The organism is Streptomyces sp. NPDC002676 (genome assembly GCF_053592455.1).
Genome location: NZ_JBSFVT010000024.1, coordinates 55202 through 100896, shown reverse-complemented (window position 1 = coordinate 100896; position 45695 = coordinate 55202). Strand labels below are relative to the sequence as shown.

Genomic DNA, 45695 nt, shown 5'->3' with positions numbered 1-45695 from the left:
CACGACCTCTTCCACGGCCCCGAACTGTCAGCCCAACCACCTTGCCCACGAATCATTTTCGGGCGACTTCGTGTATGGCTCGAAGGAGCCTGACTGTCACTCAGAGTGGCCGCATCACAGAAGTTGAGCCAGAGCCGGCTCGTGAACAAAGCCACTCGATCACACCCTTTTCCGGAAAACTCCATGAACGGCCCTTCTATGATCTGTGCATGCTGGATCCCGAGCTGCTGGAACGGATCACCGTGCGGCGCGCGGAACTGGACGAACTCGAAGAGCAACTGTCCAAGCAGTTGGCGGAGATACGGGCCGAGCGGGGGCGCCCCACGTGCCCTTCCGGGGGCGTCGAACCGGTCGTGATCTCTGCCGCAGCCCACCCGTCGAAGTTGGACACCTGGAAACTGAGACATGAGGTTCCAGAGGAATCAGCACCAGGTGGGAAGCTTGGAATTTCCATCTGATCTGCGGCGGGAAGGGCACCTCGCTCAAGGTCATCACCACCGCAGCCAACGTCAACGACCTCAGACCTTGGCCCCGCTCGACGGCATCCCGCCCGTCGCCGGAAAACCGAGCCGTCCGCGCAGCAGGGCTTTGCAGTCTGCTCCACCGCAATGATCTACAGCGACCGGCGCCTGACCACCACCCACGTCCGTGCCGAACGCCAGGTCCAACTGAACCGTCATCCGCTGCCGACCGAGACTCACATAGAGGTGAGCTGCAACGGAGCCGACGCCACAGCGGGGCGGGTGTTCTTCGCGTCTCCATGCCGTGGCGTCGCTGCTCGTCCCTACATCAAGCTACTCAGTTCACGCGCTCGATTCGCGCGTGCCGGATCAGGTTCTTGCCCGGCTCCCGAACCTGGTCGAAGGCCGAATTGTTCAGCAGCACACAACTACCGGAAGGCCCATTCACCTTCACCGTCGCCGAGCGACCATTGTCCAGATTCGTCACCTTCAGCGTCGTGCCCACCGGAAATGTCCCGCTCGTTGCCGCCGGCGCACCCGCCTCACCCGACAACGTCACCGTCGACCCCTTGCACACGACATCGGGGACGGCGGCGTGGCTTGTCGCCACTGTTGCAATAACACCTCCGGTCACCAGGGCTCCTGCCGCGGCAGTCAGTACGAGCTTCTTCGTACGACTCATGGTTCGCTTCCGGGACACTGACACACTCCTCGATGGATACCGTCTCCCCCGCGGTCCTGCTTACGGCCTGTGTCGCACTTGGGTTCAGCTCTCCAGTGGGATGTTCGTGTTGTTGCTCCAAGGGGGCTGTGCGGGGGGACCGCGTCAGAGACGGCCCAGGTTGCACTGTGGAGATGCTCCGCCGCAGGTCCCTGCCTTGGTGTTGATGGCTGGTGTCCCGGGAAGGGGCCGCCCGTGCCGCTGATCTGAGGCGTTGGGAAGCCGAACCCCACGGGTAACGTTAAGGGCCGCTTGACTCTCCCTTAATACGGCAGCCGCAGTTACGGGGCCGGTGGCCTCGGCGGCGGCAGTGGCTGAGACGGGCGCGGTGGTGCTGCGACGCGAAAGGTCCAACGCGAGGGCCTGGGCCGCTTCACGGTCGAGTGCGGCCGGGCCCGCGGGCGAGGCGAGGAGTTCGCCGGGGCGGGCAGAGCCGGGGCCAGCCACCCAGACGCGGGCGAGGACGGGCTCGTACTCGCGGGGTGTGGCTCTGAGGCGGGTTGTTGCAAGCGCGTGGAAGGAGTTCCTTCTCAGTCCTGGGGCAAGGCGCCCGCGACTGGTTCGAGAAGGCCGTCCGCTTGCCGTCCACACCCGGGCCGCGGTTCCTCCCGACCCGCACGACGTCATCGCGGAACTCTTCGGGATAAGGCTTGGGCACAGCGACATCCTTGCCACCCGCCCTACAGGGCAAGCCAGTTCAGATGTCACCCGATCGTGCAGCAGACCCTTCGGAATGCTGGGGAAGGCGTGAGTCAGCGTTCTCCGGCTGATTCCCGCGATCCTGTGTTCGTCTCCTGTGCAGCGAGCAGGCCGAGTGCGTTGACCACGGCCTCGGGGGAAGTGGCCAGTTGGGGCTTGTGGTCCAAGATGGCCTGTTGAGCTGCGGTCAGCTGAAACACGCTCACCGTCCAGTCCACCTTGACAATCAACAGCGCCCCTACGCGCAGGAGGGCATCCTTCGTCTGCTCAAGTGAGGAAAGCACCGGCCCCAGATTCTGTAGCAGCGTTGCGGTCACAGCCGCGTCTTGAGCGAGAACCAGGCGCGTGTCCGCCAGATGCGCTGCTGTCAGAGCGCCTTCGCGAACTGCCTGGGACCGCACGACCCGCTCCACTGTGGCTCGCATCCGGCGAAACCATGACCCGATCACAGGGTCTTCGCGGTCCAGAACAGTCAATCCGGCGCTCGCCAGGAGCGCCACGACAGCGCTTTCGACCTCGCTGTGCGCGCCACCGTCCGAGAGATAGATCGTTACGGGCAGTGCAGCGACTCCCGTAAGAGCGGCAAATGCTTCCGCCAGCACAGGGGTCATCAGATCCACCTGCCAGACCCGTGCCCCGTACCCTTCAAGAGCCCGTGCCACCGACGCGGCGTCAGCCGGAACCGGGGGATCCCAGCAAATCCGCCTCACTATGTCTGGCGCGAGCAGGTTTTCCTGCGGCATGTTGAGCCGTTCGGCCAGCGCCGACACCGCGGCGCGGGCCGCCGTCAGCCGGGCGGCCGCGGCGGGGTCCTTGTCGGCCCACGCCCGGGGCGGCGGCGGTCCCGTCACCGGCTGTCCCGGCAGCGGCAGCGCGGCGTCCGGCAGCGCCTTGGCGCGGTCCACCGCCGCCTGCCACTGCTCCAGCTGGCGCCGTCCCATCCGGTGCCCGAACCCGTTCAGCTCGGCGAGGGCGTGCACATTCGGCGGCAGTGCCAGCGCCGCCTCCACGATCGCCGCGTCACTGAGTACGTTGCCCGGCGACACGTCCCGCTGCTGCGCGATCCGGTCCCGCGTCTCCCACAGCTCCCGCGCCACGCCCAGCTGCCGGCGCCGCCGCACCTTGTGCATCCCGGACGTCCGACGCCAGGGATCCTTGCGCGGCCCAGCCGGCGGCACGGCCACGATCGCGTCGAACTCCTGCCGCGCCCACTCCAGTTTGCCCTGCCGCTCCAGCTCGGCCTCCAGGGCGTCCCGCAGGTCGACGAGCAGTTCGACGTCCAGCGCCGCGTACCGCAGCCACGGCTCGGGCAGTGGCCGGGTCGACCAGTCGACGGCGGAGTGGCCCTTCTCCAGGACGAACCCGAGAACGCTCTCGACCATCGCGCCGAGGCCGACCCGGGGCAACCCGGCGAGGCGTCCGGCCAGCTCGGTGTCGAAGAGGCTGCTGGGCACCATGCCTATCTCGCGCAGGCAGGGCAGGTGCTGGGTGGCCGCGTGCAACACCCACTCGACGCCGGCGAGTGCCTCGCCGAGGCCGGACAGGTCGGGGCAGGCGACGGGGTCGATCAGCGCGGTCCCGGCGCCCTCGCGGCGCAGCTGGACGAGGTAGGCACGCTGGTGGTAGCGGTAGCCGGAGGCGCGCTCGGCGTCTACGGCGACGGGCCCGGAGCCGGCGGCGAACGCGGCGATCACGCGGGTGAGCATGGCCTCGTCCGCGACCACGGGCGGAATCCCCTCACGCGGCATCAGTAAAGGGGTTGGCACCCCCGGTATGGAAGATCCGGCGTCGTCCGGATGAGTGCCCCCGGTGGTGCGCAGTGAACTGTCTGCCGAGAACTCATGACGATGGTCCACGAGTTGAGCGTAGCTGCATGCTGACAGCGTGCGTCGGCAGAACGCCACATCGTGTCCGCGTACTCTCTGATGCGGCCGGGCCGGTACGTTTGAACGTGGCCAGTGGTCAGGCCACGTTGGTGTCCCGTTCGATGGCCTTGAGGCGGTTCTTGAGCCGGTAGCTGGGCCCGTTGATCGCGACGACGTCGCAGTGATGCAGGAACCGGTCGAGGATCGCGGTGGCGAGGACCTCGTTGCCGAACACCTGCCCCCATTCGCTGAAGGTCTTGTTCGAGGTCAGGATGATTGAGCCCTTCTCGTATCGCTTCGAGATGACCTGGAAGACCATGTTCGCCTCCGCGCGTTCAAGGGGCTGGTAGCCGACCTCATCGACCACCAGAACGCCGGGTCGCAGGTAGGAGCCGAGTTTGCTGGTCAGCCGGCCTGCCGCTTCGGCGGCCTTGAGATGGCGGACCATGTCGTCGGTGGTACGTGGATCAGCGTCCTGCGGCACGGGACCAGCCCGTCGCTGGCCACGAGCCCGGTCCACGGTCACCACTCTGGTCCGGCTCGTCCTGCCGTTCCTGACCGAGTACGGCGGAAAGTACACAACCCTGCGGCAGGCCACACGGGATGATCTCACCAGCTGGCTGACTCACCGTCCCAACCTGGCCTACGACGCCGGTGCCCTGCGGTCGCTGTTCAGCAGGCTCAAGGCCGAGCGGCTGATCTTCGCCAACCCGATGCGGGGCATCAATGGCGGCAAGCTCACCACGACAATCCCCGTCTCGCTCACCGCGGAGGAGGTGGAGGCCGTCGCCCGGGCCGCCCTGCAAGATCCGGCCCTGCGGGTGGTCGTCGCCCTGTCCGGGGTCCATGCACTGCAATCCCAGCACTCCGCACCATGCTCATGGACCAGGTGGACCTGGCCGGACACTGCCTGAACCCCGAGGGACTGAACCGTCCACTTGACGAGTACTCTGCCGAGGCGATCACCAACTACCTCGGCTAGCGGCACCACCGCTGGCCGAACAGCACCAAGCCACACCTGCTGATCAGCCGGATCGCGGCCACGACCACGGCGCCGGTGGGCACATTCTGGATGGACAAACTCGTCAAGCAGCTGCCCATCGGCCTCGACCGGCTGAGGCAGGACCGCATCCTGGAGGAGGCCCTGGCCAACGGCGCCGACCCCCTCCACCTCGCGCACGTCTTCTCCCTCGGCGCCAAGACCAGCCTCCGCTACACGACCGCCGCCGCCGTCTCACCCGCCGAAGACGACTCGCACACCCGCTGAACCGCAGGGATCGTGGAGGTCAACTTCCCTACCGAGCCCGTGGGTTCGCCCCGGGCATCCTTCAGAAATCGCGAACGGCGGACCAGACGGAACTGCTGGATTCGCAGTTGCCGCAGGTCAGCCGTCTCACCCCGTGTCGTCTGGCCAGGTCACTGCCCGAGGATGCCCGCCCGCTGCCCCGCCTGGAGCAGTGGGACGAACTGCTCCAGCTGCGACGGAAGGAGTCGTCGTGACTGCCGCCCAGCACGCGCTCACCGCCCAGGCGTCCGACGCCGCGATCGACACCGCCTGCCGGATGCTGCGGCTGCCTACCATGTGGGCCCAGGCCGCCGACACCATCGCCCGACTGAGCGCGAGGGGCTCTCCTACGCCGGATTTCTCGCCGAGCTCCTGCTCGCCGAGTGCGAGGATCGCGACCGTGGCCGGGCCGAACGCCGCATCAGGGCCGCTCACTTCCCGCGCGAGAAGTCGCTGCGCGAGTTCGACTACACCGCCAACCCCAACGTCGACCCAGCCGTCATCCACAGCCTCGCCACCTGCGACTGGATCACCAAGGGCTACCCGCTGTGTCTGATCGGAGACTCCGGCACCGGCAAGTCCCACCGGCTCATCGGCTTGGGCATCGCGGCCGCTATGGCCGGCTACCGCGTCCGCTACACCGCCGCCGCCTGCCTGGTGAACGAGCTCGTCGAGGCGCCGACGACATGCAGCTCGGCAAGTCCATCGCCCGCTACGGACGCGTCGACCTTCTCGAAATCGACGAACTCAGCTACCTCGAACTGGGCCGGCGCGGGGCGGAGATGCTCTTCCAGGTTCTGACGGAGAGGGAGGAGAAGAACAGCATCGCGATCGCCTCCAACGAAGCGTTCACGGGCTGGTCAAAGACGTTCACCGATCCGCGGCTCTGCGCGGCGATCGTGGACCGGCTCACCTTCAACGCCACCCTCATCGAGACTGGCACCGAGTCCTACCGACTGGCTCGCACCAGGGCGAACAAGGCCAACGGGACGAAATAGCCGTCCTCCCCGGCGCACGGAGGCCGGGCGGAGGCGCCTGACTGAGGCAACCCTCTTGTTATTGCAAGTAATATGCAACAAGCTGGGCGGGCCCTTACCGCCTGTCGAGGACGTGGAGTCTTGTCATGCCCCGCCTGATGCCGAACACCGGACCGCAGTGCGTCCTCGCGGCCTCGAACTTCGTCTACACCGTCGGCAGCGGCCTCTACCTCACCGCCGGAGTGCTGTATTTCACCGAGGGAGTTCACCTTCCGGCAGGCCAGGTGGGGCTCGGGCTCGGCATCGCCGGTCTTCTCGCGCTGACCCTGGGCGTCGCGGTCGGTCATCTGGCCGACCGGCACGGAGCACGCAGCATCTACGCGGCCACCCTGATCGTCCAGGCGCTGGCCACGGCCGGCCTCATCCTGGCGGACAGCTTCTGGCCGTTCGTCCTGTTGGTCTGCGCGGCCGCCGCGGCGAAGGCGGCCGGAATCGCCGCCCGCTCCCCGCTCATCAGGCACTACGGCGGCGGCCGGCCGCAGGAGTTCCGGGCCTACCTGCGTGCGGTGACCAACGTCGGCATCTCCCTCGGTGCCGTGCTGGCAGGCTGGGTCGTCCAAGTGGGCACACTCACCGCCTATCAGCTCATGGTCATCGGCAACGCGATCGCCTTCGCGGTCTCCGCGGTGATCCTGGTCCTCCTGCCGCCGGTCGCGCCCGTCCCCACCAGCGACGGTCCTCGCTGGATCGCCCTGCGGGACCGCCCCTACCTGCTGCTGACCGCCCTCGACGGCATCATGGCCATCCAGTTCAAGGTGCTCACCGTGGTCATCCCGCTCTGGATCGTCGGCGCCACCACCGCCCCGCACTGGCTCATCTCGGCCACGATGCTCACCGGCACGGTCATCGTCGTCGCCTTTCAGGTGCGGGCCAGCCGCAACGTCGATTCCCCCACCTCCGGCGCACACGCCTACCGCCGGGCAGGCGTGGCCTTCCTCATCGCCTGCTCACTGATCTCGCTGTCCGCAGGCATACCGGCGTGGGCCGCCGCAACCCTGCTGATCACCGCGGTGATGATCCACACGATCGGCGAACTATGGCACTCCGCCGCGGGCTTCGAGGTCTCCTTCGCTCTCGCCCCGCAGCACGCCACCGGCCAGTACCTGGGCGTGTTCGGCCTCGGCGCCGGCCTCGCCGAAGCCCTCGGACCAGGACTGCTCATCGCACTCTGCATCACCTGGGGCCGCCCTGGGTGGTATGTCGCGGGAGCCATGTTCGCGCTGACGGGCTTGGCAGCACCACCCGCTGTCCGCTGGGCACAACGCCATCAGCACACTCTGCAGACGCAGCTTGCCCATACAGAAAAGGCGTCAACCGCCTGATCGACCCGAGGCAACAACACAACCCCCATTCCAACGGGGCCAAATCAAACCGCCCTCCGGAGCCGCCTCACGGCACCTGACCTTCACGAATCATCCGCAAACTGGGGCCAGTTGGAGTCGCATCGATGGGGCCGGTAGAAGCCGGCCTAGCCACCACTTCTTCCTCAAGGTCTCCCGGGAGGTGATGGAGAAGCGGATCGACGGACGGAGCTTCACCCCGCACGACCCCGAGCAGGACGAGCGGGTCCGGCGCTGGTGCAAGGACAGGATCGAATCCAGCATGGCCGCGGCTGACACCCTGCCCAGCGACGCGGTTTTCCTGGACGGCGCGCTGAATCCGCAGGAGTTGGCCGACCAGGTACTAAACCGTATCGGCGCGGGCCCGAGCCGCTCGGCTTGGAAACCCCTGCTGCGCGTCTGCGTGAGCTGACGCTGATCTTCACCTACCTGGGATCGTTGCTTTCCCAGGGGTGGACGAAGAGGTCGGGCTGGAGCACGGTGTTCAGCTCAGACTCGTCCGGGGCCTCGGCGGACCCGATGAGGATTGCGCCGATGTCGTAGTCGAAGCCATCCATGCGCTCGCGGTCGTACTCCCAATGCTCCAGCCGAAAGCTACGTTCAACGTCGCTGCGAACCCATCCCTCGTCCCAGGCTCGCTCCGCGCGGGGCGGATGTCCACGAACGCACGGCGATCCGGCCGCGATGCCGGGCCTTCCGGCTTGGCCCAGGCGTCCTCTCCGCACGAGCGGAGGTGAGCCGGTCTTCGTAGAAACCGCGGTAGGAGTGCCGGTGTCCTCTCCGCGCGAGCGGAGGTGAGTCGGACCCCGGACTCGCCTATGCGTGCGGGGAGCTGCCCTCTCCGTGTGGAACTCCGCGTAATTCGCCACTAACGGCACTCCCACCCAACCGTTCGACAAGTTGCACGGACCAAGTTGCGCGGCTGGGCGCAGAGGTGCTGGCTAAGGGCTCGCAGAGAATCAAAATGTTGCTTCTCTGCGAGCCCTTAGGCTCGCCTCATGGAGATTCGCGGCATCGATCCCCGGGACGCCACCTGGGAACAGGACCACGCCAACTACCGGGTCTACTTCTGGGACGTGCCCGCGGTCACGTCGTACGAGTACGAGATCCTGGACGAGGTCGAAATCGGCGAGCTCCTGACCTGGGCCGACGAGTATGCCGCAGAGCACGGATGGAGCTACACCGTCTACGCCGTGGCCACCGACGACGGAGAACAAGGACTCATCAGGCTCGCCGGAGTCCTGGGCGACCCGTTCGCCCAGTAACCCTCGAGGCACTGGGGGCCGACACTCAAGCGTCGGCCCCCAGACACACCTCAGGAGCGACACGGACCGGCCGCCCCTGCACTGGACACGTGACCGCGGCTACCACTTCTGCGCGGGCGAGGCCGAACTGAAGGAATGGGAACGGTCCTGGATCAGCGAACGGCTCACCCAGCTCCGCCGCTTGCTCTCCGGCATCGCGGGCCCCACCGCCAGCTCTACCCTTGGCCTCACTGACCCGCACCACGGGAAACGATCGCACGGCAGTTGGGAAGCGATCTCAAGCTGCTTCTTGCGCCGCAGGTGGGCGTACTCGTGAACACCCCGTAGCGGGTGCGCAGTACGAAGACCGCCGTGTGCCCTTGCTGCGCGATAGGCATCGCGGCTGCGCAATGCTGGACGAGCAATGCTCGAGATCTGTGGATCGGTTCCAGGAGGGACGCAGAGGGCGCACTTTCCCGAATGATCCCGTGATGGTGATCGAGTAGGCCGACGTTGCAGCGTCGGTCGGGCAGGCACGCCCGTGCTCACGGCAGCCAATGCCGACGGTTCGACGCGAGGCAGCTCCCTGCTGGACGAGATCGTCCGTGAGGGTGCCCGGGGGGGGTACTGGCCGCCGCTCTGGAGGCCGAAGTCAACTCCTACATCGCCGAGTTGGCCCACGAGAAGGACGAGAGCGGGCGACGCCTGGTGGTCCGCAACGGTTACCACCAGCCGGGAAGGTCACCACCGCGGCCGACGTGATCGAGGTCAAGGCTCCACGGGTGAACGACAAGCGGATCGATGAGACCACTGGCGAGCGCAAGCGGTTCTCCTCGGCGATCCTGCTGCCGTGGGGCCGCAAGTCCCCGAAGATCGCCGAGGTGCTGCCGCTGCTCTACCTGCGGGCCTGTCCTCGGGCGACTTCGTGCCAGCGACGGATCAGTTCCTCAGCTCCTCGGCGGCGCTATCGCCGGCCACGGTCACCCGGCTGGCTACCCAGTGGCAAGCCGATCACGCCGTCTTCCAGGAACGCGACCTATCCGGCACCGACTACGTCTACGTCTGGGTCGACGGCATCCACCTGCGCATACGCCTGGACGAGGCCAAAGCCGCCGTCCTCGTGGTCATCGGAGTGCGCGCGGACGGCACCAAGGAACTGGTCGCGATGACCGACGACTACCGGGAGTCCTCGGAGTCCTGGGCCGCGCTGCTGCGCGCGGCGGGGCATGCGCGCGCCCGTGCTCGCGGTCGGTGACGGCGCGCTCGGGTTCTGGAAGGCCCTGCGCGGGGTCTTCCCCGACACCCGCGAACAAAGGCACTGCGTTCACAAAACCGCCAACGTCCTCGACGCGATGCCGAAGTCGGCCCAGCCGGCGGCGAAGAACGCGATCCAGGACATCGACAACTCCGAGGACCGCGACCACGCCGAGCAGGCGATCAAGACCTGCGCCAAGCCCTACGGCGCGAAGTTCCCCAAGGCCATCAAGAAGATTACCGACGACCAGGACGTCCTGCTGGAGTTCTTCGACTGCCCGGCCGAGCACTGGATCCACCTGCGCACAACGAATCCCATCGAGTCGACGTTCGCCACCGTGCGCTTGCGGACCAAGGTCACCAAAGGCGCCGGCTCCCGCGCCGCCGCGCTCGCCATGGTCTTCAAGCTCGTCGAGTCCAAGCCCGCTGGCGGGCCGTCAACGGCGCCCGTCTTGTCCCCTTGGTCCGCGCCGGAGCCCGCTTCGAGCATGGCCTGCTGGTCGGACGCGACCAGGCGAACGCGGCATGACCGGTCCGGCCAAGCCTCGTCGCGACCGGCCCGCTACCCCGGTATCCGGGCGCCCAATGCCTGGATGAACCAGTCGAACACCGGCACCAGGCTTTCCGAGGCGGACCAGCCGTTGATCACTGCGAGCGGCTGAAGGTACCGCTCCCTGCGAGGGTCGTTCGCGGTCTCCAGCCGGGTCAGCAGCCGGCGCCGAAGGTCGACGTCGTCACGGCGGCCCAAGACGTGCGCGTACTGAGCCATGACCGCCGCGACGACCCGATCGGCCTGGGGCGAGCCCGGGTCGATGCCGGCTGCCAGGGCTGGGCCGACCTGGTAACGGTCCGCCGCAGCAGGGCCACGGCGCAGGAATGTGCCGCCCCGAGCGCGATCGGCCGCATATTGCTCGGCCATACGCCGCACACCGGCGCGGAAGTCCGGATCCTGGGACAGCTCGGCTAGGGCCTGTTTCGAAAGTGCTGGTCACAGCCATGCGTAGCGAAAGCACTGGTGCCAGCGCACCGGTTTCGACAAGCTGCGACATATGGACTGGACGCCCCTGCTCTCGACACTGACCGGTGCCGTCATCGGCATCGCAGCCACTCTGATCGCCGACCGCAACCGGTGGCAGCGGGAGGAAGCCAGGCACGCTCTGGAAGTACGGCGCGAGGTCTACACGGAGTATGTTTCCGCCCTCAAAGCCGCGGGTGAGGAGATTCGGGCTGTCGCCCTGGGCGACCACATGTCCGAGTCGGCACGCGACGCGGCGGTGCGGGAAGCCGTGCGCGGCACCGGCATCTACACGGCGAGCGAACGCCTCTGGCTCGTGGGCCCCCCGCAGGTCGTGGAGGCGGGGAACGAGGCGTTCCACCGCCTGCGCGCGATCCGCGACGCCTATGCCCGTGGAGTGGCTGTCGGCTCCGCCGACGACGCGCCCCTGATAGAGCGGCGACGCAAGGCTATGGCGCAGATGCGTCGCCTCATGCGTGAGGACCTGGGCATCGAACCCCTCGGAATCGAGTGATGTGTCACCAGCCCTGAGCTCGTCCCAGCCTCGCGAGGTCCCCGCCACCGTGCAGGTCACAGCCATTCATTGATGGCCGCGACCAGCACGGTCGCCTCACAGCGGACGGCGAGCTTGTCGTGCCTCGTTGCCACTGCTCGGTGGCGCTTGAGGCGATTGATGCCGCACTCCACCGCATGGCGCTCTTTGTAGTCTGCGGCGTCGAACTTCGGCGGCCGACCACCCTGGGAACCGCGCTTCTTGCGGTTGGGGATCTGGTCGCGCTTCTCCGGGATCGTGCAGCGGATGTCGCGCTTGCGCAGGTAGGCGCGGTTCGCGCGGGAGCCGTACGCCTTGTCGGCGCGAACCTTGTCCGGCCGGGCGCGCGGCCGGCCGGGCCCGAGCCTGGGCACCCGGATATGCCCCAGGACCACCTGGAACTGCGGGGAGTCACCGCGCTGTCCGGCCGTGATCACCAGTGACATCGGCTTCTGGGCCTGCTCGACTGCCAGGTGGAGCTTGGTGGTCAGCCCGCCCCGGGAGCGTCCGAGCCCGTGGTCGTCGGGCTCGGCGAAGACAACACCGGGCGGCTCGATCTGCAGATCCCCTTTTTGCGGGCACCCGCCGCATGCTGCTGGGCGCGGGCGATGGTGGAGTCCACCGAGATGTCCCAGGTGATCAGTCCTTCGGCGTCGGCCCGGGCCTGCAGTTGCTCGAAGATGCGGTGCCAGGTGCCGTCCCGCTGCCAGCGCCGAAACAGTCCGTAGACCGTCTCCCATGGGCTGTACCGCTCGGGCACGTCCCGTCAGGGAGCACCGGCGCGGGTGCGCCGGCGTATGCCATCTATCAGTTTCCGCTTGGTGTGTACCGGCGGCCGTCCGGGCTTCTCCCTGACCGGGAGCAGCGGCTCCAGCTTCGCCCACTGCGCATTCGTCAGATCGTGCCTCCCCATGAACAGGCCCTAAACGACGTCCCGTAAGCGCATGTTGGGCCATGGTTGGGATGGCCTTGGGTCGAGGTGGGGGCTTACCCGGCGAGGGCCAGGTTGTGCAGTCGGGCCACGCCGAGGACGGCGTGGTGGACCCCGTCACCGCGTAGCCGGCAGTCGCGGAGGATCTTGTAGGTCTTCATCCGGGAGAAGGCGTGTTCGACACGGGCCCTGGCCCGGCGGTGGATGGCGTTGTCGGCCTGCTGCTCAGGTGTGAGGGGTCGGTGTTTGCGTGGCCAGTGCGGGATGAGGGCAGGGGTGCCGCGATAACCGCCGTCACCGAGAACGGGCGCGTTCTTGACGGCGCGGTCCACGCCGGATTCCCGGTAGGCGCGGGCGTCGTGGCGGTTGCCGGGCAGGGGTCGTCCGGCCGCTACGACCAGCCGGGTGTTGGCGTCGATGACGAGCTGGTGGTTGGTGGAGTAGCGGTAGTTCTTGCTGGAGGCGGCCACGCTCCGGTCGCGGGTCGGGACCAGGGTGCCGTCCACGATCAGCACCGTGCCGGCCGGGTGCCGACCCCGGACAGGGGCCAGCGCGAGAAGCGGGGCGATGTCGTCGATGACCCGGTCGGCGGCGGACTTCGAGATCCCGAACAAGGGGCCGAGCTGCCGCCTCGTGAGGTTGGTCCGCCAGTATGCCGCCACCAGCAGTATGCGGTCTTCCAATGACAAGGCCCATGGCCGTCCGCCGGTGGGTTTGCCACCGCCCCGACGCCGTACGAGCCCCATGAGCTTATGGAACTGACGCCCGTTCAGTCCGGCGAACAGGCCCACCCACTGCGGCTCAGCCGCCGTCACCACCGCACCCACGCCAAGATCATCACACGCCTGATCAGGGCTTACGGAACGTCGTTTAGTACAACCCCTGACTAACCATCAGTCACGGCAAGCACCGTTGCAGTACTAGCGCCTGTCCGGGCGATCATGTAGACAACGCCGGTACTCGCTGACCGAAACGCGGATGCGGATTGTCGGCTCGGGCGCCTACTATCCCAGCCATGCCAAGACCCTTCGGATTCGCCTTTGGCCAGCGCCCTGAGCCCACCGTGACGATCGCCCGCCAACGGCGGGCACGTTGCGCGGCGCGCGTGACCATTAATTCCTTCCGGGGGTCGAGCCGGGGGATGCCCAACTGGTGATGGCCCGCTGGACAGGCGCCTACGAACACGACAATGAGCGCACCACGCGTAACCACCCACGCAACCGGCTGTAGGGCCTGCCCGTCGGATCTTCGCGGAGCCCCTGTCGCCCGTGCTGAGACGGCCTCTCCCGGCCACCTCGACCCAGTCAAGGAGAGAGCAGCTGACTCCGCATTCCCTCGCGTTCTACGTGGACGTGGTCATGTCTGGAACAGTGCTCGGCGCCAAGCCGACGGACAGTCCCGACCAGGTCGACGCGATCTTGAGTTCCGACTTCGCCGAGAACTCCACTGACGACTACAGCATGTGGCGCGACTACGGATTGGTCGAGTTCTTCTGGGTCCGGAAATCGCCCGACCACCCCTGGGAGGGGCGCCACTTCACCCTACAGGTGCATCGGCTTTCGTACTGGGGCAGCAGCATCGTCAACAGGGCGATTCGCGAGCGGTACGGTCGCTTCGACCGTCACCTCCGCTTCGACAAACTGCAGCGGCTGCTGTCCAACCGCGGCGTGTGCCTGGAGGAAGTCCCGGACGCCAATGCCCCGGCCTTCACGCTGCACTGGCAGCCCGCTTCCCAGGTGTCCGTCATGGCCTTCCGGGAACGCGAGTGGCGGCGGCACTGGCGGCGCGGTAACGACCTTGTCGGTGACGTGCACAAGATCTCGTCATCACTGACTCCCGAGCAAGTGGCATGGAACAGAGCACGCTACGGCCCTCAGCACACCTAGTACGACTCCCATAGGACCGCGCCCGTTCAAGTGCCGTTCAGTGCACAACCATCGGGCGTTTCCGCGAGTCTCGCAGGTGAATCGCATCAGCGCGCAGGCGTCTGACCTGTCGCACGCGCTCCAAGGAGGAACCGTGGCCATGCGCCGCTCCGCCATATCGACCGCCTTGACCGCCGCCTTGATCGGTCCGGTCGGCATACCGCTCGTCGCGGGCACCGCGTCCGCGGTGACCGGCACCACCACCGTGCGCGAGGACTTCAACGGTGACGGGTATCAGGACGTCGCCGTCGCCGCCCCTGGCGCGAAGGTCGGTGGCCACAACTGGGCCGGTTACATCACGATCAGCTATGGCTCGGCACACGGCATAGACCCGGCGCGCACCACGGTCATCTCCGAGGACACCGCCGGTGTGCCCGGCGTGTCCGGCGACAACCACCAGTTCGGCTACGCTCTGATCGCCCGCGACCTGGACGGCGACGGCCTGACCGACCTGGCGGTGGCCACCACGGGATACGTCGCGCAGGCCAGTGCCAACGGATCGGTGATCGCCCTGTGGGGCCGCAGGACCGGCATCTCCGGACAGGACGCCGTACGCCTCGCCACGCCGACGAGCGGGCAGGTCGGCGACGACCTCACCACGGGCGACTTCGACGGCGACGGGCACATGGACCTGTTCATGAGCAACGGCGGAGACTACGACTACCACGACGTGCTCTACGGCCCCATCGACCGCGACGGCACCCCCGCACGCGAGCAGCAGATGAAGGTGTTCAGCACCGACAACTTCATCAACTCGACCGCCGCGGGCGACTTCAACGGCGACGGCATCGAGGATCTCGCGACCTTCTACGTCTACGAGAACCACGCCGAGGGCGGCAAACTCTGGCTCGGCACCAAGGACGGCCTGTCCACCACCCCGACCAAGCTGCCCTCCGCGGCCACCGCGGCCGTCGCCGACTTCGACCGGGACGGCTACGCCGACCTCGCCACCCGCATCTTCCCGGACAACCTCACCGAGGGCACCGACACGGACCCCGGCACGGTCAAGATCTACTACGGCTCACCGACCGGCCCGAGCCTGACCCGTACGACGACGATCACGCAGAACACGTCGGGCGTGCCCGGAGTGAGCGAGAGGGGCGACCAGTTCGGCGGACGCCTCGGTGCGGGAGACGCGAACGGCGACGGATACCCCGACCTGGCCGTCGGCGTCCCCGGCGAGGCGATCGGCTCCAAGGCGAAGGCCGGCGCCGTGGTGCTGCTCAAGGGCGGCAAGGGCGGGCTCACCGGCAAGGGCGCGCAGGCCTTCAACCAGGACACGGCCGGGGTGCCGGGCGTCGCGGAGTCCGGCGACGTGTTCGGCGCGGCGCTGCGCCTGGTCGACGTGACGGGTGACGGCAAGGCGGACCTGGTCGCGGGCGCCCCGGGCGAGAACCTGGGCACCGTCGTGAACGGCGGCGCGGTGTGGCTGCTGCGTGGCACCGCCGCCGGTCTGACAGCCTCGGATTCGGTCGCGGTGAACCCGACGGACATCGGCGCACCGTCCGCGAAGGCACTGTTCGGCGAGGACCTGAGCGGGGACAACGGCCCCACGACGGTGATCCCCTAGTAGGACTCCGTTGGGTGTGTCTTGATCTTGGTGTGGTGTGTGCCCTGCTGGGAAGGAGCTGTTGGCTGACCGGGCGCTCTTGTGGTCCGGCCGAGGCCGTGCTCGAGTTCGCGGTCATCGTGCTCGATGCGCCGGCGGACCTCGGCCAGCCGCAACCAGGTCGACGATCGGGGCGCCGGCCGGCAGATTGGACGGCGCTCAGCTTGAGGGAATGGGCCGAGCAGGAGCGTTGATTCGTTCTGGCCTGGGCTGCGGGGTCAGGGGCCTGGCAGGAAGGGGCCGAGGAGAACTGGGACGACGCCCAGGTCCAGACGGCCTTGAGCTGTTGCTGGGCCTTGGTGATGCCTGCCTCGATGCCCTGCTGTCCGATCCGGACCGGCCCATCGCCGCTGCGATGCGGCCCAACCCTGCGGAAGCCGCCGGCTTCCTCGAGGCACAGCGAAAGCCCTTCCAGTCTTCCGGCTCGACACCTCGCAGACGTACCTTCTCACCGGTCCACATGTCACTCATGGTGTCAGTATCGGCTGCAGCGGACGGGGATCCGGTCGTCAGGCTGCCAGTGACAGTGCCGTGGTGACCGATTCGTCGAAGACGCGGTGGTCTTCTCCCTCTCCCCGGGCATCAGTTCACCCTTCTCGTTCTCCGCTCGGGAGGCCGGCTTCCGGCTGCCTGCGTAGACGCCTGACCTCCGCGATGAGCCGAGGGACAGCTTCCCGGGCGGCGGCGAATGAACTGCACGTTCTCGTCCCAGCACGCGTCAGCGGTATCGACGTGGCAGGGGCGTTGGATCAGAGTCGCGGCCACGGTCTCGCCGGGGCCGAGCTTCCGGAGGGGCCGTGTCCGTCATGCCCCCGCAGCGGGTCATCAGCACCTCGAGTGCCTCGTTGAGATATGCGCGGAACTCCCCGCCCTCCTCCGGGGGCAGCATCGAGGGCACCGCGTGGCCGAGTTGGGCGTGGCCCAGATAAACGGTATACGCGAGCAGTCCGCGGCGGCGGGCTTCCGGTTCGGGGAAGCCGAGGCCGGCGAAGAGTCGGGCGAGGTAAGCCACCCTGCGCTCGGTCACCCGGCGCAGGGCCGCCGCGACCTGGGGTTGCGTCGCGGTGGCGAGCAGTGCCACCTCGAGCGGGTCGGCCGTGGCCGACGTGATGGCTGCGGCGAAGAGCAGATGGATCCGCTTCCTGGGGTCTGGTTCCGCCTCGACCTCGCTGATGGTGCCCTCGGTGTTGATCTGTGCCCAGCGGTCGAGAGCGGCCTCGATGAGCGCGTCACGGCTGGCGAAGTGCCAGTAGAAGCTGCCCTTGGTGGTGCCGAGCCGGGCCGCCAGGGGTTCCACGGCGACGGCCGCGATACCGCCCTCACCGATCACGGTGAGGGCGGCGTCCGCCCAGTCCTGGGCGGTCAACCGGGGTTTCCTGTCCTGTCGTTGCTGCCGTTGCGCCATGGCCATACGCTACCGTATGGTCAACCATACGCCAGCGTATGGAGGTAGGCGATGACTGCGGTACGCAATGTCCACGAGCGTGTGATCGACGCCCCCGCGGCGGCTGTCGGCGCTCTGCTCGACCGCCTCTCCGCCGCGGACGACCCGATCTTCCCGACCCCGGCCTGGCCGCGTATGTGCCTCGACGGCCCGCTCGCCGTGGGTGCGGACGGCGGGCACGGCCGGATCCGCTACCACGTCACGGCGTACGAACCCGGGCGTCGTGTCCGCTTCGACACCCCGCCGGGCGGCGGCCTCGACGGATACCACGAGCTGACGGTCGCACCGCTCGGTGCCGAACGCTGCCGTGTACGCCATGTCCTCGAGTGCGAAGCGCGCGGCTTCCTCCGGCTCCAGTGGGCCTGCGTCATACGACACATACACGACACAATGATCGAGGAGATCTTCGACAACATCGAGCGTGCGGCGACCGACGGCGTCGCCCGCCCCATGCGCTGGTCACCGTGGGTGCGGCTGCTCCACCGGCTCGGCTGGGCCCGGCCCCGAGCCGTCGCCAGACCGGCGGCGGCCCAGCTGATCCGCACCTCCCTCGACCGTACCGACTACGAGGACGCGTACAGGATGGAACTCCTGCCGGGCCTGCCGCGTGACCCAGCGGCCTGGACGGGCATGCTGCGCCACGCCTTCCCGGTCCTCGCCCGAGCGGACGGCGAACTGCTCCTGGACGTGAACACGGCGGGTCTGACGGCCCGCGCCTCGATCCTCATCGACGAGCGTTACGTCACCCTCAGCACGGCCGTGAAGGCCGACGGCCTGCGCGCGCGCCTTTACTGGGGTGTGGTCAAGCGCGTGCACCCCTTCATGGCCCGCACCATGTTCCGGCGTACGCACCGCACGTTGGCCCTCGCAGCGCCCAGCGCCGGAGAACGGAGTCGGGCCGTCTCGCGCAGAGCGTCCGCCATTGGATCACCGGATGCGGGGTGAGCGGCTGCGGACGTACCAAGAGCCTGGGGTGGCTGCTTGTGCGAGTTCGTCGAGTTCCCTCGTCGGCGGGAGGGGCCAGAGTGGTCATCAGGCCGCGAGCGGCAGCGTGCCAACCGCGACCCGCCCGAGTGGATCGTCGAACTCGGCATCGGCGTCGGTCGGCCACCGGTGCAGATCCACCGGGGCACCTGCTACATGGCGGGCACACGACGCCGGCCCGTCGAACGGGACGAAGCCCGCCGCCTGCTCGCCGACGGCACCAGCGCCTGCAGTCACTGCCGGCCCGACACGGGTCTCGGCATCATCGACTCAACAACCCTCGGCCTCGGACAGCACATGCCGGCCGGGGCCGTCGCAACAAGAGTGTGATCGTGAAGGGCGGTCGCCTACGCGACTAAGGGCTCTGCCCCCGCTCGGACGGCATGCCTGATCGTCCGCGGGCTGCAGCCGCCGTAGGCCCGCAAGACCGAGGACGGCATCGTCGGCGCGTTCACCGGCTCCCCGGCGGCGCCCCGCACACTACTGCTGGGCCGGTACGACACCGACGGGCGCCTGCGGTATGTCAGGCGCAGCACGACGCTCCCGCAGACCGCGGGCAGGGCGGTCGCCGGCCTCCTCGCCCAGGCCGGAGACGACCACCCCTGGGTGGGGTGGACGTTCAGCGCCGGGTGGGGCTCGCGCGAGAGTCTGCACGTCACCCTCGTGGAGCCGGAGCTGGTGGTGGAGGTCGGCGTCGACGTCGCACGCGATAGTGCCGGGCGGTGGCGGCACCCCGACCGGTGGCACCGGGCACGCCCGGACCTGTCGCCCGCCGACGTCCCCGCCTTCGAGCCCGGTCCGACGGCCTGAGCGTGCGTGAGGCCTGCGGGGGTCGAGGAACCTGACGTTCGCCGTTCCCCTGAGTCGCAGCGCCCCTGCTCGGCCGCCCCAAAGACGTGCGGCATCCTGGCCGCCGCCCAGCGAAATTGACCAGATCCGGCACCGGGAACCGCTACACCGCACGGCCGGAAGCCCTCACGACGACCCTCAACCGCGCGGCCGGACGAACGTCGTCTGTGGGCCATCAGCCTGACGCTTCTTCCTCGGGCGTGGTGCCCGGTCGGACTCGCAGCAGACCAGTAGTGGTCACGAGTCCAGGTCGTGATACATGACATGCAGGCCGACCGGACCCAGCGTGGGATGCCGGAACGCGCCGGGAACGGTGCCGATCATGGCGAAGCCGAGACGCTCGTACAGCCTGAGTGCCGGTGTGTTGGAGGCCGCGACGGCGTTGAACTGAACCCCGGCGAATTCGCGGCTCCGCGCCCAGTCCAGCAGGTACTCGCCCAACGCCTGGCCGACACCCCGACCGCGTGCTTCTGGAGCAACCATAAAGTTTCCGCTGGCGATGTGTGCACCCGGGCCTGGACGATTGGGGTACATGTTGGAGGTGCCGAGTATGCGCTGATCCTCCACCGCCACTACGACGTGCCCTGGCGGCGGTACCACCCACAAGTCGTGGGCTTGCGCCTCGTTTTGCAGCGGGTCGTAGCAGAAGGTGTCTCCCTTGCGAATGATCTGCTCGATGATCGGCCAGACCTGCGGCCAATCCCGCTCGTCGAACGTTCGGATTTCCATCTGCGTGAGGCTAACCAACGGTGAGTGGCACTCCCACTGGTTATTTCCGGCGGCACACCGCCGGAGCGCTCCCCGACCTCGACGCGCACGACGGTGGACAGCGGATCCACCACTCCCTCGCCCACGTGCAGGACCACCGCCTGGCGGCGACCGCACGTTGAAGGACGGCGCTCATGACGGAACCGGCGCGCACGTGACCCCGGTGAGGCTGCTGCCGCTCGGTGCCGACATGGCGCTCGCGAAGGGGCCAGCCGGCGCATTCACCGCACGTCCTGGTATCTGCCCGGACTGCTCAGCCCTACTTCAGTTGATGCGCCGCCGACTGGCCGATGGCCGGCGCCCTTCGGGGCCTTCGACCCGCTTCGGCTCTCCGGTAGCGGCGCGGTCGGTCCGCTCCGGCAGCCTGAGCGGCAGCGCGAGCGCCTCATGCAGCGGGAAGACCCATCACGCATCAGCTCCCGGCGCTTGCGGGTCAGCAGCCCGTACGTGACGCCGCCGACGGTCAACGCCGAGGCCGCGCCGATGCCGCCGGTCTCCAGCGCGGCGAGGGCCTGGTCCCGGTTCTCCCACAGATCCTGGGCCATCTGCCAGCTGGTGTCCGGGTGCCTGCCGACCAGGTAGGCGCCCTCCCCCGCCGCTGCGAGCCAGATGATCCGGAAGGCCCGGCGCTGCCACCCGGCCCGGTAGGAGGAACGCCCCACGCGGTCTTCGACCTTCCCCAAGACCCGGGTACCCGAGCGCCAGAACGTCGCGTCGGTCCGCTTCACCCGTCCATGGGGCGCCTGGCCAGGAACCGGCCGATACCGAACGCGAGGGATTCGGCGGTCTCTTCCACCTGCTTGTCGAACTTCGTCTGCGCCATGCCGTGCCCCGGCGGTGCACTGTGTGCGGATCAGCGGGCGATCGAGATCGCGAAGGGCGCGAATCCGCTGGACCGAATCACGTGCGGTACGAACAGTATCGCGGCCTCCGTGGCGCGGGCGGTCTGGATCCCGCCGAGATCAGTGATCCACTCCTTGCGCCAGCCGAGGTTGATGAGCAGTTCACGGACGGTCTGCTTGGCCTGCGGGTCGTCGCCGGAGAGGAAGGCGTCGGGCGCCTGGGTGAGCGTGGCTGGCGCGGTCATCACCGGGAAGAGCATGGTGTTGAGTGTCTTGACGACGCGCGTTTCGGGGAGCGCTTCCTGGAGTTGCTCGGCGAGGCTTGAGCCGGGGTAGATCAGGTGGGCAGGCAGTCCGTCCGGTCCGTCGACGGTGGCGTTGGAGACGTCGACGAGGATCTTGTCGCGCAGTTCCTCGCGCAGGGCGACGAGCCGGTCCAGCGAGCCGGCTCCTGGGGTGGCGTTGATGACGATCTGGGCTGTCCGGGCAGCGTCGGCGGCGGCGCCCGGCGCGCGGTCCGCCACGGTCACCTCATGCCCTGCCCGGGTGAGGGCTGTGGCCAGATTGCCGCCGACGCGGCCGTTTCCGAGAACTGCGATCGTGGTCATGATGATCTGGTCCTTCCGTGCGTGCAGGTCGTGGTGCGCGGTCAGCGTGAGAGCGTGGCGACGGCCTCGGCGTGGACGCCGGGCGCGGCGGCCAGGAGGCTCTCGCTCTGCGGGGTCCAGCGGCGGCCCTCGGCGTCGGAGATCTGTCCGCCGGCCTCGGTGACAAGCAGCGCCCCGGGCAGCAGATCCGCGCGTGCGCCGGCGAACTGCCAGAAGGCGTCGATCCGGCCGGCGGCCACGTTCAGCAGGTGCAGGGTTGCGGGCACGGCGGTGCGGACGACGAGCGCGTCGAAGAGCATCGCGGTGATCGAGGAGCCGACGCGCCGCACGACCTTCTCGTCCTCGTCCGGCCGGGCCTGACTGGTGGCCACGATGCTCAGGCCGAGGTCCGCGGTCTGGGAGACGTGCAGCGGTCGGCCGTCGAGGTAGGCGCCCGCGCCGGTCAGCGCGGTGTAGGTCTCGCCGGTCAACGGCAGATGGACCGCGGTGAGCACCGGCTGGTTCTCACGCACGAGGGTGGCGGTCACCGCCCACTCCGGCAGGGCGTGCAGGTGGTTGACGTTGCCTTCGGCCGGATCCACGACCCACCATTCGCCGGACGGCAGCGCCCCGCCGTCCAGCTCGTCCTCCACCCAGCCGGCGTCCGGGCGCAGGCGCGTGAGGCGGGGGCGCAGGATGTCGAGGGCCGTGTCGTCGTTGGCGGCGAGCGCGCGCATCAGCTCTTCGCGGGTCTGGTAGCGGACCACCTCGCCGAAGCGCTCGCGCAGCGCCGAACCGGCCGCGCGCACGGCGATCGCGGTCTGGCCGAGCAGGTCGGCGTCGGAGGCGGCGACGTCAGTGGTCTGAAGCGTTTCGGACATGGTGGTACTCCCGTGTGAGGAGGGGTGATGAGGCCGGTCGGACCAAGCTGTGCGTTCCGTCTTGCGCTCTCGTCTCGAAGGTATACAGCCCTTTAATTAACTTCAAATGCATGTCAAGCACGACTAGGATTACTCACATGCAATTGGATTTGAACCTGCTCGCCGCGCTCGACGCACTGCTGGAGGAGGGAAGTGTGGCCGGGGCGGCCGCGCGCCTGCACGTCACCGCCCCCGCGATGAGCCGGAGTCTGGGCCGAATCCGGCGCACGACCGGGGATCAGATCCTGGTGCGCACCGGCCGCACGATGACCCCGACGCCGTACGCGATCGCCGTCCGGGAACAGGTCCACGAGCTGCTGCACCAGGTCCAGGGGGTGCTGGCACCGAGCCGTGAACTCGATCTGGCAACGTTGGAGCGCACTTTCACACTCCGCTGGCACGATTCCCTGGTCGCCTTGAGCGGCCCCACACTGCTCACGGCCGTGCGCGGACAGGCGCCGGGCGTGCGATTGCGCTTCGTCGCGGAATCGAGCATCGACACCCCCGAGTTGCGGCGCGGCGAGGTCGACCTGGAGGCGAACGCCAACCGCCCGAGCGCACCGGACATCCGAGCCGAGAACGTGGGCGAGAGCCGCCTCGTCATCGTCGTGAGGCAGGGGCACCCCCTCACCCGCGTCAGGACCGTCACCGCAAAGCGGTACGCCGCCGCTGAGCACGTCACCGTCTCGCGACGTGGAAACCTCAGCAATGCCCTCGACGACGCCCTCGCGCGGCTCGGCCTCACCCGCCGCGTGGTGGCGACCGCACCCACGGAAGCGGCAGCGCTGGAGTTCGCGCGCGGCTCCGATCTCCTGATCAGCGTCCCCGAAGCCACCACGCGGTCAGCGGTCGCCGACCTCGGCCTGGTCGTGCTCCCCCTCCCGCTCGAACTGCCGTCGGCACCGATATACCTGTCGTGGCATCAGCGCTACGACACCGACCACGCCCACGCCTGGCTGCGCGGGCTGGCACGAACCGCGCTGGCCATGAGCGGAGCGTCGTCGTAGTCCGCGCCGTCCGGCCGCTTCACCCATACGTCCACGCGACCACCTCGATGCCGCACGGCCGGCCGCTGCGCGGACCCGCATCAGATCACCAGCCCCCGGCGGGGGGCGTACACGACCAACCTGAACGGGGTCGCGAAGCCCGAGTTTGCCGAGAATGCAGGACACGAACGTCTTGACGGTCTCCTGGCTGCTGACGTTGAAGCAGATCGCCGCCGCGTTCGGCGACGTGCCGAGCGACCGCGCCGCTGCGGGTCAATACACCTAGCCCCGCCCTAAAAGGCGTTGTCCAGCGTCAGGGTGAGCTCGGCAATCCGCCACCCACCATCGGACCGGCACAGGCCGAACGTGTAGACCCCGGTCGAGATCATCTGGATGCTCTCGCCGGTGTTCCTCGTCTGCACCGGATAGGCCCGCACCTCAGCGGTGGCGGCGTCGTCGTGACCACGACATTGCCCAGGTGGTGCCGCACCCTTCCGGTCTGGGCCGTGTACCCGTCACGGATAAAGTCGAGCACCGCCGTGCGTCCGGCGACCCGGCCGAGCACTCCCTGTCCGGGCATCGTGAAGGTCCAGGTGGTGTCTTCGGTCAGGACCGCTTCCAGCTCGGGCACATTCAGCTCGTCCAGGGCGTGGGCGTAGTTCGCCACCGCCTGCTGGAGTTCGGCGATCACGAGACCACCGTCAGCACGATCTTGCCTTGGAGGTGGCCCTGCGCGGCTCGCGTGTGTGCGCTGCCCGCCTCGGGCAGCGGGTAGGTGCTGTCCACCCCGACCTGGAGCTTGCCCTCGTCGAACAGGCGCCCGATCTCGGCGAGCTGGGGGCCGTTGGAACGCGCCTGAATGTTCGAGACTGTGATGCCCAGACTCGCCGTCTCTTCCGGGTCGTACTGGGCGAAGAACACCGGAAGCATGGTGCCGCCGCGCTTGAGCACGGTCAGGAAGCGTGAGCTGTCCGGGCCACCGACGGTGTCGATCACCAGGTCGACACCGCTGACCACGTCCGCGGCCTGCGTCCTGGTGTAGTCGATGAACTCATCGGCGCCGAGCTTGCGCAGGAACTGCTCGTGCCGGCCCGAGGCCACCGCGATTACGTGTGCCCCCTTCCATTTCGCCAGCTGCACCGCGAAGTGGCCCACTCCACCGGCGGCCCCGTTGACCAGCACGGTCATCCCTGGCGTGATCGGCACCGGCTGGTGCACCTGGCCGGTGAAAGGAGACGGCACGTCGTGGCCGAGATCAACCAGGTACGGCCAGGCCGTAAGCACGGCCATCGGCGCCCCAGCCGCCTGCACGTGGTCGATACCGGCCGGCTTGTGAGCCAGGTCCGAAGCCGGCGCGGCCACATACTCGGCGTACGTCCGGCCGTCGAATCCGGGGAACCGCAGCATGCCGAAGACCTCGTCACCGACGGCGAACCCCAGCACGTCCGAAGCGACCGCCTGGACCACGCCCGACATGTCCGTTCCGGGGATCAGGGGGAACTCCAGCGCCGGCCTCACCTCGGCCGGCATGACCTTCATCCCCTCACGCAGGTACCAGTCCGGCGGGTTGATTCCCGCCGCGTGCACCCGGACGAGCACCTCGCCCGGGCCGATCTCGGGAACCGGCACCTCGTCATACTGCAAAACTTCCGGCCCGCCCGCTTCGTGGAACTGGATCGCCTTCATCGCGCCTGTCGCTTTCTTGGAGAAACGTTGGTCCTTCCGGCCCCGGCGCAGAGGGCTGACGAGCTCCTGTCGAGATCGAACGCGGGGATGATGAAAGGGCCTCCCCCGCCGAGGAATCCGCCCCGGCCGCCCCGGAGTGTGTGCCTGCGTGCCGTCGTACGCGTTGCGGATTGCCGCGCGGGTCGTTCGCAGGGAGACCACCCCGGCCGTAAGCCCGTCGGCCAGAAACAACCGGCAGGCTCACTGGCGCACAGAGGTGGGCGAGGCTCAGCCCGCGTGCGGCGGACATGGACGCCGCACGGCGATAACCGATCTCGATCAGCGTGCCGTGCGTACCGGAAGACCAGACGTGCCCGAGATGGTGGAGGTACCGGTGCTCGTGCCGTGGCAGCCCTTCGGGACCGCCGGGAACGCTGTGACCGTCTCCGGCGCACCCTTGCCGCCCTCGACACGGCTGACCAGCTCAGGTGCCGCCGTGTTCGCACCCGTTATCCGCGCCAGGATGCCGGCGTCAGCGGGCAGCGAGAGGTGGGTTTTGTCCAGCGGCATCAGCACCGGCCGCTCCTTGCCGTCGTCGTAGACCGACGTGAAGGAGACCCGGGGCCCGCTGGGGCGGTTGCTCATGTGCGCCAGGATGCCCGCCCCGATGGACTTCACGCGGGTCGCGGTGCACTTGTCCGTCGGGGGCTCACCGCCCGTGGCGGCTTGCGGGTCGAAGGAGGTGATGATGCCGTCCGCGCTCAGGACGACGTAGATCGCCTTGCCGCCCGGGTCGACGATCTCCTGCCCGGCGTAGACGTGGGACAGCGTGCCGTGGCCGTCGTCGACCGCGTGCGTCTGAAGGGTCAGGAACGCACCGCCCGCGGGCCGCGTCAGTTTCGCCCGCCACTGGTTCTTGCCGGTCTGCTCGACGATCGCGGTGTAGCCGCGGGCGATCGTGAACGTGCCGGGCCCGCGGAACTGGTTCTTGCCCGAGACGGCGATCCAGTCCCCGAAGTGCCCCTGCGGGGTGAGGAACGTGTACTCGCCGTTGTCCTGGAGCGCCACGGTCTCACCGTTCGCGTCGATGACGCTGGTGCCGTAGTAGGTGACGATCCGGCCCCAGTAGTGGGAGGCCGAGACACGGTAGATCTCCACGAATCCGCCACCGGAGGCGAGCTGCTCGGTACGGACCATGGTTCCGCCCGGGTTCTGCCCGGCCACGACACCCTGGTGCGCGGCGGCGGACGCGGCGGGTGCGGCCATGGCGGCAGGCACGGCGCCCACGACCGGGACGAGGGCGGCGACCGTGGCGGCGCACAGCAGGCCGAGGCGCCGAGCGGTCGGACGGGTCAAGGACATGATTCCCCCCTGGGAATGGGTAACGGTCAGTGGTTCATCCCCTCGCGCGCTGTGCCTTCCGGCGCCGGAGCGGGCCATCCGGTCACGATGCCCCTCGGCCGCCGCAACACTGGTCAGGCGCGCGACGTGATCATCCTCACCCACCATCTTGTGCCGGTCTGCGCCGGAATCGTCACTGCCACGTAACAGCAAGAAGTCCGTGACGGCCAGGACCGACTGGCCGAAGGGATCACGTATCTCATGGGCCGCGCGGAGTGTCCGCGTTGTGCCGGCGTGTTCCGCATAGCGGACGAGTACGCAGCCGCCAACTTCCCCCCATCGCTTTCTGTTCGACTTGCACGTTCCAAGATCGGTTGAGAGACGGCTTCCCAGAGTCGCTCGGCTTGATTCCCCAGGCCAACCCGCGCTGACCTGCGGGCTGGCTGCCTACCTCCGTGACCTGCCAGGCGGCATCCAACGCAGTGGCGGTAGCACGGCGAGCTGAACTGGTCACGGTCACGTTCTCTGGGTCGATGTGCAAGCTGCCGATGTCACTGGGCCCACGTACCTTTTCGGTTGACCGCCCGGCCGGGTGGCGACGGAGGGATGAGACATGGAATGGATCGGGGACGCTCGGCTGGCGGCCGGGCCGGAGGCCACCTGGTACCTCGAGACGGCATTCACGCCCGGGGAGCACCTGGGGACGGTGTACGACGATCCGACAACGCCCGTCGTGGTCACGGGGATTGAAGAGGTGACCGCCATTCGCATACCCAGCGGCCGTCTTGTCGTGGACGCGCCGTGGCATGACGACGAAACCTGGCAGTACGAGCGAGGGCTGCCGACGAGTCCCCCACGGGAACTGGCGGTGCGAATTCCCCCGGGCACCTACCGAGTGGAGATCGCGTGGACGGCGGGGCCGTACGAATTCTTCGGGGAGCACTTCGACGGCGTTGCGTGCGCCGCGACCCGCTTGTGCATCAGTGACGACCCCGTGGTCGGGTGGGAGATGGGCCTGGGTGTCGACGATGATATCGATCGGCTTCAGCCGGGCGAGCAGATCCGCTTTGGCTCCGACGCCAATGTGGGCTGCTTCGCCGACGCCGGCGCGTGGATGGCTTTGACCGCTCCGTTTCGCGCGTATGTGGACGGCTGGCCGGTGCCGCGCGACTCGGAGCAACTGCCAGGCGGGTGCGAGCGGGTCACCGACGAGTCGCAACAAGCCGATCTGGTCACGTTCACGGCAGAGTCGGGCGGCGTCGTATGGCTGGGCCGCACCAAGACCGGCGACGTGGCCGCGATCGTCGTAACCAGCGGCATGCCTGGTGCCAAGGCGTGACTCGGCGCCACCGGGCCCACCGATCGCCGAACTTCCCCACTCGCTTGAGGACTTGATCAAGTGAGGCGAGGAGTATCCCCGGTCGCTTTCAAGGCTCTGGCCGCAGTTCCGTGATCGACCAGCTGACGAGTTCTTGATCAGTCGAAGGCCACGACGAGTCGAACGGCGTCATCACCGAAACGATCCGCCAGAGCTTTCATTACGGCAAACACGTATGGCCAGTGGGACCTGGGGCCCAGGATGGAACCAGCCGTCAACGACTCGTACCGGCAAAGCAGGTCTGCGCTGTTCCACTCGACGTAATGGTCGCCTCCTTCCAGTTCCTGTGGGCGTGGACCCACCGCAGCAACCAACTCCGGGGGCCATTCAGCCGGAACAAGTTGCTGATGCAGAATTGAGGGCTTCGCCAGGGATGACCATGTGAGCCGGCCAATGTAGTGCTCCGGAGCAGTTGCTGGATCCAGTCCCGCGATCTCAGCCCAGCTGACCCAGGTAGCCCCTGCCAGGTGGCCGTCTGCCACCCAAGGCTGAAGGCGCTCGCGTAGCCCACTCGACAAGTCGTCGGGCAAACCACGTTCCGCGGCCAGGGGCGGGTACCCTGCGTAGTTGCGCACGCCGAAGAGGCATCCGAAGGATGCGTAGTCGGTCTCGTCGTACAAGGGCCAGAGATCCATTGCGCCGACCCACGGCTCGCCCTCGTAGTAGTCCGTGCCGACGCCGGGATGGCGGAACTCGATACCGCCGTGGATGTCCGTACTCACGGCGCCTGACGGTACAACTGCTCGGAGCCAGGGTCTTCTGCTTTAAGGGATCACGCTTGCTGGCCGGTCAGGATGCGGGTTCGGAGAAGTTCGAAGGACGCCCGGCCGTACATGGCTCTCTTGAGTGTTTTAACCCGGTTCACGTGCCCCTCGACCACACCGGAACTCCACGGGAGGGTGAGGCCAGGCGGTGACGGCGTCGAGATCCTGGCGGAGGAAGCTGGCGAAGCCCTGCATCGGCTTTGGGGCATCCTGTTCGGCCTGACGGATCCACTCCAGCAGCAGGTATCCGCGCCGGTTACGGACCAGTTCGGCAAAGGCTCGGGCGGGGTCGCAGGCGCGGGTGATGTCGGGGCAGGCGAGCCGGACCTCCAGCAGCCTCCGGTCTTGGCTCTCGGTGAGGGTCTCGCGGGGCCGCATGATCCAGGAAGTGATCTTCCGGGGGCTGGGTATGTCAGCCCGGACCGGTTCGGCGGTGCCCGCCCGAAGGGCGGCGAGGTGTTTGCGGACCACCTGACGGCTCCCGCGGTAGCCGCGTTCGTCGATCTCCAGGTACAGACGGGTGCCGCTGACCTGGCCCTGGGTCTCGGTGAAGCGGACGCTGAGGTATGCCTTGAATGGCTCCAGCACGCCGTTTGGACGGCGATCTCGGGCGGAAGCCAGCAGCTCGTCGAGATCGGTGTCGCGGAAGCGGCGTACGGTCTTGCGATCGAGGTTCAGACGACGCGCGATGGCGCTGATCGTCCAGCCCTTCTCCACCAGCCGGTGGACGTCCTCGAAGCGGTGACGGGTCCGTTCGATGATCTGGGTGCGGAACAGTTCCGGCACCGGCAGTTCCATCGGGGCCGGTTCCGGCACGGTCAGCTCTGTCTCCTGCTCGGCGTGTTTGCGCAGGCAGTTGCGGTGCTGGTGGCAGGTCTTCTCCACCGCAGAAGACAGGTTCTGAAGCAAATGCCACCGATCGGCGACTTCGAGGGCGTCGGGAGCAGCTTCCTTGACCGCCTTCGTGTAGGCAGTGGCCCGGTCACGACAGATGATTTCCGCGCCGGGGTGGTCCCTGAGCCAGGCCGCGAAGGTTTCCGAGGTGCGGTCGGGCAGCACGTCCACGACCCGGCCGGCCTCTACATCGACCAGTACGGTGCCGTAGTTGCAGCCCTTGCGGAAGGCGAACTCGTCCACCCCCAGCACCTGCGGAGCACGACCTCCAACCGGCGGTGCCGCTCGGTCAAACCCGGCACCTGCTCGACGAACGTCCTGCGGGAACACCTCTTCCGGTCGCAGAAGTACCGGCGCACCCGGAGCCGGATCACGACCCGCCGCGAGCCCAACGGCCGCTCATCCAAGCTGCGTTGGTATGAGCTGTGCACCGTCTCGCCTGCTTCTGGCAGCCCGGACAGCGGCCCGGCCGACCGGTGGACACCGCCTCCATCACCAGGGCGTCGGAGAAGTCGTCGACCCGCTCCACCCGCACACCGAGCCCGGGAAGCAACACATCCTCAACCGTCTTGCTCGCCACGGCAGGAAACACACTGCCGAAACGATCCCGCGTTCCCGCCCCTGACCAGGGATTTCACGGAACTGCGGCCAGAGCCGCTTTCAAGAATCCCCATCAGAGGCCGCAGAACAGCTGCGAGGCGCGCACAGCGGCGGCACCCCTGAGGTGGCCCGGCAACTGCTGGACCACCTCAGCCAGAGCGCCGTCCTGATCGAACAGGTCCTGGCGCTGACCGTCGATGCGGCCCTGAAAGCCGGAGTGTCGCTGGACGACGTGGCCCGGCGGTCGAGGCTGCCGGCCGACGTCCTGACAGAGGCTTTCACCGTCGGCCCGGACTCGGACGAGGAGGGGTAGGCGCCGCGCCTGGGGTGCGGGCGAGCCCGCGTGCGCGATCAAGTTCAAGGAGCTATTCGATCAAACAAACGGCCTCGGTCGGCCGCGCCCCTCGGGCACGATGTTGACGTGAACAGGGATGCAACGCGCGACGCCGTTGTCGAAGCAGGCTGGCAGGCAGTACGAGACGACGGGCGCGTACGGATGGAACTGTTGGAAGCGGCCTACGCCGAGCCCTGCCTGCGGCGGCTCTTCCCCTGGACCGGGATGGGAGAACTCCACTTCAGCCGTTGCACCGAACGGCGGTGGACCTGGGACATCCCCTACATCCAGCCCGCCGCTGGGGGTACCTACTGGCTCTCCGGTCCTCTCCGAAGCCAGACAGTTGGTCCGGCCGCAACAGCACAGGAGGCCATCACCATGGTCGTCCAGCGTCTTCCAGCGGGCTGCGGTCCTGCCTTCCTGGGCACCCCGGAAGAACTCGCGGCTCACGAAGCCACAACAAAGAGGCACCAGACGGACGAAGGTCAAAAGACTTCCCAATCATCCTCCTGACCGCGATGGGCACGGGATCCGAACACTCCGCCCGCGGATACGCAGCCGGCGCAGTCGACTACATGAGCAAGCCCTTCGCCCCATGGGCCCTGCGCGCCAAGGTCGCCGTGTTCACCTCCATCTACCTGGAGCGACACGGCCAGTAGTCCCCGGGCAGGCACAGCACTCCCCGGTCCCGTACACGAAGAAGGGACGGGGCCGGGCTGTGCCTGCCACGGCACCGGCTGCGGTCTCGGCCCGGGTGCCGGACGGTCTGGCTGACCCGCATCAGTCCACGGAGTACGCCTTCTCGCCCACCAGGAAGGGCGCGCCGGTCGGGCCCTTCATGTAGGGGCCGCGCCAGATCAGACGGTGTTCCTGAGCACTGGGGTACCACTGTCGCACCTTGTGCATCCGGACGGACCACCGGTGGTGGCAGACCCGGCTCGTCCCGCCGTCCTCAACTGAACGCTGTGCGGGCGCCTGGTTGGCGAAGCGGATGACATGGAGGTCGGGGCCCGCTGACTGTGCCCCAGGCCGGTTGCGGGGTCTGCCCTCGCCGGGCTCGCGCGGGGCGTCGAGGACCGTGATGCCCTGGGCGGCGAGCCGCCAGAACGCGAACGCGTAGCGGGCAGCGAAGTCGTCGTAGGTGTCCTTGATCCGCCCGCCGTCCCACTGCCCTTCCTCCGGTGGCAGCGCGCTGCGCTGGGCAACTTGGTTCAGGACGGTGTTGATTCTGCGGTGCTCTTCGGAGAGCTCGGCGTGCCGCTCGCTGCTTTCGATGGGGAGGCCGCCATCGGCCCGCACCCCGTAGATTCCGTCCGGGACGAGTGGAGGAAGCAGTGATCCAGTGGCGCGCGCCTGAGTGACCGCGAGGCGCCAGGAATCCGGCTGTACGGGCCGTCGCGGTCCATGAAACACGTGAGCTGGACCCCAAGGTACTGGGCGTCGGCCAGGACCTGGTGCTGGGTGACGAACTGCCAGCCGAAGGCGCGGATGTCGGAGAATGAGCCACCCCGGTTCTCCACGACAACCGGCTCCGGCAGCACCAGCAGCCCTGTGGGCATCGGAATGTCCCTCTCCCCATTCAGGGTGCCGACGTCGGCGGGCTCCAGGGTGGCGGCAGCGGCCATGACCGCTGCGTGCGCGGCCGGCGAAATGACGAGGACCGCGGCGGCGTCGAGGAGCTTTACGACCTGCCGGATCTGCCATTGCGCCGCCACAGCCACTGGGAGATCGAGCGTCCGCCGGTCGTGCCGGTCACCACATCGGGTGCCGAGCTCGTCCGCCGTGTCCACGATCCCGCGTTCGAAAGCACCTGGTCAGGTCTGGCCGCGGTCCATCCCCTCCAGTCGGCGGCGTACCTGCTCGGCCTCCCGCGTGCGGTGGAGCAGGTCCAGCACGTGCGCCCACTGTTCGAGCGCCCCCCGCAGGGAGGCGGCGAACGTCTCGGGCTGTGTCGCGGCCAGCGGGGTCAAGAGCCCGGCCGCTTCCATCGCCGCCGAAAGACTCCCGGGCAGGTTCTGCTGCTCCTCCTCACGCAGCCATGCCAGGAGCATGAGGGAATGCGCCAGGACATGCGTGTACACGACAGGTTCGTCCGTGACCACGCGCCGGTTGTGCTCCAACGCCGAATCCGCCGCCGACAGCGCCTCCCCGGTCCTGCCTGCCAGTAGCAGCGCACCCGCGAGGTTGGTCAGCGCCCAGCCCCTGGCAGGGTCGTCGCCGACCCGCTCGAAGGCCGTGGCGGCCTGCGCGTAGCTGGTGGCAGCCTCGTCCGGCCGGTCCTCCGCTTCCAGGGCGGCAGCCAGACCCAGCAGGGTCGCACCTTCATTGCCGTGGTCGCCTGAGCCGCGGCAGAGCAAAGCCGCCCGGGAGAAGACGGTGACAGCCTTCTCGGCCCTGCCGAGCGCCAGCAGCGCCTTTCCGAGGGCATGCGATGCCCGCGCCTCGTAGCCATCGGCGCCGAACTCCCGGAAGAGTCGGGCGGCCCGGGTGAGGGTGCTGACGGCCTCCTCGGTCCGGTCCGTCTGCTGCAGCGCGTCCCCGAGGTTGATCAGGGCCGAGGCCTCGCCGTACCGGTCGCCGAGTGTCCGGAAGATCTCGGCGGCTCGGGTGAGGGTGCTAATGGCCTCCGCCGTCCGCCCTGTCAACTGCCAGGCCCCGCCGAGGTTGTTCAGCGCCGCGGCTTCGCGGTGCGGATCATCGAGGCGCGCGTGGATACGAACGGCCCGGCTGTGGGCCGCGATGGCCTCCTCGTACCTGCCCACATGCTGCAGGACGCCCCCGAGGCTGGTCAGGGCCGAGCCCTCCTCGCTCTCGTCACGGATCCGGCGGAAAGTCTCAGCTGCCTGGGCATGGGCCGTGACGGCCTCCTTGTATCTGCCCGCTTCCCGCAGTGCCGCGCCGAGGTTGCCGACGACCGAGGCCATCACGTGCGGCTGGTCACGAGTGAGAGCGAGGATCCCTCTGGCCCGGGTGTAGGCGGCGATGGCCTCGTCCGTCCGGCCTTCCCCGCTCAGCGCAATGCCGACGTGGTTCAGCGCGAGTGCCTCCCGGCCCCGGTCGCCCAGCTGCCGGAAGATCCCAGCGGCCTCGGTGTGCGCGGCGACAGCCTTCTCGAACTTACGCAGGTGCCGCAGGCCGAGCCCGAGGTTGTCGAGCGCCGTGCCTTCGCCGGTGCGATTGCCGTCCTCGCGGCTGACGTCGCGGGCGGTGGTGCTCAAGGTGATCCAGTCGTCGAAGTAGCGGCGGTGTTCGAGGTAGCGGGAGAGGGACTGGGCAAGGGCCACTGCCACGGCGGGATGGCGGAGCTGCGGGGCGGCTGTGGCAGCGGCCACCAGGTTCGTGTGTTCGGCGTCCAGCCATTCCAGGGCGTGGCGACGCCCACCGAAGTGGGGGGACCGGTTGCCTGGAATGCCGGTCAGGTGGGTGTCCGCCTCCGCGGCGGTTGTCCGGTAGTGCTCCAGCAGGCGGGTGAGGGCGGCGTCCCGCCGGTCGCCGTCCGAGTGCGCGTCGCCCTGCTCCTCGGCGTACAGGCGGATGAGGTCGTGCATCGACCAGCGGTCGCGCGATCCTGTCAGGAGGTGGGCGCGGGACAGCTCGGCCAGCAGCCGCCGGCTGCCGGGATCGCCGAGCAGGGCCGCGGCGGCGGCGCTGGAGACGTCCGGCCCCGGAACGGCGGCCAGCAGACGAAACGCGGCGGCCTGGGGCTCCGTCAGATGCCGGTAGGACAACTCGAAGGAGGCTCGTACCGCCATGGGACGGCTCTCCGCGTCGGTCTCCTCGATCTCGATGACGCTCAGGCGGGTCCGTGTGGCGGTCAGCTCCCGGGCCTGGCTCTCCAGACTCCGGCTCGGTTCGCTGCGCAGCAGGGCGGCGATGATCTCCAGGGCCAGGGGTAGGTAGCCGCACAGTTCAGCGAGCCGCGCTGCTGCCTCCGGCTCGGCGGAGACCCGGTCATCGCGGATGCCGCCGGCGCACAGGACCTGCTGGATGAGGTCCACGGCCTCCTGGGGGGTGAGGGGTGCCAGGTCCACGCGGTGGCCCTGCAGGGCTGCGAGGGACTGCCGCGAGGTCACCAACCCGCGGTGCGGGGGCTGCGGGAGCAGCGCGGAGACCTGTCCAGCGCTGCGCACATTGTCCAGGACCACGAGCAAGGGGCGGCCTTCGGCCGTCAGGCGGTCGAGGACGATCCGCCAGGTGTCCAGCTTGCCCTGGGCAGTGACCGGGATGTCCGCGCTGCTGACGCCCAGGGCGCCCAGGAACTGGTCCGCGACCTCGCCCGGTGTCCGCTCCTGGTGGGGACTGTAGCCGTACAGGTTGGCGAAGAGGATGCCGCCGGGGAACCAGCCGCGCAGACGGGCCCGGTGGGCGGCCTGCAGGGCGAGGGCGGTCTTGCCGACCCCGCCCATGCCCATCACCGCCGAGACCACGACCGTCGCCGGAGCGGCCGTGCCGCTGGGGACCTGGGGAGGCGGGGAGGCCGACGCGGCGGGGTCGAGCCGGTCGAGGACGTCCCGCAGTTCCCCGGCGCGCCCGGTGAACTCCTTCGCCAGCGGGGGCAGCGTCACCGGTCCGGTACGCCCGTTGAGCGCCGGCGCCGGCGCCGCCTCCGGCACGGTCCCGTCCTCGACCGCGGGGTCCGGAGTCCCGGCAGTCTCCCCCGGCCCCGGCAGCCGGGACCCATCCGGCTCGTCCCGTTCAGCGGCGGCCTGGCGGCGCAGCTCCAGTAACTCCTCCTGGTTCAGCCGCAGCACCTTGGCCATCCTGGCGACGGTCCGCGCTGACGGGACCACCGGCCGGTTCAGGGCGTTGCTCACCGTCGTACGCCCCAGCCCGGTCTGCCCGGCCAACTGCGTCACGCTCCGTCCGGACGTCGCAAGACCATCCGTCAGGCAGGCCTGCAGTCTGGCCAGAGCCGCCCGTGGTCCACTCGGCTCGCCCCGGCTGTCTCCTGCGCCGCCCATTTCGTCCCCCGGTCTGCCGTGCACGCTGTTGTTCAGCAATGTCCATCTTCGGCCACCCGAACCATGCCGCACACAGGATCCGCGACCTTCGAGGAGACCAATTTCCGACGCCCTTGGGAGAGCCTGAAGTGTCCGGTCTCACCGTCGTGCTGTTCACCATCGCCCTCGTCCTGATCGCCGCACTCCTTGCCGCGGCGGTCGCCGGCAAGATCGCCCGTCTCGACGGCGCGACCTACCCCGCTGCCTTCTTCCGCGCGGCAACCGCCTTCGCCGCCGTGCTCACCCTCGCCGCCGCCGTCACCGCAGCCCTTGCCGCCGTCCTGAGGTGACCGATGTGGTGAGCCCCGCGAGAAGTACCGACGGCCGTAGCGGACGGCCTCACACGGGATGGCCCGGAATGTGGCGCGGGCCGGCGGAGGCCCCTCGCAAGATCACCTCGTGGATCATGCGGCCCCGAGAAGCGCTCACCGAAAGCCAGGACGAGCGACTCCTCCAAGTCCGGCTCGCCTGCCCGGACATCACCCGGGCCTGCGATCTCGCTCTGGCGTTCGCCGATCTGGTCCGCCACCAGCGCGGATACCTGTTGCTGGAGTGGATCCGGCAGGCCGAGCAAAACGCACCGAAGCCCCTAAAGGGCTTCGCAGGGCTCCTCCGCCGGGACCTCGACGCTGTCACCGCCGGGCTCACCCTTTCCACCTTCCCCGGATTCTTGACTGCGTACGGTCCCATGGCGAACGCGGCCGCCGACCAGCGGACCGAGCTACCACGGCCGGTGAGCGTCGGCGCCGAACCGGCCGGGCACGTCCGCCTCGGCTACGCCCGGACCTCGACCGCCCGGCAGTCCCTCGACGCGCAGCTCGACTCCCTCGCCGAGGCCGGAGTGACGCGCATCTTCTCGGAGAAGATCTCCACCCGCGCCACCCGGCGCCCCGAGTCGGAGGCCGCCGTCAAGCTCGCCGGGGAGATCCGTTCCTCCGGCGTCGCCGTCACCCTCGTCGTTCACGAGCACAAGCGGCTCGGCCGAGGCATCGAACTCGCCATGCTCGCCGAAGAGCTGAAGGCGAGGGATGTCGGGCTGGAGTTCCTCACAGGCGAACTCAAGGGCTCGCACGACCCGTCCGGGATCGTGTTCACGGTGCTGGCCGCGATGTCGGGTATGGAGCGCGAGTACATCCGCGACCGCACCCTGGAGGGCCACGAGTCCGCCCGCAAGCGCGGCAGGACGATCGGTGGCGCAGGCGTCACCGACGAGTCGATGCTGTCCATGACCTTTCACCTGCGCGAGCAGGAGATGAGCCTGCGCGACATCGCCAAACGCCTCGTCATCACCACCGGCACGAAGAAGGGCCAGCACCCCTCACCCGCCACCGTCATGCGCATGCTGCGTGAACACGACGAGCCCACCACCGCGATGGAAACCGCCGGCTGACTCGCGGCCCAGCCCTTGACGCTGATTCCGCGAGATGAGTGAGCCTCCGCCAACCTGAAGCCGCAGGTCAAAGGGATGGTGTGACCGGTTCTCGGGGTGCTCACGCTGGTCGTCGGCGACTGTCTGCGGAGTAGATCGTCTGTCAGCGATTGACTTCGAGGTTCGTCAGAACGAGCAAGGCACGCAGGAGGCGGATCGATCAGTGCTGACATCTACCGTCGCCATCGTCTTCAGCGGAGGTGTCCCTCGGACTACAGTCGCTGGGCCCCCGCGGCCGGTCCGCAGGTCTTCTCCAGGAGGGTGAACGACTTGGGTGCACCGCCCGGCTGCGGTTTGCCTGCCTTGCGGCCGACGATCCGGTAGCCGGCGTCAAGGTAGTAGGAGTTCAGGCGCGCGTTGCCGGCCAAGCAGTCCAGACGCACGAACGCCCGTCCCGTCGCGGCAATGCGGCGCTCCGCGGCCCGCAGCAAGAACCGTCCCGTCCCCGGCTGGGCGTTGTTGCGGTCCACCATCAGCCGATGCACGTAGCCGGCCACCGGCGGCTGTGGTCCCCAGGCGTCCTCGTCCTCCCACCACAGCTCCCATGCCCCAGCCACGCCGCCACCAGCCTCGGCGAGCCAGACCTCACCACTGGCCATGGCCCTGCGGAAGTGGTCCTCGTCGAGTTGACCGGGCTGCCACTGCCCGGTGATGCCTTGGGTGAGCATCCAGTGGGCGGCCTCGTCACGCAGTCGGACGAGAGTGGCAAGGTCGGTCTCCTCGGCGAGGCGGAAGCGCAGATCGTTCACGTCGAGATCCTCGCATGGGCTCGCACGGGCGCTCGATAGCACTGGTCAGGTTGATGCGGAGGTCGTCGTTTACACCGCCGACGGCACCTGTCTTCCAGAGCTGGGCGGACACTGAGGCCTTGTGGGAGATCCGTCACGACTTCAGCGGTGGCCCTCTACGATCCGGGCATGGATCCCGAGCTGTTGGAACGGATCACCGCGCGGCATGCGGAACTGGACGAACTCGAAGAACAGCTGGCCAAGCAGTTGGCGGAAGTACGGGCCGAGCGCGATGAACTCGCCGTCGCCGAACGGGTTCTCGAGCGGGTGAGTGAACAGCTCGCCGCCGAACGCGCCTCCCGCCGCGCCGGAGCCCGGGCAGGTAGGCGGCCGGGCGGTCAGCTGATCCCGCACCGCACGTCAGACGTGGAGGAGACCGCTCTCCCGTCGGACTACCAGCGCATCGTCGCTGCCGTGCGGCAGGCCGCCGGACCGGTCATGGCCCGGCAGGTCGGCGAGATGCTGGGAGTTGACGTCAGCACGAGGAGCAAGCTGGAACCGCTGCGCGGGAAGCTGGTCAGACTGGCTGACCGCGGCTGGCTACGCAAACTGCCCGAAGGCCGGTTCACCACCCGCCTGTGAGCAGGAACGACCCCGCTCGGGGTAACGCGGGGCGGGCGTAACCACGTTGCTCCCGGCGGCCGTTGGAATTGTGTGACGCAAACCAAAGAACGCGCCGAGGACACCTGCCCGCTTGTCTATCAGTGCCGTCTGCCGCTGTCCACGCACACCGTCAACCACCTAGCCTCTGACCACCTAGGTTGGCCGGGTCTGTGGTCGAGGCAGTTGGATGTCCCGTGACATCCGATCCGACCGCGGGGGGTTTGGTGGCAGAGCCTGTCCGTGTGCGCAGGTTGACCGACCAGGAGGGGCAGAAGCTGCAGCAGATCGTGCGCCGGGGCAGCACCAGTTCGGTACGGTTCCGGCGCGCGATGATGCTGCTGGCCTCGGCCGGCGGCAACCGGGTCCCGGTGATCGCCCAGCTGGTGCAGGCCGACGAGGACACCGTCCGTGACGTGATCCACCGGTTCAACGAGATCGGCCTGACCGCTCTGGACCCTCGGTGGGCGGGAGGCCGTCCCCGCCTGCTCAGTCCTGACGACGAGGACTTCGTCGTCCAGACGGCCACCACCCGCCCGACCAAGCTCGGCCAGCCCTTCACCCGCTGGTCGATCCGCAAACTCGCCGCCTACCTGCGGAAAGTCCACGGTCGCGTGATCCGGATCGGGCGCGAGGCGTTACGGTGCCTGCTGGCCCGCCGCGGCGTCACCTTCCAGCGCACCAAGACCTGGAAGGACTCACCGGATCCCGACCGGGACGCGAAGCCCGACCGCATCGAGCACGTTCTGGACCGCTTTCCCGACCGCGTGTTTGCGTTCGACGAGTTCGGCCCGCTCGGCATCCGCCCCACCGCCGGCTCTGGCTGGGCTCCTACCGGTCACCCCGAGCGGCACCCCGCGACCTACCACCGCACGCACGGCGTCCGCTATTTCCACGGCTGCTACTCGGTCGGCGACGACACCCTCTGGGGCGTCAACCGCCGCAAGAAGGGCGCCGCCAACACCCTGGCCGCGCTCAGCTCGATCCGCGCGGCACGGCCGGACGGAGCCCCGATCTACGTCATCTTGAACAACCTGTCCGCGCACAAGGGCCAGCAGATCCGGCGCTGGGCGAGGAAGAACCGGGTGGAGCTGTGCTTCACTCCGACCTACGCGTCCTGGGCGAACCCGATCGAGGCTCACTTCGGACCGCTGCGTCAGTTCACGATCGCCAACTCCAACCATCGCAACCACACCGTGCAGACCCGAGCGCTTCACGCGTACCTGCGATGGCGCAACGCGAACGCCCGTCACCCCGACGTCCTCGCCGCCCAACGGCGCGAGCGCACCCGCATCCGCTGCGAGAAGGGCATCCGCTGGGGACGTCGTCCGGTTGCCACTGATCGGCTTCAGGTCCTCAAATTGAGGGCTGCATGACGACCTGCTCACCCTCTCCAGCCGGCTCCTCGAACTTGGTCAAGTAGCGACTGAACAGGGTCTCGTCCACTGTGACGGAGTTGGGGCCCTCCTCGTCGTTCCGTGTTTCAAGGCGACGTTCCAGCGTCGTCCGATCCGCCTTGAGATGGATCAGTTCCCAGCAGCCGCCGTGCTTCTCAATCAGCGCCTTGTAATCATCGCGGGCGGCACGACTCCAGAAGCTGTAGTCCACCACCACATCGCGCCCGGCCAGCATCAACTCGACCAGTTCCTGCCGCTGCTCGCGGCGGACCTCTTCCTTGAGCTGGTCGAACGCCTCCGCATCCAGCACCAGACCGGCGTCACGCCTTCCGAGTCGCTGCCAGACCACCTCGTCGATCGACAGGCGAACGTAACCGCGTCGCACCAGATCCATCGCGTAGGTGGTCTTGCCCGCTCCCGGAAGACCACACATCAGCACCACCGTGCTCAATCGCTGCGTCACCGAGACAGATTAATCCCGAGGACGCGCCGACTTCAGCGGCCAGCAGCGCGCCCGCTGAAGCCCAACCCGGCCAACCTATGTGGTCAGAGCACTAGCCGGTCTGCTGCGGCGCCACCTGAAGGCGATACGGTCCCGATGACGGATCCTGCCGCCCGGCCGAATCGCGGCGACCGCCGCCCGCCAGGATCACATCCTGGCCCACCTGCACGCCGCCGGCCTCGGGGCACTGGCGGACCTCGGCTTCCGCGGCCTGGCCAACGACGTACTCGACCCCGTGATCGTCACCGGCTTCCATGCCAGCCGCACCCACAAGCTCACCCCCGGCCAGAAGACCGCCAACCGAGTCCTCGCCGTCGGCCGCGCACCGGTCGAACACGGCTTCGCCCACCTCAAGAACTGGCGGATCCTCACCAAGCTCCGCACCGATCCCGCCCGCGCCACCCACCTCCTGCGCGCCCTGCTCGTCCTGACGAACCTCGAAGTCAACCGTTGACAAACGATCTACTCCGCGACAACCGCGCACGAGCAGCGTGAGCACCCCGAAAGCCAGTCACACCAGCCCGTTTACATTGCGACTTCAAGTTGGCGGAGGCTCAGTGATCACCTCGTGCCCGTCTTGGCTTGTGCGCCCACCAACCACCAGTAAAGCCCGTGGGGATGGGCGCCGCGCAAGAGGCCAGTGATCGTCACTGCGGGGGTTGAAAACACCCCCGTCAGGCTTCGGGCGGAGACGGCGCGGCATGGTCTCACCAGGGAATCGGCCCGTCCTCGGCCAGAAGGGCGCCCGTCGGGCCGTCCTCGCCCACAGTCGCCAGGTCAACCGCGACGGCCGCGCCCTCCTCCGCCGTGCGTATCCCGGTGTGGCGGTTGAGGTCGGTCGCGCAGTAGCCGGGACTCACCGCGTTGACCAGGATCCCTTCGGCGCGCAGTTCATTGGCGTAGAGCACGGTGATCGCGTTCAGCGCGCTCTTCGAGGTGCAGTAAGGGAGGAGGATCGAGGAGTAGGCGGACCACGGGCTGCCCGGGTCGGCCAGGTGGGTGAGGGAGCCGAGTTCGCTGGACATGTTGACGATGCGTGCGGCGGCGGAGCGGCGTAGCAGGGGGAGCATGGCGTGGGTCACCGCGATGACGCCGAACACGTTGGTCTCGTAGACCTGCCGGACGGTGGCGGCGGCGGTTTCACTCGGCTTTTGCGGTCCGGCGGCGATCGCGGCGTTGTTGACGAGGATGTCGAGGCGGCCGAACGTGGCGTCGATGTGCTGGGCGGCGGCCTGCACCGAGGTCTCGTCGGTGACGTCCAGCGGTACGAACCGTACGTCGGCGCCGTCGGCGCGAAGCTCCTCGGCCGCCGCCTCGCCACGCTCGGCGTTGCGGGCGCCGATCAGCACGGTGATGCCGAGGGCTGCGAGCCTGCGCGCCGTTTCCTTGCCGATGCCCTTGTTCGCGCCGGTGATCAGAGCAGTCTTCTGCGAAGTCGTCATGGCACCCAGCCTCCCCTCGCCCACGGGCGTCAGGGAAAGACCAGAAGCCTCTGGACCTATAGTCCACAGATATGAGTGAGCTAGAGGTGCGGGAGCTGAGGTACTTCATCGCGGTCGCCGAGGAACTGAACTTCAGCCGGGCCGCGCAACGCCTGGGGATGGCGCAGCCCCCGCTGTCGAAGGCGATCGCTCAGATGGAGTCCCGGCTCGGGGTACGTCTGCTGGAGCGCACCACCCGGCAGGTGAGGCTGACCAACGCCGGTCAGGTGCTGCTCGACCAGGCCCGGATCGCGGTCGACGCGGTGCACGCGGCGGCCCGGCGAGCACGCCGGGCCGGTCAGCCGACACCCCAGCTCGTCGTGGCGGTCAAACCGGGAGGCGATGCCGGGCTGCTGCGGGAGATCCTCGCCGCCTACCGGGGAACGGGTTCGCATCTGCCGCCGCCTGAAGTCGTCGTCGGCGGCAGCGGAGAGCCGATCGCCATGCTGCGGGACGGCCGTGCCGACGTAGCGCTGCTGCGCAGCCCGTTCGACGCTCAAGGGCTGGATTCCCAGACGCTCGTGGTCGAGCCGCGACTGGCCGTTCTCCCCGCCGCGCACCGCCTGGCCGGACGCCGGCGACTGCGGCTGACCGACCTCAAGGGCGAACCGATCCCACGCTGGAAAGGGGCCGCCCCCTCCACCACCGCCTACTACACAGGATGCGACGGAGCGGAAGCAGGCGATGGCCACACAGGCTTGGCGCCGGCCGACGCTCCTGAGGGGCCGCTCGTGGCCAGCGTCGAGCAACTCCTGGAGGTGGTCGCGCTGGGCCAGGCGGTGGCGTTCCTGTCACTCTCCACCACCGAGCGGCACCAGCGCCCGGACATCGCATACCGGCCGGTCACCGGCCTCAGCCCCAGCGCGGTCATGGTCGCCTGGCCGGAGACCTCGCGATCCGCAGCCGTCGCCGCCTTCGTCCAAGCCGCCCACGACGTCGCCGCCCACCACCCCGACCACATGACCGCACTGGCCTACTGACCGGGGGCACTCACCCCTCGCCATGACGATCACCGCAGGACCAATTTCAGACAACCACCAGCGCGAAGAAAGGCCAGCACCCCCTCACCCGTCACCGCCATGCGCATGCCGCCTCGTCCCCGCGCTCGACCGCTACGGCCGGTCCCTCAAGGACCTGGTCAACATGGTCGGCGAACTCCGCCGCCGCGAGATCGGCTTCTGCTCTCTGCACGAACGCCTGGACACCCCCCCGGCGGCCGTCTCGTCTTCCACGTCTTCGCCGCCCTCGCCGAGTTCATCCGCGAGCTCATCGTCTCCGGCACCCGCGAAGGCCTGGACGCCGCACGCGCCCGCGGCCGTGTCGGCGGCCGACCCACCGTCGCCACCCCCGAGATCATCCGCGCCCCTCAGGGTGCCGTTGACCTGCTCGACCACCCACCGATTCGGCTGCGGGACGAAGCCCTTGCCCTGGTCGGCCGGGTTGCGGCGGACAACCTCGACGGTGATGTCCAGCAGGGCACCGTGGATGATGACTTCGTCCTTGAAGCCCTGGTCCACCAGGGCCTTCTCCAGACGGTTCCCGCACCGTTCGGCCGCCAGGTCGAGCAGGGCGGTGCCGGCGGCGTTGTCATGGGCGGAGGCGGCCAGGACGACGACGCCGATGATCAGTCCCAGCACGTCGACGCCAGTCCCCGCTTGCGCCCCGGCGTCCTCTTGTTCGCATCCAGTCCCGTCGCGGTCTTCGGAACCCCGCAGCCGCACGCACGGACTGGGTGTCGGTGATCACGAAGGATGGGTCCTCCAATCGGCGGGCCTTCTCCCGCACCTGGCAGCGCAGGAGTTCCTGGATCCGCTGGTCAAGACCGTCCTGGCGCCAGAGCGTGAAGTAGTAGAACACCGCCGACCAGGCCGGCAGGTCATAGGGCAGGTAGCGCCGCTGACAGCCTGTCCGGTTCTGATAGAAGATCGCGTTCACGACCTCCCGCAGATCGCAGACGCCTGGGTCCCCGGTCGCCGAACGGCCTACCCGGTCCTGCTTCCAGGCCGTGATCACCAGCTCGATCAACGCCCGCTGCTCGTCCAAGAGGTCGCTCGGATACGGTCTTCGGTCCTTGCTCGCAGCCCTACATGCACATGACAAGCAGTCGGTTCGATGAGCCCCGCGATCCCCATGCGCTGCCTCACCCGGCCGCGGGCCGGCGGACTGGTCGTGCCGTGGGTCTCCCTGATCCACAGCGGGCACGCCGCATTCGGCAGCCTCGACGCCGACCGTGCCCGGTGCGCCTTCCTCCAGCGCCTGTGCCAGATCTGCTCTCAGCCCCTTGAAGAGCGGTTCTTCGTCATCGTCCGCCCTGCCGACCAGCAGCAGCGCTACTCCCCCGAACCCGCGCTCCACCCGGAGTGCCAGCCCTGTGCCACCGCCCACTGCCCGATACTCAAAGGCCGTGGGTTCGAACTTTCCGAAGGGGGCTCGACGACGAACCGACAGGTGGCGCAGCCCTAACCGTACTCCGCCAGGCCCGGGTTCGTCCGGGCCCGGCAAACCCACGGTACGGCCGCCGAGAACGCTGTATCGCCGCAGATCGATCACGACTCGATACCCTTGACCGCGAAACAGCTCAAGGCCCTGCTGTAACGCCCGCCACCGGCTGACTCTCACTTCCGCCGCCGCAGCAGCCTCTCCAGGTCCTCTGCCGCATCCGGCAGCCCGGCAGCCGCGGCCTTCTTGAGCCAGCTCTCGGCCTGAGCGAGGTCCCCGGTGTGCCATGAGCTGATCCCCAGCTCGTGCATGGTGGTGGGATCCCCGGATTCGGCGGCTCTGCGACGCCACATTCCTGCCTGTACGCGATTTCCGTCCCGCTCCAGCAACCGGCCCAGCTCCCTCATGGCGTCGGATCGCCCGGCGCCCGCCGCCTCCCGGTACCAGCGCACCGCGCCCGCGCTGTCGCCGAGCCGCTCCAGCCGCGTGGCCTCCCTGACCATCGCGGCCGGATCGGAGATGCCGGAGTGCGCCCGGTTCCTGGCCAGTGCGAGACGGCCGACCGTGTGGGTGTTGCGCAGTTCGGGGCGCGGATGCCCCTTGCTGGGCAGAACCCTGGCGAGGTGTTCGTGGATGGTCTGCAGGGTGAGGAGCTCCGCGGCGTCGGCAGTCCCGTGCCGCAGGAGATCGAGCAGTTCGCCGGTGTAGGCAGTGTGGCGCGCGCCAACAGGCGCACTCGAAGGGCGATTCGCCGGTGAGGACGCCAGAGTGCAGGTGCCGGCCACCTCCAGTTGGCCGGCCACCACCGAGGTGGTGGTCGCCATCGCGCCGATGGCCAGTCCGGAGAAGCAGCAGTCCAGAATGAGAACTCGGCTGTCCGCCCGGGCGTTCGCCAGCGTACGGCGCACCAGAGTGAACGGTATCCCCGTCCACATCACCAGATCCGGTTCGCTGGAGGTTCCGGGCAGGGACAGATACAGCTCGCCGTCCGGGCCGACGAGGCCGTGACCGGCGTAGTAGACGAGCAAGAGGTCCTCGGCCTCCTCGGCGGCGGCGACTAAGCGGGCTCCGATGGATGTCAAGTCGGCGAGGCTGGCGGTCGGCGCCGCCTCGCGCCTCCTTGTGCAGTGCTTGTCCGGGAGGGCTGTCCCCCACGGGCTGGTGAGCACCTCGGCCAGGTCGTCGATGTTGTGCGTCACGGCGGGCAGATCGGGCAGGCCGGTGTCGGTGAACGTGTCGAAGCCCAGCAGCACCGCCCGGGACCGCAGCGGGTCGGGCAGGCGCATTCATCGCTCCAGGACGCGTCGCAGCACGGCTTCCAGGTCCGCCTCCGGGACGTTGCGCAAGGAGATCTTGACGCTCTGCCCGTCGGGGCCGGTCACCTCGATGTCCGCCGACGGACGGCGATGCCTGATCCACACGGACAGCGAGGCCGCCAGTACGGTGCCGGCTCCCTGGGCGCCGAGGGCCACGATCACGACTTCGGAGATCCCGCCCATGCGGCCGGGGCGCGCCTCAGGTCGCTCGATGGCAGACCGACCGCGGAGCTCGTCCTCGCGCGACAGCCAGTCGGCCAGCGCGGTCAGCTCCGCCTGAGCCCTTTCGCCGGTCAGCCGGATGTACGCCTGCATCGTTCTCCCCGTTCAGGACACGGTCGTTCAGAGCCCAGGCCCACGCTGTGCTTCCAATATCGCCTTCATGTCGGTCACGGCGTTGGGCACCCCGGCGTCGACCGCCCGCCGGCACCACTGCTCCCCGGCGGCCACATCGCCCCGCATGACCAGG

General features: G+C 68.5%; 44 protein-coding genes and 12 pseudogenes (1 of these 56 cut by a window edge). 28 read left to right on the top strand and 28 right to left on the bottom strand.

Features of this window, described 5'->3' with window-relative positions:
* The first annotated feature begins 209 nt into the window (after positions 1-209).
* A complete protein-coding gene (locus ACWD3E_RS37855) occupies positions 210-458 on the top strand; it encodes a hypothetical protein (RefSeq protein ID WP_451392031.1) in 249 nt (82 codons plus the stop codon).
* A 340-nt stretch (positions 459-798) separates the two neighbouring features.
* Here ACWD3E_RS37855 and ACWD3E_RS37850 read toward each other — a convergent pair.
* From ACWD3E_RS37850 to ACWD3E_RS37840, 3 pseudogenes are all read right to left on the bottom strand, one after another.
* A pseudogene (locus tag ACWD3E_RS37850) lies at positions 799-1044 on the bottom strand (hypothetical protein); the annotation flags it as partial.
* Positions 1045-2459: 1415 nt separating this feature from the next.
* A pseudogene (locus ACWD3E_RS37845) lies at positions 2460-3737 on the bottom strand (HRDC domain-containing protein); the annotation flags it as partial.
* A 106-nt stretch (positions 3738-3843) separates the two neighbouring features.
* A pseudogene (locus tag ACWD3E_RS37840) lies at positions 3844-4200 on the bottom strand (ATP-binding protein); the annotation flags it as partial.
* 1 nt (position 4201) lies between these two features.
* On the opposite strand from ACWD3E_RS37840, the gene ACWD3E_RS37835 reads away from it, so the two are divergent.
* From ACWD3E_RS37835 to ACWD3E_RS37815, 5 genes and pseudogenes are all read left to right on the top strand, one after another.
* Positions 4202-4660: a hypothetical protein gene (locus tag ACWD3E_RS37835; RefSeq protein WP_451392030.1), complete on the top strand. Its 459-nt coding sequence runs from the start codon at positions 4202-4204 to the stop codon at positions 4658-4660.
* 158 nt (positions 4661-4818) lie between these two features.
* Positions 4819-5013: a hypothetical protein gene (locus ACWD3E_RS37830; RefSeq protein ID WP_451392029.1), complete on the top strand. Its 195-nt coding sequence runs from the start codon at positions 4819-4821 to the stop codon at positions 5011-5013.
* Positions 5014-5242: 229 nt separating this feature from the next.
* Positions 5243-6029: pseudogene (gene istB / locus ACWD3E_RS37825) on the top strand (IS21-like element helper ATPase IstB).
* Between the two features lie 125 nt (positions 6030-6154).
* Positions 6155-7390: an MFS transporter gene (locus tag ACWD3E_RS37820; RefSeq protein ID WP_451392028.1), complete on the top strand. Its 1236-nt coding sequence runs from the start codon at positions 6155-6157 to the stop codon at positions 7388-7390.
* 184 nt (positions 7391-7574) lie between these two features.
* Positions 7575-7820: a hypothetical protein gene (locus tag ACWD3E_RS37815; protein WP_451392027.1), complete on the top strand. Its 246-nt coding sequence runs from the start codon at positions 7575-7577 to the stop codon at positions 7818-7820.
* A gap of 13 nt (positions 7821-7833) precedes the next feature.
* On the opposite strand, the gene ACWD3E_RS37810 is transcribed toward ACWD3E_RS37815, so the two are convergent.
* Positions 7834-7965: a hypothetical protein gene (locus tag ACWD3E_RS37810; protein ID WP_451392026.1), complete on the bottom strand. Its 132-nt coding sequence runs from the start codon at positions 7963-7965 to the stop codon at positions 7834-7836.
* Between the two features lie 441 nt (positions 7966-8406).
* On the opposite strand from ACWD3E_RS37810, the gene ACWD3E_RS37805 reads away from it, so the two are divergent.
* Both ACWD3E_RS37805 and ACWD3E_RS37800 read left to right on the top strand, forming a co-directional pair.
* A complete protein-coding gene (locus tag ACWD3E_RS37805) occupies positions 8407-8673 on the top strand; it encodes a hypothetical protein (RefSeq protein ID WP_451392025.1) in 267 nt (88 codons plus the stop codon).
* Between the two features lie 520 nt (positions 8674-9193).
* A pseudogene (locus ACWD3E_RS37800) lies at positions 9194-10435 on the top strand (IS256 family transposase).
* Positions 10436-10468: 33 nt separating this feature from the next.
* On the opposite strand, the gene ACWD3E_RS37795 reads toward ACWD3E_RS37800, so the two are convergent.
* Positions 10469-10825 carry a hypothetical protein gene (locus tag ACWD3E_RS37795; RefSeq protein WP_451392024.1) on the bottom strand — a complete coding sequence of 119 codons (357 nt, stop codon included), beginning with the start codon at positions 10823-10825 and terminating at the stop codon, positions 10469-10471.
* 130 nt (positions 10826-10955) lie between these two features.
* On the opposite strand from ACWD3E_RS37795, the gene ACWD3E_RS37790 reads away from it, so the two are divergent.
* Entirely contained in the window at positions 10956-11435 is a 480-nt protein-coding gene (locus ACWD3E_RS37790; RefSeq protein ID WP_451392023.1) for a hypothetical protein, read from the top strand.
* 56 nt (positions 11436-11491) lie between these two features.
* Here the strand turns inward: ACWD3E_RS37790 and ACWD3E_RS37785 are convergent.
* Positions 11492-12366 (bottom strand): annotated as a pseudogene (locus ACWD3E_RS37785) (IS5 family transposase).
* 74 nt (positions 12367-12440) lie between these two features.
* Positions 12441-13211, bottom strand: a complete 771-nt coding sequence (locus ACWD3E_RS37780) for a transposase (RefSeq protein WP_451392022.1) — start codon at positions 13209-13211, stop codon at positions 12441-12443.
* 188 nt (positions 13212-13399) lie between these two features.
* On the opposite strand from ACWD3E_RS37780, the pseudogene ACWD3E_RS37775 reads away from it, so the two are divergent.
* The 3 genes and pseudogenes from ACWD3E_RS37775 (at position 13400) to ACWD3E_RS37765 (ending at position 15879) form a co-directional block, all read left to right on the top strand.
* A pseudogene (locus ACWD3E_RS37775) lies at positions 13400-13614 on the top strand (hypothetical protein).
* Positions 13615-13730: 116 nt separating this feature from the next.
* Entirely contained in the window at positions 13731-14270 is a 540-nt protein-coding gene (locus ACWD3E_RS37770; RefSeq protein WP_451392021.1) for a hypothetical protein, read from the top strand.
* Between the two features lie 139 nt (positions 14271-14409).
* Complete coding sequence (locus ACWD3E_RS37765; RefSeq protein WP_451392020.1) at positions 14410-15879, top strand: FG-GAP-like repeat-containing protein; 1470 nt, start codon at positions 14410-14412, stop codon at positions 15877-15879.
* A 757-nt stretch (positions 15880-16636) separates the two neighbouring features.
* On the opposite strand, the gene ACWD3E_RS37760 is transcribed toward ACWD3E_RS37765, so the two are convergent.
* Positions 16637-17323 carry a TetR/AcrR family transcriptional regulator gene (locus ACWD3E_RS37760; protein ID WP_451392019.1) on the bottom strand — a complete coding sequence of 229 codons (687 nt, stop codon included), beginning with the start codon at positions 17321-17323 and terminating at the stop codon, positions 16637-16639.
* Between the two features lie 51 nt (positions 17324-17374).
* On the opposite strand from ACWD3E_RS37760, the gene ACWD3E_RS37755 reads away from it, so the two are divergent.
* From ACWD3E_RS37755 to ACWD3E_RS37745, 3 genes are all read left to right on the top strand, one after another.
* A complete protein-coding gene (locus ACWD3E_RS37755; protein WP_451392018.1) occupies positions 17375-18307 on the top strand; it encodes a DUF2867 domain-containing protein in 933 nt (310 codons plus the stop codon).
* A gap of 36 nt (positions 18308-18343) precedes the next feature.
* A complete protein-coding gene (locus ACWD3E_RS37750; protein WP_451392017.1) occupies positions 18344-18676 on the top strand; it encodes a DUF6233 domain-containing protein in 333 nt (110 codons plus the stop codon).
* 276 nt (positions 18677-18952) lie between these two features.
* Positions 18953-19156: an ATP-dependent DNA ligase gene (locus tag ACWD3E_RS37745; RefSeq protein ID WP_451392016.1), complete on the top strand. Its 204-nt coding sequence runs from the start codon at positions 18953-18955 to the stop codon at positions 19154-19156.
* A gap of 276 nt (positions 19157-19432) precedes the next feature.
* Here ACWD3E_RS37745 and ACWD3E_RS37740 read toward each other — a convergent pair whose 3' ends face one another.
* The 5 genes and pseudogenes from ACWD3E_RS37740 to ACWD3E_RS37720 form a co-directional block, all read right to left on the bottom strand.
* Positions 19433-19924: an N-acetyltransferase family protein gene (locus ACWD3E_RS37740; protein ID WP_451392015.1), complete on the bottom strand. Its 492-nt coding sequence runs from the start codon at positions 19922-19924 to the stop codon at positions 19433-19435.
* Positions 19925-19977: 53 nt separating this feature from the next.
* Positions 19978-20058, bottom strand: a pseudogene (locus ACWD3E_RS37735) (16S rRNA (guanine(527)-N(7))-methyltransferase RsmG); the annotation flags it as partial.
* A gap of 126 nt (positions 20059-20184) precedes the next feature.
* Positions 20185-20625: a hypothetical protein gene (locus ACWD3E_RS37730; RefSeq protein ID WP_451392014.1), complete on the bottom strand. Its 441-nt coding sequence runs from the start codon at positions 20623-20625 to the stop codon at positions 20185-20187.
* A 191-nt stretch (positions 20626-20816) separates the two neighbouring features.
* Positions 20817-21413 (bottom strand): NADPH-dependent F420 reductase, encoded by a 597-nt coding sequence (locus ACWD3E_RS37725; protein WP_451392013.1) that lies wholly within the window; start codon positions 21411-21413, stop codon positions 20817-20819.
* A gap of 41 nt (positions 21414-21454) precedes the next feature.
* Positions 21455-22273 (bottom strand): 3'(2'),5'-bisphosphate nucleotidase CysQ, encoded by an 819-nt coding sequence (locus ACWD3E_RS37720; protein ID WP_451392012.1) that lies wholly within the window; start codon positions 22271-22273, stop codon positions 21455-21457.
* Between the two features lie 137 nt (positions 22274-22410).
* Here ACWD3E_RS37720 and ACWD3E_RS37715 point away from each other — a divergent pair, with 137 nt between their 5' ends.
* Positions 22411-23319, top strand: a complete 909-nt coding sequence (locus ACWD3E_RS37715; RefSeq protein ID WP_451392011.1) for a LysR family transcriptional regulator — start codon at positions 22411-22413, stop codon at positions 23317-23319.
* Positions 23320-23591: 272 nt separating this feature from the next.
* Here ACWD3E_RS37715 and ACWD3E_RS37710 read toward each other — a convergent pair.
* From ACWD3E_RS37710 to ACWD3E_RS37700, 3 genes and pseudogenes are all read right to left on the bottom strand, one after another.
* Positions 23592-23929, bottom strand: a pseudogene (locus tag ACWD3E_RS37710) (nuclear transport factor 2 family protein).
* Positions 23930-23985: 56 nt separating this feature from the next.
* Positions 23986-24984 (bottom strand): NADP-dependent oxidoreductase, encoded by a 999-nt coding sequence (locus tag ACWD3E_RS37705; protein WP_451392035.1) that lies wholly within the window; start codon positions 24982-24984, stop codon positions 23986-23988.
* Between the two features lie 318 nt (positions 24985-25302).
* Positions 25303-26325 (bottom strand): hypothetical protein, encoded by a 1023-nt coding sequence (locus ACWD3E_RS37700; protein WP_451392010.1) that lies wholly within the window; start codon positions 26323-26325, stop codon positions 25303-25305.
* A gap of 592 nt (positions 26326-26917) precedes the next feature.
* On the opposite strand from ACWD3E_RS37700, the gene ACWD3E_RS37695 reads away from it, so the two are divergent.
* Positions 26918-27643 carry a DUF4241 domain-containing protein gene (locus ACWD3E_RS37695; RefSeq protein ID WP_451392009.1) on the top strand — a complete coding sequence of 242 codons (726 nt, stop codon included), beginning with the start codon at positions 26918-26920 and terminating at the stop codon, positions 27641-27643.
* 137 nt (positions 27644-27780) lie between these two features.
* On the opposite strand, the gene ACWD3E_RS37690 is transcribed toward ACWD3E_RS37695, so the two are convergent.
* Together ACWD3E_RS37690 and ACWD3E_RS37685 are read right to left on the bottom strand one after the other, a co-directional pair.
* Positions 27781-28404: a hypothetical protein gene (locus tag ACWD3E_RS37690; protein ID WP_451392008.1), complete on the bottom strand. Its 624-nt coding sequence runs from the start codon at positions 28402-28404 to the stop codon at positions 27781-27783.
* Between the two features lie 129 nt (positions 28405-28533).
* Complete coding sequence (locus tag ACWD3E_RS37685; RefSeq protein WP_451392007.1) at positions 28534-29583, bottom strand: transposase; 1050 nt, start codon at positions 29581-29583, stop codon at positions 28534-28536.
* A 481-nt stretch (positions 29584-30064) separates the two neighbouring features.
* Here ACWD3E_RS37685 and ACWD3E_RS37680 point away from each other — a divergent pair, with 481 nt between their 5' ends.
* The 3 genes and pseudogenes from ACWD3E_RS37680 to ACWD3E_RS37670 all read left to right on the top strand — a co-directional run.
* The gene (locus tag ACWD3E_RS37680) at positions 30065-30253 is read left to right on the top strand and encodes a hypothetical protein (RefSeq protein WP_451392006.1); all 189 of its coding nucleotides are present in this window, start codon (positions 30065-30067) and stop codon (positions 30251-30253) included.
* A 30-nt stretch (positions 30254-30283) separates the two neighbouring features.
* Positions 30284-30787, top strand: a complete 504-nt coding sequence (locus ACWD3E_RS37675; RefSeq protein ID WP_451392005.1) for a DUF6193 family natural product biosynthesis protein — start codon at positions 30284-30286, stop codon at positions 30785-30787.
* Positions 30763-30933, top strand: a pseudogene (locus ACWD3E_RS37670) (response regulator); the annotation flags it as partial. The gene ACWD3E_RS37675 and the pseudogene ACWD3E_RS37670, both read left to right, overlap by 25 nt.
* Before the next feature lie 121 nt (positions 30934-31054).
* Here ACWD3E_RS37670 and ACWD3E_RS37665 read toward each other — a convergent pair.
* Both ACWD3E_RS37665 and ACWD3E_RS37660 read right to left on the bottom strand, forming a co-directional pair.
* Positions 31055-31573 carry a hypothetical protein gene (locus ACWD3E_RS37665; RefSeq protein ID WP_451392004.1) on the bottom strand — a complete coding sequence of 173 codons (519 nt, stop codon included), beginning with the start codon at positions 31571-31573 and terminating at the stop codon, positions 31055-31057.
* A 515-nt stretch (positions 31574-32088) separates the two neighbouring features.
* Positions 32089-35130 (bottom strand): ATP-binding protein, encoded by a 3042-nt coding sequence (locus ACWD3E_RS37660; protein ID WP_451392003.1) that lies wholly within the window; start codon positions 35128-35130, stop codon positions 32089-32091.
* Positions 35131-35363: 233 nt separating this feature from the next.
* Here ACWD3E_RS37660 and ACWD3E_RS37655 point away from each other — a divergent pair, with 233 nt between their 5' ends.
* A complete protein-coding gene (locus tag ACWD3E_RS37655) occupies positions 35364-35564 on the top strand; it encodes a hypothetical protein (RefSeq protein ID WP_451392002.1) in 201 nt (66 codons plus the stop codon).
* Positions 35565-35680: 116 nt separating this feature from the next.
* On the top strand, positions 35681-36664 hold the full coding sequence (locus tag ACWD3E_RS37650) for a recombinase family protein (protein WP_451392001.1): 984 nt from the start codon (positions 35681-35683) through the stop codon (positions 36662-36664).
* Positions 36665-36915: 251 nt separating this feature from the next.
* Here ACWD3E_RS37650 and ACWD3E_RS37645 read toward each other — a convergent pair whose 3' ends face one another.
* Positions 36916-37452: a GNAT family N-acetyltransferase gene (locus ACWD3E_RS37645; protein WP_451392000.1), complete on the bottom strand. Its 537-nt coding sequence runs from the start codon at positions 37450-37452 to the stop codon at positions 36916-36918.
* A 168-nt stretch (positions 37453-37620) separates the two neighbouring features.
* On the opposite strand from ACWD3E_RS37645, the gene ACWD3E_RS37640 reads away from it, so the two are divergent.
* Positions 37621-38073, top strand: coding sequence for a hypothetical protein (locus tag ACWD3E_RS37640; protein ID WP_451391999.1), 453 nt, complete (start codon positions 37621-37623; stop codon positions 38071-38073).
* A gap of 245 nt (positions 38074-38318) precedes the next feature.
* Complete coding sequence (locus tag ACWD3E_RS37635) at positions 38319-39467, top strand: IS630 family transposase (RefSeq protein WP_451391998.1); 1149 nt, start codon at positions 38319-38321, stop codon at positions 39465-39467.
* On the opposite strand, the gene ACWD3E_RS37630 is transcribed toward ACWD3E_RS37635, so the two are convergent.
* Together ACWD3E_RS37630 and ACWD3E_RS37625 are read right to left on the bottom strand one after the other, a co-directional pair.
* Positions 39448-39951, bottom strand: coding sequence for an AAA family ATPase (locus tag ACWD3E_RS37630; protein ID WP_451391997.1), 504 nt, complete (start codon positions 39949-39951; stop codon positions 39448-39450). The two genes, ACWD3E_RS37635 and ACWD3E_RS37630, sit on opposite strands and share 20 nt — an antisense overlap.
* 91 nt (positions 39952-40042) lie before the next feature.
* On the bottom strand, positions 40043-40246 hold the full coding sequence (locus ACWD3E_RS37625; protein ID WP_451391996.1) for a hypothetical protein: 204 nt from the start codon (positions 40244-40246) through the stop codon (positions 40043-40045).
* On the opposite strand from ACWD3E_RS37625, the gene ACWD3E_RS37620 reads away from it, so the two are divergent.
* On the top strand, positions 40154-40444 hold the full coding sequence (locus ACWD3E_RS37620) for a transposase family protein (protein ID WP_451392034.1): 291 nt from the start codon (positions 40154-40156) through the stop codon (positions 40442-40444). The two genes, ACWD3E_RS37625 and ACWD3E_RS37620, sit on opposite strands and share 93 nt — an antisense overlap.
* Before the next feature lie 253 nt (positions 40445-40697).
* Here the strand turns inward: ACWD3E_RS37620 and ACWD3E_RS37615 are convergent, their stop codons facing one another.
* Positions 40698-41432: an SDR family oxidoreductase gene (locus ACWD3E_RS37615; protein ID WP_451391995.1), complete on the bottom strand. Its 735-nt coding sequence runs from the start codon at positions 41430-41432 to the stop codon at positions 40698-40700.
* A gap of 71 nt (positions 41433-41503) precedes the next feature.
* Here ACWD3E_RS37615 and ACWD3E_RS37610 point away from each other — a divergent pair, with 71 nt between their 5' ends.
* Positions 41504-42451, top strand: coding sequence for a LysR family transcriptional regulator (locus ACWD3E_RS37610; RefSeq protein WP_451391994.1), 948 nt, complete (start codon positions 41504-41506; stop codon positions 42449-42451).
* 99 nt (positions 42452-42550) lie between these two features.
* A pseudogene (locus ACWD3E_RS37605) lies at positions 42551-42736 on the top strand (hypothetical protein); the annotation flags it as partial.
* Positions 42737-42838: 102 nt separating this feature from the next.
* On the opposite strand, the pseudogene ACWD3E_RS37600 reads toward ACWD3E_RS37605, so the two are convergent.
* Positions 42839-43571 (bottom strand): annotated as a pseudogene (locus tag ACWD3E_RS37600) (IS5 family transposase); the annotation flags it as partial.
* A gap of 12 nt (positions 43572-43583) precedes the next feature.
* Between ACWD3E_RS37600 and ACWD3E_RS37595 the strand changes: the two are divergent.
* The gene (locus tag ACWD3E_RS37595) at positions 43584-43934 is read left to right on the top strand and encodes a hypothetical protein (RefSeq protein ID WP_451392040.1); all 351 of its coding nucleotides are present in this window, start codon (positions 43584-43586) and stop codon (positions 43932-43934) included.
* Positions 43935-44086: 152 nt separating this feature from the next.
* Here the strand turns inward: ACWD3E_RS37595 and ACWD3E_RS37590 are convergent, their stop codons facing one another.
* The 3 genes in view from ACWD3E_RS37590 to ACWD3E_RS37580 are tightly spaced (at most 27 nt apart) and all read right to left on the bottom strand, a layout consistent with a single transcriptional unit that may run on beyond the window.
* The gene (locus tag ACWD3E_RS37590) at positions 44087-45196 is read right to left on the bottom strand and encodes a caspase, EACC1-associated type (RefSeq protein ID WP_451391993.1); all 1110 of its coding nucleotides are present in this window, start codon (positions 45194-45196) and stop codon (positions 44087-44089) included.
* Positions 45197-45541: an effector-associated constant component EACC1 gene (locus tag ACWD3E_RS37585; protein ID WP_451391992.1), complete on the bottom strand. Its 345-nt coding sequence runs from the start codon at positions 45539-45541 to the stop codon at positions 45197-45199.
* A gap of 27 nt (positions 45542-45568) precedes the next feature.
* Positions 45569-45695, bottom strand: the 3' portion of a protein-coding gene (locus tag ACWD3E_RS37580) for a tetratricopeptide repeat protein (RefSeq protein WP_451391991.1). 1295 nt of this gene lie beyond the right edge of the window; only the last 127 of its 1422 coding nucleotides appear in the window; its start codon lies off the right edge, out of view; it ends in the stop codon at positions 45569-45571.

Excerpts from the sequence above, each read along its gene's own strand:
- ACWD3E_RS37855 (WP_451392031.1), top strand. The coding sequence starts at position 210 with ATGCTGGATCCCGAGCTGCTGGAACGGATCACCGTGCGGCGCGCGGAA.
- ACWD3E_RS37830 (WP_451392029.1), top strand. The coding sequence starts at position 4,819 with ATGGACAAACTCGTCAAGCAGCTGCCCATCGGCCTCGACCGGCTGAGG.
- ACWD3E_RS37820 (WP_451392028.1), top strand. The coding sequence starts at position 6,155 with ATGCCCCGCCTGATGCCGAACACCGGACCGCAGTGCGTCCTCGCGGCC.
- ACWD3E_RS37815 (WP_451392027.1), top strand. The coding sequence starts at position 7,575 with ATGGAGAAGCGGATCGACGGACGGAGCTTCACCCCGCACGACCCCGAG.
- ACWD3E_RS37810 (WP_451392026.1), bottom strand. The coding sequence starts at position 7,965 with ATGGATGGCTTCGACTACGACATCGGCGCAATCCTCATCGGGTCCGCC.
- ACWD3E_RS37805 (WP_451392025.1), top strand. The coding sequence starts at position 8,407 with ATGGAGATTCGCGGCATCGATCCCCGGGACGCCACCTGGGAACAGGAC.
- ACWD3E_RS37795 (WP_451392024.1), bottom strand. The coding sequence starts at position 10,825 with ATGGCCGAGCAATATGCGGCCGATCGCGCTCGGGGCGGCACATTCCTG.
- ACWD3E_RS37790 (WP_451392023.1), top strand. The coding sequence starts at position 10,956 with ATGGACTGGACGCCCCTGCTCTCGACACTGACCGGTGCCGTCATCGGC.
- ACWD3E_RS37765 (WP_451392020.1), top strand. The coding sequence starts at position 14,410 with ATGCGCCGCTCCGCCATATCGACCGCCTTGACCGCCGCCTTGATCGGT.
- ACWD3E_RS37760 (WP_451392019.1), bottom strand. The coding sequence starts at position 17,323 with ATGGCGCAACGGCAGCAACGACAGGACAGGAAACCCCGGTTGACCGCC.
- ACWD3E_RS37755 (WP_451392018.1), top strand. The coding sequence starts at position 17,375 with ATGACTGCGGTACGCAATGTCCACGAGCGTGTGATCGACGCCCCCGCG.
- ACWD3E_RS37740 (WP_451392015.1), bottom strand. The coding sequence starts at position 19,924 with ATGGAAATCCGAACGTTCGACGAGCGGGATTGGCCGCAGGTCTGGCCG.
- ACWD3E_RS37725 (WP_451392013.1), bottom strand. The coding sequence starts at position 21,413 with ATGACCACGATCGCAGTTCTCGGAAACGGCCGCGTCGGCGGCAATCTG.
- ACWD3E_RS37720 (WP_451392012.1), bottom strand. The coding sequence starts at position 22,273 with ATGTCCGAAACGCTTCAGACCACTGACGTCGCCGCCTCCGACGCCGAC.
- ACWD3E_RS37715 (WP_451392011.1), top strand. The coding sequence starts at position 22,411 with ATGCAATTGGATTTGAACCTGCTCGCCGCGCTCGACGCACTGCTGGAG.
- ACWD3E_RS37705 (WP_451392035.1), bottom strand. The coding sequence starts at position 24,984 with ATGAAGGCGATCCAGTTCCACGAAGCGGGCGGGCCGGAAGTTTTGCAG.
- ACWD3E_RS37700 (WP_451392010.1), bottom strand. The coding sequence starts at position 26,325 with ATGTCCTTGACCCGTCCGACCGCTCGGCGCCTCGGCCTGCTGTGCGCC.
- ACWD3E_RS37695 (WP_451392009.1), top strand. The coding sequence starts at position 26,918 with ATGGAATGGATCGGGGACGCTCGGCTGGCGGCCGGGCCGGAGGCCACC.
- ACWD3E_RS37650 (WP_451392001.1), top strand. The coding sequence starts at position 35,681 with ATGCGGCCCCGAGAAGCGCTCACCGAAAGCCAGGACGAGCGACTCCTC.
- ACWD3E_RS37640 (WP_451391999.1), top strand. The coding sequence starts at position 37,621 with ATGGATCCCGAGCTGTTGGAACGGATCACCGCGCGGCATGCGGAACTG.
- ACWD3E_RS37625 (WP_451391996.1), bottom strand. The coding sequence starts at position 40,246 with ATGGAAGCCGGTGACGATCACGGGGTCGAGTACGTCGTTGGCCAGGCC.
- ACWD3E_RS37615 (WP_451391995.1), bottom strand. The coding sequence starts at position 41,432 with ATGACGACTTCGCAGAAGACTGCTCTGATCACCGGCGCGAACAAGGGC.
- ACWD3E_RS37610 (WP_451391994.1), top strand. The coding sequence starts at position 41,504 with ATGAGTGAGCTAGAGGTGCGGGAGCTGAGGTACTTCATCGCGGTCGCC.
- ACWD3E_RS37595 (WP_451392040.1), top strand. The coding sequence starts at position 43,584 with ATGAGCCCCGCGATCCCCATGCGCTGCCTCACCCGGCCGCGGGCCGGC.
- ACWD3E_RS37590 (WP_451391993.1), bottom strand. The coding sequence starts at position 45,196 with ATGCGCCTGCCCGACCCGCTGCGGTCCCGGGCGGTGCTGCTGGGCTTC.
- ACWD3E_RS37585 (WP_451391992.1), bottom strand. The coding sequence starts at position 45,541 with ATGCAGGCGTACATCCGGCTGACCGGCGAAAGGGCTCAGGCGGAGCTG.